Below are 57,671 nucleotides of genomic sequence, written 5' to 3' on the forward strand. Positions count from 1 at the left end.
TTTACCGGCATTTCGTTGACGGTTTAAGTTATGAGTTTCTGCGGATTTTTCTTGAGCATCTTTGATTTGAGCTTTAAGTGGTTTGACTGGTTCGGAATGAACCGGTTTTCGCGCAGCCATTTGGGCTTCAACTTCTTTTTTAATTCGCGGACGCATTGCGTTGATTAGTAAAGTTTGAAGACATGCAATAATCCCCCCGGCAAAGAAGTACAATCCTAATCCAGCAGGGGCGATCCAGGTCATAAAGGCAAACATTACAGGAGTATAAATCATCATCATTCCCGTTGTCATTTTAGCCATTTGACCATTTTGTTGCGGCATTCCACGGGTTGAAAGCCATCCTTGAAGGGCGTAGATCAAGAAGGTCAATGCAACGAACGTGAAGCTGCGGCCTGCAAGGTTGATGCCGAAGAATGTTGAGTGCGCCAAGTCAGGTGAGTATTCAATTGCGGCATACAGGGCAGCAAAAATTGGCATTTGAATCAAGAGCGGTAAACATCCGATTCCACCGGTCATTGAAATTTCATTATCCCGATACAAGGCCATCATTTGTTGGCTTAAAAGCATCTGCTCTTCTTGCGTTTGAGCCTTTTGAGCTTGCTTTTGAAGTTCCATTAATTGCGGTTGGATCGCAGCCATTTTCTCTTGTTGAACCGTTGATTTTTTCATTTGGTTTAACATTAATGGAAGTAACAGGAATCGGACAACAATTGTAATGACAACGATCGACCAGCCGTAACTTCCGCCTAAAAGGTTTGCAAGCCATTTTAAAAGATGTTGGGTTGGTACTGCAAGGTAGTCATAAATAAATCCGTATGGTTTTCCTGAGCTTGTGCGTTGGACACATCCGCTAAGAAAAAGCGAAGTTGTTAAGAAAATTCCTGCAAGGATCACAATTTTTTTCTTTTTCAATTTTCAAATCCTCTCATTATAGTTTCATGGACTATGATAAGAAAAATACTTTAGAATTTCAATATCTTCTAGTCTATTGGTATGTCACTGAAAAATCTTTGTATGGCGAATGGTTGATTTCAGCGATGCGAACGTTATCAACACGGCCGCTTGGTGAGGGTGAAAGTTTAACCTGACTGATAAATTGTTGCAAAGTCATCGGATCAGCTTGGGCTTCAATGTAAACAGATCCGTCATTCCGGTTCATTACAGTTCCTTTAACGCCAAGTTGATCGGCAAGTTTTTTGGTCATAAAACGGAATCCAACTCCTTGAACTAAACCATAAACTTCAATTTTGATTGTTTTCATGAAAACACTTTCTTTCTTTAGATTAACAATATTTTAGCATAAAATTTGATTTAATTTTAAGGGTTATGCTTTTCCTTATTGAATTGAGTATGGTAAAATCGAGTTTAGATTTTTTGTCGGAGGGATAATTATGAATATTGGAATTGATAAAATTAGTTTCTTTACGCCACATTTATGCTTAGATATGGCAGAATTAGCTGAAGCACGAAATGTTGATCCAAATAAATATCTAATTGGAATTGGACAAAGTAAAATGGCAGTCATTCCTCCAACGCAAGATGTTGTTTCAATGGCGGCTAATGCGGCTGATAAAATATTAACTCCTGAAGATAAGGAACAAATTGATATGGTTTTATTTGCAACCGAATCAGGAATTGATAACTCTAAATCAGGAGCAGTATATCTTCAACGCTTGTTAGGATTGAAACATCAGGTTCGAGTAGTGGAGTTGAAACAGGCGTGTTATACGGCAACGGCTGCAATTCATTTTGCACATGGACACATTGCAATGAATCCAGACTCAAAAGTTTTGGTAATTGGCGCTGATAATGCTCGTTATGGATTAGCAACGAAAGGCGAACCAACGCAAGGCGGTGGGGCCGTAGCAATGTTAATTAGTCGTGATCCACAAATTTTGGCGATTCAAGACGATGCAACCTACTGGGCTGACGATGTAATGGACTTTTGGCGTCCGTTAGGATTTGATGAAGCGTTAGTTGATGGCAAGTATTCAACCAATGTTTATCTTGAATTCTTTAAGCATGTTTTCAAAGAATACCAAGACAACACTGGGTTTGATATTTCAAAATTTGATGCGATGTTATTCCACTTACCATACACAAAGGAAGGGTTTAAAGCATTAAAGATTGCAATCGAAGATGCAGATCCAACAGTTGCTGCCCGGTTAACGCATGAATTTGAAAATGTTCGGCGGTATAGCAACCAAATCGGGAACCTTTACACAGGTTCATTGTATTTAGGATTACTTTCGTTGCTTGAAAATTCAACGGACCTTAAGGCTGGAATGCGGTTAGGGTTGTACAGTTATGGTTCAGGTGCTCAAGGTGAATTCTACTCAGGTTTGCTTCGCCCAGGATTTGACCAAAACATCGAACACGAGGCATTCCAAAAAGTCTTGGATGCCCGGAAACAACTGAGCGTTGCCGAATATGAAGACGTTTATAATTCACGAATCAAGATCAGTGATAAGACTCGGAAGCTTGATATCAGTACTGATCCTGCAAAATTTGTATTTGCAGGGGTTGAAGATTATCAACGGCAATATGTTGTGAAATAATTAAGGACAATCAGGTAATTTATAAATGAAACATTGCTTTTGATGGCGTTTTTTGTCAGAATAGAAATAAAGCAATGTTTTTATTTTATAGTAATAAGAGGAGATTTTTATGACAAATGAAAATCAGTTCACTTTATCAGATCATGATGAAGCTACAAAAACATTAACCGAAGCCGTAACAGGCAAGATTCAATATTTACAGACATTAGCAAAGGCAATTGATGATCAAGATGACCGTCAAGTGTATGAACTTATTAATTCAAAAAAGTATTCTAATGAAATTTTACATGCCCGTCATGGTGCTCAGGATACAGAAAACGAAAAGTTAGTTGAAGATATTCAACCAAAGATCAGTGCATTTTTAAGCCAAAAACTGATCAAGTATTTAAATGAAATGTACCCGTTTTTCTACTTCGAGGAAACAGCTCCTGGGAATTTTCAATTTTATTTTGGAAATTGGTGGGGCAGAAGACTTTTCGGAACCGTCGACGTCTTGAACGTTGAATTTCATTTTGACAAACGCGAATATGAAAAATTGTCGAGGGCGTTTGAACTTGAATATGAAAACAAACGGTTAAACAGTGATGCAATCGAACGGCTTTCAAAGGAAAACGAACGATTGCAAAGTTTGATCGATTCTCAAGATGAACGTGATCAGCAAAAAGAAGAATTACGGGCTCAAATCAAGGCAGTTTCCCAAGAAAAGGTAATGCCATGGGAAAGCTCAAAACAACGTGAATCAAAGCAAAAGTTGGTTGATCAGTTAAGCCATTTAACTGAGCTTGATGAAGAAGCCAATGATGCATACCGGACGATTCGGGATAACGAAGAAACGGTTTTAGCCTTATCAAAGGAAGATACGTTAATTGGATATGAAAAGCAAAGTATCGTATCGAAATTCGGTAACTTTGAAAACTTTGAAGCAAAGAATAAGACCCTTTATCGCGACTACATCGCAAATTTGATTGCTGCAGAAAAATAGGTGAGATAAGATGAGCGAAAAATTACAAACGGTAACGTTTTTCCCAGATGGAACAACAAAACAAAAAAGTAAGGATGCCCGTTCATTAAGCACAACGGGCCGCTTAATGGCATATCGCGATCAATTGAAGAAAAATTTGGATAACGGAATCCGCTTTACAGAGATTTTAAATCAATTGATTACAACGGATGATGCGATGGTTTTATTGAAGTCGATTCAACAATTATCGACCTATCAGCTTGACTCTGCATACTTGATTTACCCGCAACAATATACGCGGCCGGACTTTTATTTGATCTTTTTAGGCCGGCTTCTTGGATTGCATCAAGCGGAAAAATTGGTTTTACAAGCCAACGAGCAAAATGATGAACTGTATCAGGAATTTCCGGGAATTGATAAGTTGGGGTACTTTACATTTGTGGAAAATCCAGACGGGAGTGCATACTATGTTGAACAACATACTCAAGAAGCGTTATTCTTTATTGATTTTAATAAACACTTACTTCTTTTCAATAGCGAAGCATTAACGAATTTACTGATCGTTAAGTTGAAGAAGGAAATCAATGAAGAAACATTGCGGAAGTTTGAACTTCAATTACTTGCGATTGGAAAATTCATGAAGGAAGATTATGGATTTGATGTTGACTTTAACATTTTAGATCCATCAAATTATGCATCATATGCAATTATGGATGATCAAATGCCGCAAACCGCATTGGATAAATTATTCATTAATGCTTCAAATGCAGGTTACATGTTGATTACCGGAATGCATAATGAAGCTGAATTAGAGCTGAGCCGGGGCATTAAAATGGCAGTTGAACCTCAAGAAAATGGTCAGTGGGTAATTAAAATCAATGACCCTGATAACCGAATTTCATGGTTTGATGTACTGAATAAGTATGATTTCATTCGTGATTGGTACTTGGAAAACCTCGAAAGTCTTGAAATCAAGAATGATTCGCGTTACTACTAATTTATAGAAGGTGAAAATGGTGGATTTTAATCGAATGCTTGGATTAGCACGGCAAAGCGCTTTTCCGGAAATGCTGCCTGCAAAAAAAATTACGCTTGACGAAAAATACAGTAATTTGGTTGTGAATGTCAATTTGAGTTTGGCAAATCTGTTTACGAAGATTCAAGCAAAGGCATCGAAAGCAGAATTGCTTGAAAGTTATTGCCGTGGGATGCGTGACTTTTTTGAAATGGCCAATTTCAAAGAATGGGCATATATTATGCTGATGACCGATGAAGATTTAAATCAAATCGGACAAAAATGGAAGAGCGATTCGTTTGCAACGGTTTATTTGATTATTCAACAGCAAATTAACAAGTGCTACTTTAACCGTCAACCACAAGCCTTAGTACATGCTTGGCACATGTATTTGAAACTGGGATTGATCGATTTGGACTTTGATGAGCAAGAAATTGAAACGCAGTACATGAAGATGTATGATCAAAATTAAAAACTGTAACAATACATTAAAAGCAAGCGTGATGGAAGCAGAAAAGCGAATAAATCGCGGAGCATAGATTCTGAGGTTTGCGTCCTTCTACTTAGCTCGTTTGTTTTGGTGGATATAGCAAAGAGGCTGCGACTTATGTCATAGCCTCTTTTTGAGTAAATAAAAAAAACACGTTCATTAACTGAACGTGTACAAATGGTGATTCGGGAGAGATTCGAACTCTCGACAATCCGCTTAGAAGGCGGATGCTCTATCCAGCTGAGCTACCGAACCATCTCAACAACGTTAGTATTATATGATGATTATTCTTAAAAGTCAATTTAATTTTTAAGCATGATGAACCTTGACGAGTCAATTAGATTTTGATAAACTACAACTGTTGTACTTGTGCATAGTACAACTGCAACCGCACGTTTTAAGTTTAAGTGTTCGAATGAACCACTAAATTACGGCGAGTCTAAGGATTAATTAAGGAGGTGCACAAGATGTACGCAATCATTAAAACTGGTGGCAAGCAATTAAAAGTTGAAAAGGGTCAAGCTATCTACGTTGAAAAGTTAGACGTTAAGGCTGGCGACAAAGTAACTTTTGATCAAGTTGTCTTAGTTGGTGGTGAAAAGACTGTTATCGGGACACCATTAGTTGAAGGTGCAACCGTTACAGGAACAGTTGAAAAGCAAGGCCGTGCAAAGAAAGTTGTAACTTTCAAGTACAAGCCAAAGAAACACCAACACACAAAGCAAGGTCATCGTCAACCATATACAAAGGTTGTTATTGACGAAATCAACGCTTAATTGAAAGTTGGTTGATATTTTGATTCAAGCACATTTTAATTATCAGTCCGGAAAACTTTCTGGATTTGAATTAAAAGGGCATGCAGATGCCGGTGAATACGGACAAGATATTGTCTGTTCCGCGGTGTCTGTTCTTGCAATCAATACCGTTAATAGTTTAGAAAAGCTTGCACAAAGCAAACCGCAAGTTTTATCGGATGATGAAAATGGCGGGTTCCTTAAAGTTGAGCTTTCCGATGATCAAGTGCAACTTCCAAATGTTCAATTGCTGCTTCAAAGTTTTGAACTCGGTTTACAGGATGTTGCAAATAGTTATGGTAAATACATCAAGATAAAATAAGCATTGAGGAGGTGCAACTGTTATGTTAATGAACTTGCAATTCTTTGCTCACAAAAAAGGTGGCGGTTCAACTGCCAACGGTCGTGACTCACGTTCAAAGCGTTTAGGCGCTAAGAGTGCTGATGGTCAACTTGTAAAAGGCGGTTCAATCATTTACCGTCAACGCGGTACACATATCTATCCAGGTGTAAACGTAGGTATGGGTGGCGATAATACATTATTTGCTAAGGTTGAAGGGGTTGTACGTTTCGAACGCAAAGGCCGTGACAAACGTCAAGTATCTGTTTACCCAGTTGCTGACTAATGTATTTTGAAAGAGGCTGTGACGAAAGTCCGGCCTCTTTTTTTATTAAGTGAGGGATTATGATGAATAAAACGGAATATCATACGCGAATCAGCAAGGTCCGGAATTTTATTGGGGATCATCATATGGATGGTTTCTTGGTAACGAATCCGGTCAATATTAATTATCTCTCTGGATTTACCGGAGATGAGGGCTTGCTTTTGATTACTGATCAAACGGCTTATCTGATTAGTGATGCTCGGTTTCAGGTTGAACTGATGACTCAAACGATTACAGAATATCGGATTACAAGCGATTATTATCAAACCGCTTGTCAGTTGTTTGAACAGGATCACCTCGTGGCTGTTGGATTTGAGGCATCGATTAGTTACCATGATTACGATTATTTGGATGAGAATTCAGTTGCGGATATTGTTCCAACTGAAAATTTGATTGAATATTTTCGTTCGATTAAAAGTGATGCTGAGATTCAGATTTTGAAAAAAGCAGCATCATTAGCAAAAAAAGGCTATTTTTGTTTACTTACTGAAATTCTTAAACTAGGACTCTCAGAAAAAGAAGTTGCCAACCGTTTTGATTTTGAAATGCGGCAATTAGGAGCTGATAAGGCATCATTTGATCCGATTATCGCAACCGGAATTGAGAATACAGTCAAACCGCACAGCGTTAATTCCAGCCGTAAAATTCAGGTGGGGGATTTGATTTTGGTTGATTACGGTTATTTTTATCAAGGGTATACGTTTGATGTCACGCGGGTTTGCGGAATGGGCACGCAATCTCCGGAAATTCACCGGTTGACGGCGGCTGTTCAGGATGCCCTTCTTGAAACAATGCAAATCGTTGCTCCTGGTTTGCCATTTTCTGCTCTTTGGCAAAAAGCGAATGCCATTTTGAAAAATTATCACCTTAACCAGTATTTTACGCATGGAATCGGTCATGGAATCGGCCGGTCAATTCATGAAATGCCAACTTTGAGTTATCGCAGCGATGAACTGCTTCAAGTTGGACAGGTAATTACGATCGAGCCGGGGGTATACGTTCCCGGAGTCGGTGGTATTCGATTGGAAAATGATTTATTAGTTACTGCGAACGGTTTTGAAAATTTGACTGATTTTGACTTAGGATTAACGGAACTCTAATAATCTGCTTGACAAAATAAAGAATTCACGTGAAAATATTCAGTATAGTGATTTCTTTAACTATGTATCGGAAATTCAAAATTTTACCTGAGGAGGACAAAAAATGATTTCTGTAAATGATTTTAAAACAGGATTAACAATTCAAATTGATGGCGAATTATGGCGGGTCGTTGAATTCTTACACGTTAAGCCAGGTAAAGGTTCAGCCTTTGTTCGTTCAAAACTTAAAAACTTACGGACAGGTGCTGTTCAAGAAAAGACATTCCGTGCTGGTGAAAAGGTAGAACAAGCCCAAATCGATCGGAAAGAAATGCAATATTTGTATGCTGATGGCGACAACTATGTCTTCATGGATACTTCAACATACGAACAACTTGAGTTAAACAAGGCTCAAATCGAAGACGAAATCAAGTACTTAAAGGAAAATATGCTTGTTAAGGTCATCATGCATGATTCAGAAACTTTAGGACTTGAATTGCCAAATACTGTTGATTTGGTTGTTGCTGAAACTGAACCAAACATTAAGGGTGACACATCATCAGGTGGCTCAAAGCCAGCGACAATGGAAACTGGATTAGTTGTTCAAGTTCCATTCTTCATCAACGAAGGCGATACGCTTACAATCAATACATCAGACGGTACTTACATTTCACGTGCATAATTTAAAGGAGGCTATTAATAATGGCTGAAGATAATAACATCATTTTAGCAAGTCAAGAACCTAGTTTAGGCGAAATTAAGATTGCGCCCGAAGTTGTTGAGGTCATTATTGGAATCGCAGCAAGTCAAGTTGACGGCGTATACTCAATGCGGGGTTCGTTAGCCAACAGTGTTTCAAAGCTTTTTGGCAAGGAAAATCGGAGTAAAGGCGTTAAGCTTGATCAAAAAGATTCATCATTAAAAGTCGACGTTTATGCATTACTTAACTATGGGGTTTCAGTGCCGAAAGTCGCATATGAGATCCAAGAGAAGGTAAAACAACAAGTTTTGTTTATGACCGGATTGAAATTGGATGTTGTTGATGTTCACATTCAGGGAATTGTTCCTGAAAAGCAAGAATCAACGATCGATCCAAATAATCCTTTTGCAGAAGAAAACGGTGAAGAATAGTGAGTATTACAAGACACCAAATTCGAGAGGTTGCTTTTCAAGCTTTATTCGCGGTAAACAGTAATCCTGATACTGATGCGATGACTGTTGTTGATAATCTGCTTGAAGAAAAGCATGTTTCAAAATGTCCAGATTATTTGCGTGAATTAGTTCAGGGAGTTTTAGGTCGTCAAGTTGAACTTGACGATGAAATTGCTTCAAAGCTTAATTCAAAATGGACGTTAAGCCGGTTACCAAAAACGGATTTGATCATTTTACGATTAGGATTATACGAAATTCAAAATTGTGATGAAGTTCCGAATAAGGTTGCGCTGAACGAAGCACTTCAACTTGCAAAGGAATTTAGCGATGAAAAGCAACGTGGGTTTATTAACGGCGTTCTTTCGAATTTTATTTAAAGTAAAGAGATTGCGGTATGCCGCAATCTCTTTTTCTTACTCAAATTACTTTTTCAAATAATTATTTTGAAGGAGATATGCTAAAATCATAGTATGAATAATTACTTAAGGGAGATTGATTTTGGTGACAACGAAACTGGATGGGAAAAAGCTTTCAAATGAAATTAAAGAAGAATTAAAGGAGCGGGTCCGCTGCCTTCAAGATAAAGGAATTACCCCGTGTTTAGCGGTTGTCCTTGTCGGTGATGATCCTGCAAGTCAGGTATATATTCGCAATAAAAAACGAGCAGCGCAAAAGGTTGGGGTTAAAACCCTTGATAATGTTTTACCAGCTTCAACAAGTGAAAATGAGATCATTGATTTAATTTATTCATTGAACAATGATCCGCAAGTTCACGGAATTCTCGTTCAGTTGCCGTTGCCGCAAGGAATTAATGAAGACCGAGTGATTCAAGCGATTTTACCTTCAAAAGACGTTGATGGCTTTCATCCGCAAAACATTGGTAAATTATTTATGAATAAGGGAGAGCTTGCCCCGTGTACGCCGAACGGGATAATGCACTTGTTGGCAAAATACGATATTCAACTTGATGGGAAACGGGTCGTAATCGTTGGCCGCAGTAAAATTGTCGGGATGCCGATGATTGCAATGATGCTGAATGCGAATGCAACAGTCACGGTCACTCACAGTCATACTCAGAATTTAAAAGAAATTACCCGGGAAGCCGACGTGGTGATCGTGGCTGTTGGCAAAGCAGAATTTTTGACGGGCGACTATTTTAAACCAAGCGCAGTTGTTATTGATGTTGGAATGAACCGCAATGAAGCCGGAAAATTAGTTGGTGACGTTGAAGCCGCTTCAACAGCGGATAAAGTTGCATTTATGACGCCGGTTCCTGGTGGGGTCGGTCCGATGACGATTGCAATGCTTTTAAAACAAACGATTGAAATTGCAGAGAGAAGTATTTAAATGGAACGGAAAAATTATTTAACCGTTACGGCTTTAACCAAGTACATTGCACGTAAATTTACATATGATCCATATCTTGAGCGAGTGTACTTAATCGGGGAAATTTCAAATTTTCGGTTACGGGAAAGGCATCAATACTTTAGTATTAAGGACGAAAATGCCAAAATTGAAGCAGTGATGTTCCAATCCAATTTTAACCGAATCAAATTTGTCCCTGAAGATGGGATGAAAGTCCTAGTAACTGGTAGGATTGAGGTTTATGAACAAACCGGAAAGTACCAAATCAACATTGAAACGATGCAGCCGGATGGAGTTGGTGCTTTGTATCAAGCTTATGAACAATTAAAAGCGAAGTTGGCTCAAGAAGGAGTTTTCAGTCGGCCGAAACGTTCGCTCGTTAAATTTCCAAAGCGAATTGCAGTCATTACCAGTCCGTCTGGGGCGGTTATTCGGGATATTATTACGACAACACGGCGTCGTTATCCAATCGTTCAACTTGTTTTGTTTCCAGCCGAAGTTCAAGGCGAATATGCGAAGGATTCACTAGTTGGACGTCTAAAAGAAGTTAATGCTCGCGGTGACTTTGATACGATTATTATTGGGCGTGGGGGCGGTTCAATTGAAGATTTATGGCCGTTCAACGAAGAAGAGGTTGCCCGTGCAATTGCTGATAGCAAAATTCCTGTAATTTCATCTGTTGGTCACGAAACGGATACGACCTTGTCAGATTTAGCGGCTGATGTACGCGCAGCAACGCCGACAGCAGCGGCAGAGTTGGCAACCCCTGTTTTAACTGATGAGATCTTGAAACTGAAAGACTATCAAGTCCGCCTTGCCCAGGCAATGAAACGGATAATTCAACTTAAACAGCAACGCCTTTCAAAGCTGGAAAAATCATATATTTTTCGGCAGCCTGAACGGTTATATGATGGGTTTATGCAAAAAATCGATTTGCTTGAAACCCGCCTTTTAAACAATGTTCAACAAAAACTTCAAACTGAACATCAACGGCTTTTAGTTTTAAATGGAAAGTTACAAAAGTGCAGTCCGCAACAGTTGATTCAGGATGATCGGCACCGTGTGGATAATTTGCAAGACCATCTGCTTGAACGCATTCAAAATCTAATGTCGATGAAAGAACAACAGTATCTTCGCGCAAACCATGCCCTAGCGCTGTTGAATCCGCTCAACGTTATGGGACGGGGATTTTCATACGTAACAGATCCGAATGATCAGGTAATTAAATCGGTTGATTCCATTACCATTCATGATCAACTTAATCTTCATTTGAAAGACGGAACCGCTCAAGTTGAAGTTCAGAAAATTAGAAAGTATCAATCATGAGTACAACAAAACCAACATTTGAAGAACAATTAAATCAATTAGAACAAATCGTAAATCATCTTGAACAGGGAGATGTTCCATTGGAAGAAGCGCTTGATCAGTTTCAAGCAGGAATGAAGTTAAGCAAACACCTTCAAGATACATTGGAAAATGCGGAAAAGACATTGACCCATGTTGTTGATGACCAAGGAAATGAAAAGTTATTTGAAAAAGGAAATTCAGATGAAGAATAATCAAATTGAAGAGTTTAAACAGGCAACGATTACGAAAATTGATCAGTGTCTTGATGAGTATCTTGCCAGTCTAGAAAGTTATACGATTTTAAAAGACGCAATGTGTTACTCGGTTGATGCAGGCGGCAAACGGTTACGGTCGTTCTTGATTTTGGCAATTTGCCAAACATTTAAAGGAAAGTATTCTGATTTGGACTTGCAAGTCGCATCAAGTTTAGAATTGATCCACACGTATTCACTGATTCATGATGATCTGCCAGAAATGGATAACGATGATTTACGGCGTGGCAAACCAACGAACCATAAAGTTTATGGACAAGCAATGGCGGTATTAGCCGGAGACGGTTTGCTGACGACCGCTTTTGAGTGGTTAAGCCGATTAGAGCTTGACCCTGTAATTCAGGTTAAACTAATTCACGCATTAAGCAAGGCAGCCGGTCCCGAAGGAATGGTCAACGGGCAAGTTGGTGACATTCAAGGCGAACAGCACCAATTAACTTTGGCCCAGCTTCAGCGTGTTCATCGCGGAAAGACCGGAGCTTTGATTCAATATGCCTGTTATGCAGGCGGATTGCTGAGTAATGTTTCGGCTGAACACCAAGATGCATTAAAGCAATTTGGAACTCAATTTGGATTGGCATTTCAAATTTATGATGATATCCTCGATGTTGTGGGAACAGAAGCTGAACTGGGAAAGAAAGTTCATAAAGATCAAGCTGAAAATAAGAATACCTATCCGAGATTATTAGGTCTTGAAGGAGCCCAAAAAGAATTACGTCATTCAGTTCAATTGATGCGTGAAAGTCTTGCGGTGCTTCATCAGGATGGAATTGATATTTCATTATTAGCTGATTTTTTAAATTATTTTAAGATAAAGGATAAAGCATGAAAAAAGAACGAATTGATATATTACTTGTAAAACAGGGACTTTTTGACAGTCGCGAACAGGCGAAGCGTGCCGTTATGGCGGGGGAAATTTTAGGTGAAAATGAAGAACGGCTTGATAAACCAGGAATGAAAATTGATCCTGAGACCAAGCTGCATTTTAAAGGAACTAAAATGCCATATGTCAGCCGGGGCGGATTGAAACTTGAAAAAGCACTTAAAGTTTTTAAATTATCTGTTCGCAACAAAATTGTCCTTGATATTGGGTCTTCAACCGGCGGCTTTACGGATGTTGCGCTTCAAAAAGGGGCAAGGCAAGTTTATGCGCTTGACGTCGGGACGAACCAACTTGTATGGAAATTAAGACAAGATCCGCGGGTTGTTGTCATGGAAAATACTAATTTCCGGTACAGTAAACCAGAAGATTTTACAGATGGGCAACCGGAATTTGCAACTACGGACGTTTCTTTCATTTCATTAAAGTTGATTTTGCCGCCCCTTCATCCAATTTTGAAGGAAAATGGCGATTTAGTAGCATTGATCAAGCCGCAATTTGAAGCCGGGCGGGAGAAAGTCGGGAAGCATGGAATCATTCATGATCCAAAAGTGCATGAAGAAGTGATCAACATGATCATTAATTTTGCGGTTGAAAACCAATACGATGTTTGTGATTTGGACTTTTCACCAATTACGGGTGGTCACGGTAATATTGAGTTCTTGATTCACTTAAAGGCCGTTGACCGGGAAGGCCAAATTGCACCTGAAATTGATCCGTATCGGGTTGTTCAACAGGCACATGCCACGTTACAGAACCAATAATCAAAGGAAGGGGATTAATATGCTTCAAGAGTTAAGAATTAAAGATTTTGCAATTATTGAAGAAGCAGATATTGATTTCCAAGCTGGAATGACGGTTTTAACCGGGGAAACAGGTGCTGGAAAGTCGATCATCATCGATGCCTTAGGGCTTTTGGCTGGTAGCCGCGGTTCAGTTGACTTTATTCGAAAGGGTGCTTCTAAGGCGGTCCTTCAAGGTCAATTTATATTGCCGGCTTCAGCTCCTGTTTTTCAAATTCTTGATGATTTGGGGATTGATTATGAAGATCAAACGTTAATCCTTCAACGGGATTTATATCAAGCGGGAAGAAACGTTTGCCGCATCAATGGAGTATTGGTCAATTTGACTTCATTGCGTAAAGTTGGTGAGATGTTGATCGATATTCACGGGCAAAATGAACACCAGTCATTGATGCGGCCAGAAACGCATCTCAGTTTATTGGATGAATACGATCATCATTTGCGTGACGAACTGCGGCATTACCAGGATGCATATCACCAATACCGCAAGTTAAAAACGGCATTGGATAAAAGAGAGGCCAATGAGAAAGAATGGGCTCAACGGTTGGATATTTTGCAGTTTCAACTTAATGAAATTGAAAGTGCTCAACTTGTTCCACATGAAGAAGAAAAGCTGATTGAAGAAAAGGATCAGCTTGATAATTACCAAACGATCCATGATGCGCTTGAAAACAGCTATCAGGCATTGATGGGTGAAAACGTGGATGTAATCGGTCAACTTGGAACGACAATGGATGAACTTGAAAAGATTTCAGACCTTTCTAGCGATTTAAATGGTATTTACGAAAAAGTTTCTGATGCATTTTATAATTTGCAAGATGTTTCGCACGAGATCAATAATCAATTGGATTCAATGGAATGGGATGAAAACCGGCTTGACCAAATTGAACAGCGCTTAGATTTAATTCATCAATTGAAACGGAAATACGGCGACTCAGTGCAACAGGTAATTGATTATGGTCAAAAAATCAAACAGGAATTGGCTGAAATGCAGGACAGCGCGGAAAGTTCAGAAGAGCAAGAGAAGGCGGTCAAGACAGCGTATGACGCAGCTTTTAAGTTAGCACAGACGCTTTCAAGTCATCGTCATCAAGCAGCGCATAAGTTGGAAATGGCAATTCATCAGCAATTAAGCGCATTGTATATGGATAAGGCCGTCTTTAAGGTTAAGTTAAGCGGAAATCAAGAATTAACTTCAACTGGATTAGATGATGTTGAATTTTACATTCAAACTAATCCCGGGGAATCGATGGGTCCCCTTGCTAAAATTGCATCTGGCGGGGAGCTTTCACGAATTATGTTGGCATTAAAAACGATCTTTTCACAACAGCAAGGCGTTACAAGTATTATTTTTGATGAAGTTGATACGGGGGTCAGCGGTCGGGTTGCACAGGCAATCGCTGAAAAAATTTCGCAGATTTCACATAATTCGCAGGTATTATGTATTTCGCACTTGCCGCAAGTGGCAGCGATTGCGGATCATCACTACTTTATCTCGAAGAAGGTCATCGATGGCCGGACCGAAACAAGTGTTCAAAAATTAACTGCCCAGACCCGAATTCGGGAAATTGCCCGGATGTTATCCGGTTCAGAAATTACAGAATTGACCTTGAAACATGCTGATGAATTAATCCAAATGGCTGATCAGATTAAAAATAAAGGATGAATTCCATTTTGGAATTCATCCTTTATTTAATATAATCACGATATAAACCAATTACTTTTCCTAAAATCGTTACGTGATCAAGGATAATTGGATCCATGGTGTCATTTTCCGGTTGTAAGCGATAATTGTGCGCTTCACGGAAGAACCGCTTGCACGTTGCTTCGTTTTGATCAGTCATCGCAATTACGATCTCACCGTTATCAGCCGTTGACTGCTTGCGGACAATCACTTTGTCGCCGTTAAAAATTCCAGCGTTGATCATACTTTCACCGCGAATCGTCAGCATAAATAAATCATCAGCGGTGTCAAAGTTAGGTGGAAGCGGGAAATAATCCGTGGTTTCTTCAACTGCTAAGATTGGTTGACCAGCAGTAACCGTTCCAATCATTGGAATGGCATCTGGTTTGGAACTCGAAACTCCTAATGCTTCCATCCCAGTAGGAGTAACTTCAATTGCCCGTGGCTTGGTTGCATCTTTAATAATAAATCCGCGTTTTGCTAACCGCGCAAGATGGCCATGAACTGTTGATGTTGATGAAAGGTCAACGGCTTCACCGATTTCACGGACAGTTGGCGGATAACCTTTTTCTTGGACCGTTTCATAAATAAAACGGAGAACTCTCATTTGGCGTTCTTCAGTCGGCTTACTCATAATAAACTCCTTTATTGATCTTCTTATTGACTTAAATGTTAGCACATATTTTTGCCAAAAACAAACAAAGGTTCGCTATCGTTGAAATTTAAGATTTTCTTTTGTAAAATTAAACTAAATACTTAAGGGAAAGGAGCACTGAGCGATGACGGAGGATAAATCAACGAACGAACAAAATGAACAACGTGGCGGGGCAATTCCTCAAGATTTGATCGATCGAATCAATGAACTTGCTCACAAGAAGAAAGACAAGGGATTGACTGAAGAAGAACAAGCTGAACAAAAACGGTTGCGTGAAACTTACCTTTCACTTTTCCGCGAAAACTTCAGAAGTCATATCGAAATGCTTCAAGTTTATGATAAAGATGGAAAAGAAGTTACTCCTGAAAAGGTAAAACGGATTCAACGCGAACGTGGCTTGCGGGATGATTAATTATAATTTGGAATGAAGGCTTTATTTTTTAGCTTTTTTCGCTTAAAATGATAACTATGTTAGTCGTAAGGAGGAAAGGATCTTGTCAACAGGAATTGTAGTTTTACTTGTAATCATTGGCGTGATTGCTGGATTTGCAATTGGTTTTTTTGCTGCAAAGAAGTATCTTGAAAACTACTTGAAGAAGAATCCACCATTCAACGAACAAATGCTTAAAACCATGATGCTTCAAATGGGTCAAAAGCCATCACAACGGAAGATTAACCAAATGATGACTTCAATGAAGGCCAGCTATGCTAAAGAAAACAGCAAGAAGAAAAAATAATTAGACTGAATTACGAAAAAGACTGTGACGTGATCGCCACAGTCTTTCTTTTATGATTTAATTTTCTTCGTTGCCGGATCAACGTATACAAAATTAGGATCAATTTGGTCGTCAAGCTTATCAAAGGCTTGTTCCATTTGTGAAATGATCTTGCGTTGATTTTCATCATTTAATTTTATTTTCCGGTCAACCACAATTGGATCGCCAATTGCGACGGTAATTTTTTTCCGGGAAAGTAATGTTTTAAAGGTTAATGGGCCTTGATAAACCGCTGGAACGATCGGGACGTTGGCCATTTTAGCAATCAAGGTCACGCCGCCTTTCATTGTTTGTGAATGACGGGTTCCGGATGGAAACATGATCAATGACATGTCTTTATTACGAAGCCATTTAACAGGCGTTTTGATTGCTGATGGTCCTGGATTTTCACGATCAACCGGAAATGCATTGGCATGTGTTAAAATAAATTTTAAAATTGGATTTTTAAAGAGTTCTTTTTTTGCCATAAATGCAAACTGCTTTGGGGCAGCAGCAAGGGCAAATAAAAGTGGGTCAAACCATGTTCGATGCGGCCCGACAAGGATATAATTGCCTTCAGGAAGCTTTTCTTTATTTAAAACGGTTAGTTTACCGTTAAAGATTCGAACAAGAAATGCAACGACCCGGCGCATAAAATTGTAAAACATGGTGTCACTCCTTTCGTTTTTAATCCATTTTAGTATGCAAAAAATTACAGCAACTTTCAAGTAAATTTAATAAATTAGTGAGGAAGGCTATGGAAAAGGTCAAGTTATATGAAAATGAACGGGTAGATTCGCTGTTAGCGGAGAATTTGCAAATTATTCAAAGCGCTGATGTTTTTTCGTTTTCGCTTGATGCGGTTTTACTTGCAGATTTTGTAAAGCCTGTTAACCGTCCAGACCGCAAAGCAGTCGATCTGTGTGCTGGTAATGGAGCTGTTGGATTATTTATTAGTAAGAAATTTGCCGGGCAGATCGATCAGATTGAAATTCAACCCCGATTAGCGGATATGAACCAGCGCAGTTTAGAATTAAATGGACTGACTGATCGAATTAAGGTCTATAATCGCGACTTGAAGAATGTATTTTCATTCCTTGAGAAGGATTCGTATGACGTTGTTACATGTAATCCGCCGTACTTTAAAACATTGCCGCAAAGTAAAAAGAATCCAAACCGGTATCTAGCGCTTGCGCGGCATGAAATTACGGTTACGTTGGAGGATACGGTCGAAGCTACCAGTGGGTTATTAAAAACAGGTGGCAAAGCTTATTATGTTCACCGTCCGGATCGGTTGATCGAAATTTTAGATACGATGCAGGCTCATCGATTAGCGCCGAAACGGATCAAATTGGTTTATCCCAAGCAGAGACGAAATGCTAACATGGTCTTGATTGAAGCAATCAAGGATGGAAAATCAGACGGGTTGAAGTTTTTACCACCGGTGATCACCTACACTGACCAAAATGAATATACCCCAACAATTAAGGAAATTTTATATGGAAAGTAAATATTATATGTATGTCTTGTTGTGCGCGGACGGAACGTTTTATGGCGGATTTACCAATGACGTTGCGAAACGAGTTGCCACGCATAATGCAGGAAAGGGTGCCAAATACACTAAGACGCGGCGCCCAGTTAAATTGCTTTATCATGAAGAATTTGAAACGAAATCAGCCGCTTTAAAAGCTGAATATTCGTTCAAACATCAATCGCGCAAAAAGAAGGAGCAGTTCTTGCTTAATCATGGTGTTTCGCGGTCATCGTGGATATAATAAAAACGTAAACAGAAAGAAGGCTTTTGAAATGAAGTTAATTGCATTTGGCGTTCGAAAAGATGAAGAACCGTATTTTAAAAATTGGGAACAGCAAAACGATGTGAAAATCAAGCTTGTTCCGGATCTGCTTTCAGAAGAGAATATTGATTTAATTAAAGGATATGATGGAATCATCGGTTTGCAAACGACCCCGTATAAACGTGAGTATTTTGAAAAAATGAAGGATGCGGGAATTAAGATTCTTTCAATTCGGAATATTGGAATTGATAATATTGACTTGGATGCTGCCAAAGATAATCAAATTCCGATTACAAATGTTCCAGCATATTCGCCGAGTGCAATTGCTGAATTCACGATTACACAGATCATGCAGCTTATTCGGCATACGAAGATCTTTAATGAAAAGATGAGCCATCAAGATTATCGGTGGGAACCGAATATTAGTCGTCAAATCAACCAAATGACGGTTGGCGTTGCCGGAACTGGACGAATCGGCCGGGCAGTGATCAATTTACTTAATGGCTTGGGAACAAAAATTATTGCATTTGACCCTTATCACAACCCCGAACTGGAAAAACGTGGGATGTACGTTGATTCAATGGAAGCAATGTATCGTAAGGCGGATGTGATCACCCTCCACATGCCGGCAACGAAGGATAACTACCACCTGTTGGATGCTGCCGCATTTAGCCAAATGAAAGATGGGGTAATGATCATTAATACTGCTCGCGGAACGTTGATCGACTCAGAAGCCTTGATCAAAGCGTTAGACAGCGGCAAAGTTGGTGGAGCAGCGTTGGATACTTATGAACATGAATTACCGATTTTTGACCATGATTTAACGGGGCAAAAGATCGATGATCCGATTTTTAACAACTTAAATGAACGGAATAACGTTTTGATTACTCCTCACATAGCTTTTTACACCACTGAAGCGGTTAAGAACATGGTTGAAGTTGCATTGAACTGTGCCACGACCTATTTAAATGATGGCAAAATGACGAATCCAGTTGTTGAAATTGATTAATTTGTTATTGCAATTTTAAAAAGATTTAAGTATAATTAGAAAAGTGTTTCATACACTAATTCACACCTTATGCGATGGAACGGGAAGTGCTTGAACATTCAAGTTCCGGTTCAATTGAACATAGGGGAGGATAAAAAACTATTTTGGAGGTATTGTAATGTCAGTAATTACAATGAAACAATTACTTGAAGCTGGTGTACATTTTGGACACCAAACACGTCGTTGGAACCCTAAGATGAAGAAATACATCTTCACAGAACGGAATGGAATTTACATCATCGACTTACAAAAGACCGTTAAGTTGATCGACCAAGCATACGACTTCATGAAGAATATTGCTGCTGATGATGGCGTTGTATTGTTTGTTGGTACAAAGAAACAAGCTCAAGACGCAATCGAAGAAGAAGCAAAGCGTGCAGGTCAATACTATGTAAATCACCGTTGGTTAGGTGGTACTTTGACTAACTGGAACACAATCCAAACACGGATCAAGCGCTTAAAGGACATCAAGAAGATGGAAGAAGACGGTACATTCGAACGTCTTCCAAAGAAAGAAGTTGCTTTGTTAGTTAAGGAACGCGATCGTCTTCAAAAATTCCTTGGTGGAATCGAAGACATGCCACGGATTCCAGACGCAATCTTCATCGTTGACCCTCGTAAGGAACGGATTGCTGTTAAGGAAGCTCAAAAGTTGAACATTCCGATCGTTGCAATGGTTGATACAAACGCTGATCCAGACGAAATCGACGTTAAGATTCCATCAAACGATGATGCTATTCGTGCCGTTCGTTTGATTACTTCAAAGATGGCTGACGCAATCATTGAAGGTCGTCAAGGCGAAGACGAAGCAGACGTTACAGAAGATACATTCAAGAAAGACGACAAGCAAGTCGACTCAATCGAAGACATTGTTGAAGCCGTTGAAGGCGACAATGATTCAGATGCTGAATAGTTTATAATAATTGGCTGTCTCAGATAGTGGGCGTCGAGCCTTTTATTTGATGACAGCTTTTTTAATAAAAAGATTTAAACACTTTGAGGAGGATGGCTCATGGCAAAAATTGCTGCAAAACAAGTTAAAGAATTACGTGATAAAACAGGTGTCGGCATGATGGCTGCTAAGAAGGCTTTAGTTGCAACTGATGGCGACATGGACAAGGCAATCGATTACTTACGTGAAAAAGGGATTGCAAAGGCTGCTAAGAAAAGCGATCGCGTTGCCGCTGAAGGTTTAGCTAACGTTGTGATCAGCGGAAACACAGCAGTGATCGTTGAAGTCAACGCCGAAACAGACTTCGTTGCTCAAAACGATCGTTTTCAAGCATTAGTAAAGCGGACAGGCGAACTTCTTGCCGAAAACAAACCTGCAAATGTTAAGGCTGCTTTGGAAATCAAGACAGACCGGGGAACATTAAACGATGAATACATCGATGCAACCCAAGTTATCGGCGAAAAGATCACTTTACGTCGTTTCCAAATCGTTGAAAAAGCTGATGGCGATAACTTTGGTTCATACTTACACGATGGTGGCCGGATCGCTGTATTAGTTGTCTTAGAAGGTGCTGATGAAGCAACTGCTAAGGACGTTGCAATGCACGTTGCAGCTATCAATCCGAAGTATGTCAACCGTGATCAAGTTCCTGCAGACGAAGTTGCTCACGAAAAAGAAGTCTTAACTGAAGAAGCTAAGAATGAAGGCAAGCCTGAAAAGATCATCGAAAAGATGGTTGAAGGCCGTTTGAACAAGTTCTTCTCAGAAATTTCATTGGAAGACCAAGACTTTGTTAAGGATTCAGACCAAACTGTTGGTAAGTTTGTTGCTTCAAAAGGTGGCAAGATCAAAGCATTCTACCGTTATGAAGTCGGCGAAGGAATCGAAAAACAAGAAGATAACTTTGTAGATGAAGTTATGTCACAAATTAAATAATTGATTTAATTTACAAGTCCTATCCCTTATTAAAGGGATAGGACTTTTTTTTAATTGAAGTTAATCATTACACTACTTATTAACGGCCATTATAACGATACAAATCGAAATTGAACCGATAACTTTTTTTATGTTTTGGCATGAATCAAATTTCCCCCGATTTCCAACTTTTAACGTCACGAGATTTGAACGATAAAATAAATTAGATTGTTTTATATGACATTAAACAAATTTTAATGATTATATTGATTAAATAGTCTCATTAAAAAACATTAATTATAAATTAACGAAACAATTTGATAAAACATCGAATGATATTTAGTTAAAATCTAAAAATAACTTAATTGATTTAATAATTTACTTTGGCCTTTTTTTAATAAAGAAAAGTTCTGCAGTAACATTTTTTATTTTACACTTACCTTTAGGGCTGGAATTTCCAGCTTCTTTTTTTGTACTTAAAAGAGGTTGCGACTCATGTCACAACCTCTGATTTTTAAATCAAGTATGTTTCCTGCGCACCGATAATTTGTATAATTTCCGTTAAGTCATTTTGCGGAAGGGTATGTTTAAATTGATCAGCATATTCGTTTAAGCGTTGGTTAAGCGGAATGATTGATTTGGATTGAAGAATAGCACCTGAGTCTTGCTGTTTGGCAGCAACAAGATGATGTGCCTTTCCAAAAAATTCTTTCAAATCATCCGTTAATTGATCTGATTGATACAGCCAATCTTCATCGGGATAGTAATAATGCAGAAGTTTGGCATATGCCGGCAACCAGACGATTGGGCTATTATTTTCAGTAGCAAGCTGGTTAATTGTCAATAACCGTGTGGGATTAAACGGCATTAACTGACTTTGAAGCCATTTACTATCATGTTTTTTGATTTCTTCAGTTGATTGGTCTTTAAATTCTTTTTCAGAATAGCTAACTTGGTTGCTTTCCGGATCAACGTTGGTGTTGAACATGATTAATTGATTTAACTTGCTGTCGCGTAAATGCTTTTTCCATTTTTTAATTCGGTTGCGATGCTGTCCTTGAGTAATAAAGTTTGGAACATAGCCCATCTTTTCGCCAGTGTTCATATCTTCAATCAAAATTGCAAACGAACCGGTTAACCCGTCATCGTTGTCAAAAGGAGTGATGCGAAATTCAAGTCCCAGGACAGACGGATAATTGGTTGGTAAAATGCGAAACTTTGGCATTACCTCAGGACGCTTTAGCAGATCATTGCGCCATAGTTTTTGTAGTAACCGCATTAAGTCATAACTAACGTTGATTCTGCGATAGGGCGAAGAGTTGCTTTCAATAATATTTAAAGTATCCGCTGAAAGATGGGTAATCACAACATCTTTAAACGCACTTGCATTTTCCACGTCACCATCAATAATAACTTTTTTAATTGAAGACTTGATGATGATACCGCGGTTATTGCTGATTTGAGTAATTTTCATTTGAAGTTTTACTCTCCTTTTTTAAAGATTCATGTCGGTCTTAAAGTTTAACGTTGACATATCAGTTGCTGCAGTAATAAGCTTGCTTGTTAAAGCTTGCATGCGATCAATTCCGACTTGTTGGAAGCGAATGCTTTGCTTTGTGAGATAGTCAATTTGCTCATCACCTGATAATTCAGTCGCATGTCGGTCGGTTTCTTCAACTAAATGAGTAAATTGGGCATATAAATCGTCCTGGGTGTCAGCAAGCATTTTACCAAATTCAAGGTAGTGCGGATCAACGAGGACACTTACAAGTTTGTAAATCCAGTAAGCTGAATCTGGTGAGTAATCTTTAGTTCCTTTTTTATATGCCGGATGAACATCCGTTGCACTTGCATAAAACGGAACAAATGAACTTTGTGCAGTTACCCCGAGTGCAAGCCAGTGAATTCCTTTGAGCGTTTCGGGAACGTTTGACCGAATCTGAAGAATATGTGATTCTTGAGTTTTTGCTAAGCTGATTGGTCTGAATTTCTTCTTCAATTCTTCTGGGCCATTTCCAATCGGATCGTATTCGGTTCCCTTAAAGTGTGAAGCAAGAACGGCTTCAATATCATCACGGTGAAGTAACCGGTTAGCTTTGCGGATAAATGGCAGGTTTTCATCCATTGGTTCTTGATAGATTTCAGGATTTAATAACCGTTGACCATCCCAAACCCGTGGCGTGTTATAAATTTCATCTGAAAGTGAATGCGTTCCAAAAATGTTGCGGAAGTTGAAGCCGGTTCTAGCCGAGTTTAAATGATGTTTCCGAACGAAATCTCGAATTCCAGGTGCAGTAATGAAATTATCATGGTCACTGAAATTAACTTCTTGAATTGCAAGCTGATTAGCAACAACTGCATATGAGTCGGCCGGAATTTGTTGGGCAACCCAATAGTGACCTGATCCGATTTCAAAATACCAAACTTCATTTTCATCTGAGAAAAGGACTCCATTTGCTTCGGCAGCACCATGTTCAGAAACGATTTGACCGAGCCGTTCAACTCCTTCGCGAGCTGTTTTGACAAATGGCAGAACAACGTTGATCATTGCTTCTTCGGCAATTCCGCTTTTGAGGAGCGGATCGTAACCAAGAACCCGGCGGTTAGCGTATGCACTTTCGGTCGCGCTCATTGCGACGTTAAATTCGTTGATTCCATCTTCTTCAAAGGTTCCATATTCGTTAGTCCATTCAGGCGTAGCGGTGTATTTAAAACTGGTTGATGGAAGGTCGATTTCAAAATCATTATCTTTGTCAGGGGATGAATAGTGATTATTTTCAATGTCTTCTTGGTGAGGGTGAACAGTCATGTGTTTTGGCCATGCACTACGACAGTCTTCATTTCGCCCAATCATGGTTGAGCCATCCGCCGTTGCCTTTTTCCCAACTAAGATACTTGTACATGCAGAAAGAGTTTGGCGATTACTAAACATCTTAAGGCCTCATTTCAGTTAAAATTCTTACTTTAATTATATCAAGCTTTGAATTAAATTTAAAATTAGCGTTTATAAAGGAGAACAGATCTAGGTTAAATTGACTTTTGTTAGTTAGTTCGATACGATGAATTAATAAAAAGCGAAAGGTGAGGTTGACATGCCATTAGTTCACGTTGAATTAATCGAAGGGCGTTCACAAGAACAACTTAAGCAACTCGTAGCTGACATTACTGATGCCGTTACTAAGAATACTGGGGCACCGGCAGAACATGTTCATGTTATTTTGGATGAAATGCGCAAAGACCGTTATGCGGTTGCGGGTGTTTTGAAGAGTGACGAAAAATAATGTTATTATATCAACGATTGAAAGACTTGTGTTCTTTTAATCGTTTTTATTTTATAAGTAAATAATGTTTATTTAAGCAATCGTTCTTTTAGGCGGTTGTTTTTTTGTTAAGCACAGGCTAAGAGGGAGGCGTCAAATGACAAGTGATGCTCAGAAACGAACTGTTTGTGAGTGGGATGAACATCATCAGGAACGACGCAAGTATCTTAATCGGCGTTCAAGGACAAAATTTAACATCATTTGTCACTGTACAATATCAGAATAGCCACGCTGTCGGTAAGTCAATTAATGGGCTGAAGAATTCTTCGAAAGTTAGTTTGAATCAATTCAATAGTATTCTAGAAAATCTTTCTGAGGAAGACATAGTTAAGGTTGGGGGTAACCTAGAAGGTAAATCATATCCAAAACACCACATTAACATATAAAGGAAACGGCTAATACTTCCAAGCTGACTTAATGTAAATTAATATCCAATTTCGTACTATAATGAAAAATAAAAAATGGATGACTGCAATCTCAGTCATCCATTTTTATTAAGCTAAGTTCAAATAATCCTCAAGGTAGTATGCCATGCCGTCATGCGCGTTATCAAGCGGCGTAATGTCATTTGCAAGGCTGCGGATTTTGTCTGTCCCATTTTTCATGGCAACGCCCCAGCCGGCATATGTCAGCATTTCTGCATCGTTGTGTTCGTCACCGAATGCGATGACGTTTTGCCGGTCGATGTTAAAGTAGTTAGCTAAGTAACGCACTCCGTAAGTCTTGTTGATTCCGCGCGGTGATAATTCAAGAATCGGGTTTGGCCCGCCCCAAACGCCAACCGTGATTCGATCGCCAAAACTGGATTCAAGTTGGTGAACGATGTTGTCCTTTTTATCTGGATCAACTAGTAACATCATTGATGTCGGGTCGCGTTGCAAATTCATTTGATTTAAAACTTCGGTTGATTTTAATGCGGTTGGGAAGTAACCGTCAAGGACGTTGTTCGGAACGTCTGCAAGTGCAAGGTTCTTTCCTTCAGCGGCAATGATTTTAATGCCGAGTTTTTCTTTTTCATGTAAAATATCAAATGTAATTTTCCGGTTAAAGGTCAATTCGTATTCTTTGTCCCAGTGTTGATGCGGAATATGACCCAGTGAACCGTTGAAATTGATCATTGGGGTTTTCAGTCCTAATTCATCATAATAATTAACGGAGTTGCGGTTGGGCCGGCCGGTAACTAACGCAACGATATGCCCAGCCTCTTGAGCTTTTTGAAGAACTTCCTTTGTTTTCGAACTTAATTGCGATTTGCCGTTTAAGGTCGTTCCGTCAAGGTCTAAGGCAATTAATTTTTGATCCATAAAAAAATCTCCCTCCTTAAAGTAATTAAAAGTCGAATTAACTTAAAACTACCACAAAGTCAATATAATTACTAGGTTTTCATTATGATTTAGCGTTATAATTTTACTTATACGGCCAATATGGAAGGAGCATGATTATGATTTCGATTATTCATAAAAAGTGTCAGGGATTGCCTTATTTAGAGTTAATTGAAGAAAATAAAAAAGACCAATCACTCCCGTTGATTGTTTTTTATCATGGATGGACAGGAAGAAAAGAAAATAACCTTACCCAAGGCTATGAAATTGCGAAGAAGGGATTTCGGGTCGTAATGCCAGATGCATTATTCCACGGTGAGCGAGCAGAGGATCCAGCTGAAAATCACCAGTTGCAATTTTGGCAAATTATTGAAAAGTCAATTGAAGAATTTCCAAAATTTGTAAAGTTATACGCTGATCAAGGATTAATCGACGGCGATAACGTTGCTGTTGGTGGCCTTTCAATGGGGGGAATTACCGTTTGTGCATTATTTACGGTTTATCCGTGGATCAAGAATGCTGTTTGTCTCGAAGGAACTCCGAATCCGGTTGCGTTTGCGAAGATTTTGGTTGACAATTTACCGGGAATTGAAGACGTGCCACAAGAATACATTCACGAACAGTTAGCCGGATTAAATCAAATTGACATGTCATTGAATCGCGAAAAGATTGCGGGCCGGCCATTGCACTTTTGGCACGGAACGGCTGATGATATGGTGCCATACAATTTAACGAAGAAATTCTTTGATGAAATTCAAGGAAAAGACTTTGCGAAAAATGTTACAATGACTACGACCCCTGGAGCAGGGCATAAAGTATCATATGAAACGACCGTTGAAATGGCCGATAAATTTGCTGAATATTTTGCAAAGTAAAATTTAATTTGAATAAGTTAGGAATGACATTTAGTGGCAAAAAAGAATTTTTTAACAATTTTGTACACCGCATTGCTCTCATTTCTTTGCGTGTTTATTTTCTCAAAGATCAATCAGCGGGATTTGATTTTGCAATTGGATAACCATAATTTAACGGCGGAAGCGTACCAGATCAACCTGCGGCAAAATGAAAAGCTAAGTAAGTTTACTAAGGAACTGGATGATAGTTCAGCAATCGATAATGTTCAAGTTCACTTTCAATCAAAGAAAGATAAGAACATTACGTATTTTTATGGAAAGGGAAATTTTCCGGTTCCGCCAATGGTTTCAGGTGAATTCTTCTCCAAAAATGATTTTGACTCAATTGTCAACGTTGCGGTTGTTGGACAAAATCTAAAGAAGAAACTTTATAAACCAAAGGACCAAGCTTACTTGCATTATGGGAATCATTATATTCCGGTATTAGGAATCATGGGTGAAAATCGAGCCCATTCAAAACTTGATAATCAAATTTTCATTGCCGGCGGACGCGACATTATGGATAATTTGAACTCCGACGATTTCATTATTAAAATCGATGGGCGTAAGTCATTTTCAACGAGTTTATTGAAAACAACCTTTAACGCTGCCAGTGTAAAGCGGATCGTTCATCAAAATACACTTGCTCAAAGCGGTTCATGGATTTCAAATCACTTTGCACACCTGATAGGCTTGATTGCGATTGTAATCGGAACGCTTGGTGGGGCATTCCTATGGTCAATTGCAACCCGGAAGGATTTTCAAGCCGAATTATTTGCTTCAAATGATAAACGGCGTGTTATCTTCCAAAAATGGCGTTCATTTACTATTTATAATGGGGTTGGAATGATCGTTGGAACGTTAATTGGAACGGTTGTCTTTACGTTGAGCACCTATGCTCAGTTGATTCCGTTTATTGTAATCTTGTACATTGTAGCAATTCTGTTGTTCTACTTTGTAATCAAACGTGATGTTAAGAAATTGAAGATCAACCTTTAATTTTTAGAAAGGAGCAGGGACGAAATTATCCGTCCCTATTTTTATGTTAAAGTTACCGCAAGATTTTATTGAAAAATATCAAACATTACTTGGCGATGAAGCCGAAGCATTTTTCAAAAGCCTCGATGAGGATGTTCAAAAGGGCTTTCGTGTTAATTCACTAAAACCGCATGCTGATCATCTTCAAATCGATACTTCACATCCTATCCCATTTATTAAGGATGGGTATTATGGCACGATCAGTGGTCGTTCGTTGGCGCATCAGGCAGGCTATGTCTACAGTCAGGATATTAGTGCAATGTATGTCGGTCAGGTTGTGGATGCTCAACCTGGTGAGACGGTGTTAGATTTGTGTGCGGCTCCTGGTGGAAAATCAACGCACATTGCTCAACAATTAAATAATCAAGGGTTGTTGGTAAGTAATGAAATTAATTATAAGCGTGCTTCGATTTTGGTGGAAAACCTTGAACGTTTTGGAGCGAAAAATGTAATTGTTTTAAATGAAGACCCAACGCACATTGCTCAAAATTTAAAACAGCAATTTGATAAAGTTGTGGTGGATGCTCCATGTTCCGGGGAAGGAATGTTCCGAAAAGATCATAACGCAATCAAATACTGGCACCGGAATTATCCGGCAGAATGTGCTGTGCGGCAACGCAAGATTTTAACCGATGCACTTCAAACCCTTAAGCCGGATGGCGAGCTGATTTATTCGACCTGTACATTTTCACCGGAAGAAGATGAGCAAATCGTAAGTTGGTTGTTAACAACTTATCCGGAACTTGAACTGGTTGAGATTCCAAAGTTTGAAGGAATGGATGCCGGACGGCCGGACTTTGCAGATGGAAACCCGGAACTTATGAAAACGGTTCGATTGATGCCGCACCACTTTAAGGGTGAAGGGCAGTTTGTTGCAAAATTACATTTAAATGGCGAACCGAAAAAGGTTAAAAACAAAAAGAAAAAGAAGAAGCAAAATCAATCACAATTAACATCTGATCAATTTGAATTTTGGCAGCAAACGATTAACCACATTACGGATGAATGGGCAGATGTTAAGCGTTCAAATTTCAAGGTGTTTAATAACCATCTGTATTATTTTGATCGTAATTGGCCTGATATTTTTGCAATGAAGTATATGCGTCCGGGATTGTATCTTGGCGAATTCAAAAAGAAACGGTTTGAACCGAGTTATAATTTAGCGTTAACTTTAAACCCGGATGAAGGAATGGCAAAAGTTGAACTTTCAATGGATCAGTGGAGAAAATACATGCATGGTGAAACCGTGACCCTTTCAAATCCTTGTTCAAACGGATGGACGCTTTTAACTTGTGAAGGGATTGGCTTTGCCTTTGGAAAAGTTGTGGGGTCAACGGTTAAAAATTTTATTCCAAAAGGATTACGGTTTTTGAATTAGCAATCAGAAGGATGATCCTAATAATAAGAAAACAAAAACAGATTGAGACTTGACTCTCAACCTGTTTTTTTACTTATTTAGTTGTTTTTGATCATTGATTAGCGCAAGACTCAACAGATAATGAACCTGATGCAATTCTGAGATCGTGCGACAACCGAGCATGACCATCAAGTCTTTAATTTGACTTTGTAAAGTGGTAATTTGTTCAATTAATTCTTCAGGACCGTTTTTGATCAAGGTATGAAGGAACATTCCGGAAATGCCGACTGAGTCTGCTCCAAGAACGAGACTTTTTACGATTTCAAGGGCATTTCGAATTCCGCCGGATGCAGTAATCGAAATTTGATTGCGAAGGGACTGAGTTCCAAGGAGACATTCAGCCAGACTTAGACCGATGTCATTCAAGAATGAATAGTCTGCATCATGACGACGTTCATTTTCAATTGCGACAAAGTTCGTTCCACCTTTTCCAGCGAGATCAACGTTTTGAATTCCCATTTCAGCAAGTATTTTGACGGTTTCTGGAGTTAGTCCTTGGCCAACCCCCTTGACCATTAATGGTTTTTCAAGATGATCGCTGATATTTTGAAGCTGGTCTTTCCAGTAAAAGATTCGGTCGCCTTCAGGCATTACTAATTCTTGAGCAACGTTAAGGTGGATTTGCAATCCATCTGCTTGGGTCAATTCAAGGGCTTTTCTTGCCGTTGCAAGGTCATTTCCAGCTCCAAGATTTGTAAAAAGTAGCGTATCCGGGGTCAATTGACGCAACTGCTTGAAGCCGTCAGCGTTTGCCGGATCTTTTAAAGCAACGCTAACCGAACCGGTCGCAAAGGGAATGTGGCATTGGTTAGCTACTTGTGCAAGCTGAAAATTAAGTTTGTCAGTTTGCAGACTGCCACCGGTAATTGCATTAATAAAAAAGGGACTATCGACTTGATATCCCATGATGGTTGTTGCTAATGAAATTTCATTTTTAGAAATCTCAGGAATATTTTTAAATAATAGCCGAACTTCATCTAAACGATTTCGACTTTTCAGCTGATAAAGTTTTTCAGCAATAAAAACATGTTCGTCTTTGCGATGTGCTTGAATATCCATTATTATTCCTCATTACTTGTATATGTTGATAACTGTAACGGTAAAATTTGTGCCTGCCGCCATTGTTCAAAAATCTGCTGATAATTTGAGCCATGCTTAACGAATCCGATTCCGCAATCCCCACCGCCAGCTCCAGACATTTTGCCACTTCCGCCAAAGCAAACGACAAGATTGATTAATTTTTTAAGCCGGGGAGTTTCCAATTCAACGTGGCTAATTTTGCTTAATTCATTTAAAAGTTTCCGATTACGGGTGATTGCAGCGGTCATTTTTTCAAAATCATCATTCTTAATGGCATGAATTAAATCTTCCACACATTGCGCACTTTGAGTAACGAACGTGTCATATTTCAAATGACTGCGTCGTTTAACTTCAGTAACAAGATGTTTGGTTGAGGCCGGAGCGCCTGTCCATCCGACAATTAAAGCGGTGCTTGCTGGGACAGGAAGCCGTTGGATTTTTAATTCTGGCCAGTAAGTTTCAATCAAAGGCTTTAAAGGCTTTTGCGGTTGATTAAGCAGCCAGTTCCGATCAGGCGAGTAGTATGCGATCCAACCGGTAAACGCACTGGCTGCAATGTCTCCCAGTGAACCATTGCCTTGAACATTATAGTGGGCAAGGGCAGCAATCTTATAAATTTCCAATGCAGTCAAATTAAGGTGATAGAAAACAGCGATGGCTTTGACAACGCCAACGGTTACCGCCGCTGACGAACCAAGTCCGAATTTTTTTCCATCATCACTGTCAAGGGCACTACCGATTTCAAGGTTGAAAAACTGGAGTTGACGGCCGGATTCTTCAACATAGCGTTCAGTTAATCGAATGGCTTCAAGGACAAATTCAAGGTGAACGTCATCTTCAAGCTGAATTTGGCGATGAGCTGTCCGGTGCCATTTAACCGGCATAGTTTGATACTGATGCGAGTAAATAGTTCCAGTCGCGGTTGCTGACGTGATTTTAAGGTGAACAAACCGATCGACAGCGGTGATCACGGCTGGGGTTCCTGGTTCAACGACGGCATATTCACCAGCAAGATAAAGTTTTCCGGGAACTTTGACGTTAACCACTTAGTTACCTCCTTATGCTTCGATAAAGCGAACTCCTTCTCCAGGCTTAGCAAATTCAAACGTAATTTGGCCAAATTTTGAGGCTAAAATTTGCTGAATAGCAGAGGCATCTGCTTGCAGGCATAAAATTTTAACGTTTGGACCAGCATCAAGCGTGTAGTAGCACGGAATGTGTTCTTCTTCGCGAATCCGTTCAACTTCTTGCATGATTGCAAGGCTCATTGGTTCAAAGTAGTTGAAGTGCGGTTGAGCACTTAAATTTAACGCATGCATTTTGAGCGCGTTGCTTTCAGTGATTTCCCCAACTTTTTGAAAATCACGTTCTTGAATTGCTTTTTTAATTGATTTCAAATCTGCGGTCGTTGATTGAATCCATCCTTGATAGTATGGGGAAGTTTCAACGACAGTCTGCATTCCGACCCGGGAAGAAATTTTCTTTTGCCCGGAGTTGACGATCCCAACCAACATTCCAATTGGCCAATCAAGTTTTTCTTCAACTGGAACGGCATATGATGTTTGATCATCTGTGCCTTGACACCATTCAACAAAGCCACCATAAATCGACCGACTGGCTGATCCCGATCCGCGGCGTGCAAGGCGAGAAAGATCCTTTCTGCTTAAATCCAATCCTGCGGCCTTACTGGCAGCGGCGGCAAGGGCAGCGAAAGCCGATGCTGAGGATGCCAATCCCGCAGCTGAAGGAACGTGATTGATTGAATCAATTTTTGCAAAAATTTGGATTCCGGCAAGTTTGCGAACAAGATCCATAAAATGGTTGACCTTTGGATTTTCGACAAGGTGACCATTTAAAGTAAAAACATCCCGGGGCAACGTTTTGTCAAACTTGACCGTTGTATCTGTATAAAAGTGGTCAAGGGTAAGTGAAAGCGAACTGTTTTGCGGGATGATTAAATCCATGTCCTTTTTTCCCCAATACTTGATCAATGCAATGTTTGTATGCGCACGGGCAGTAATTGGTGAACTATTCATGAATGTCCTCCTTAAGCAAAGGTTCGATCCATGTTTGAGTTGCACCGGCGTCTAAAAGGGCTTGGGAAAGACCACTGGCGTCGCCAATTGATTTCGTGAGGCAAATGAAACATCCGCCTTTACCGCCACCGGTTAATTTACTTCCGAGTGAACCGTTTTCTAGACTAAGGGCAATCAAATCGTCAAGCTGGGCACAACTGACCCCTAATTGACGTAAAATTTCTTGCGCAGCGTTAAAAATTTCGCCAAGTTTTTCGATGTCATCTGATGCAAGGGCATCCTTCGCATTAAAAGCAAGCTGACCCAAATCAGAGATCAATTTTTGCGTTTCATCTGGATTATGCATTAAGTGTTCCTTTACAACGGCAATGGCTTGACTTGTCTTACCTTTGATTCCGCTATCGGCAATCACAAGATACCCATGTGTTTTAATTGGAAAAGTTTTTAATTCCTGGTTGCGAACCATCCAAATCGGTTGTTCGCTTGCACAGGTTGCGGCATCTAGTCCACTTGGATTTTTATGAGTATCCTTTTCTGAAATATTTGCAAGGTTCAGTAACCGGGTCTTGGTTAATGGCTTGCCTAAATACGTGTAAAATGCCCGAATTAAAGCAACCGCAACAGCTGCTGACGAACCCATTCCGCGTTCGGCAGGGAGGTCGCTTTTGATCGTAATACTTAATGGATTTTCAATTTCATTTTTATCGATTAAATAGTTAATTAAATGTTTGATTCCTGAAACCGGGAAATCAACTAGCTTTCCTGTAAAGTAGCTGCTGTTAATTGTACTTTCGGTTTCGGCATCTTCAACCGTTACTTTAACATTTACGGTTGTGAGTGGAAGGGCAATTGCCGGTTGACCATAGACAACGGCATGTTCGCCAATCAAAATAATTTTCGCGTTGCTCTTTCCGTGAGCTTGATTACTATTTACCAAGGTAAAGATCCTTTCAAAATGGATTTGAGAAGTTCAAAAAGAACGTATTACCTTTTTGAAATTGTCAGTATAAACACATGTTAATTCAACGCTCATTATACCGTATTAATTAGGAATAAACCAATGAAATTTTAATTAAATAATCTGTTAATGATTAATAATTTGTTATTTTAACTTTGTGAGAATTTATTTTGAGTTTAAACGGTAGTTTATTGTAAAATCAAAGTTAGAGAATAAAGGAATGACGGAAGAATGGTAAATAATCAAACATTCGCGGTTGTTGACCTTGAAACGACCGGAACGAAGATGGACGGAACAAACCGAATTATTCAATTTAGTTGTGTTCTTGTTCAAAATCGTAAAATTGTAAATAAATTTAATACGTTAATTAATCCGTTAATGGCAATTCCGGCAGATGTTCAGAATTTAACAGGAATTCATGAAAAGGATGTTCGCCATGCACCGCTCTTTGATGATGTTGCGGGAACGATCTATGCGTTATTGCAAGATACAGTTTTTGTGGCGCATAACATTCAGTTTGACTACCGTTTCTTGAATGCTGAACTTGAACGGGTCGGCTATCCAGAACTCGACCTAAAAGGGGTTGATACCGTTCAGCTTAGCCAGATTTTATATCCATGTTTAGCATCGTATCGCTTGCAAGATTTAAGTGCCGCGTTGGAAATTAGTCATGAACGGCCACATCAGGCAGATAGTGATGCGGTGGTGACAGCCAAGTTATTGATCAAATTGATGGACCAGATCCATCAACTACCAGATTCGTTATTGCAGCAGCTTGAATCAATGGGGGGAGCGTTATTATTTGAAACCAGAATGCTGTTTTCAAATGAACTGCAAAAACGAACTTCTCAAAGAGAACACGATGCGGATTTGATCCAAGTCGGAAAAATTACTTTCCGGCGACCGCGAAAATTTGAGAATCACGATCAGGAACACTCAAAGCAGCCTCTACTTGAATCATGGCCGGCAAGCTACGAAAAAAGGCCGCAGCAATTAAAGTTAATGAAAGATGTTGCTTCCCAAATGCGACATGGACAGCCACAAGCCTTTTTTGAAGCGCCGACGGGAACTGGAAAAACGTTAGGATACCTCTTACCGGCAGCTCATGAAATCCAGTACGGTCATCGTTTTTTGATCAGTACAACAACGAATGCGCTTCAAAACCAACTGATCGACCAGGAAATCAATCAGCTTGATCAGTTCTTACCGTTTAAGGTCAACGTGGTTTCGTTGAAAGGAAGCCAGCATTATATTGATTTGGATAAGTTTGCCCATACCCTTGATCAGCCGCAAAATGACTATACTCGGTTGATTCAGATGCGGTTATTAGTATGGTTGACCCAAACTGAAACCGGTGATATGGACGAATTGAACTTTACGGTTCAGCAATTACCGTTATTTGATGAAATTACCCATCATGGAATTCAAGGCTTGAATCAGGAAAGTCCATATTATCAGTATGATTTTATGCGCCGGCGAATCGATGAAATGCAAAATGCTGATTTTGTAATTACGAATCACGCTTATTTGATCAAACATGCGGCAGAATTTGCAGATCAGCATCGAACTTTGATCATCGATGAGGCCCAGCAGTTAGTAACGACAACGTTGCAGAATAATAATCAAGTAATGGATCTTGACGCAGTCAAAATCCTTGCTGATACGTTACTTGTCAAAATGGAATCACAGGTTTCATATTCATTTGCGAACCTGATCAAACAGCGGCTACTTACGCGGGCTGAATACCGGAAGGTTCTTCAAAAAATCCAAGTGATCGACCATACGATTCCTGAATTGCGGAATGCAATGTTGCACCGATTCATGAAACTTCAACGCGTCGCCAAAATTACGGAGACTCCGGTTCGATTAAAAAAGATTTTTGGTTTTGTAAAAGAGCATATTAATCAGTATCGTAAGGTTCAAAATGCGATTCGCTTTTTAGAAAATAAAAATCCGAAACTTTACCGTCATTTTATTGAGCTGCTTGATCAGCAGCGCTTGGATAGCCAATCATTTAATCTGTTTAAAGCGTACTTTAAACTCAGTAATGAATTGCTTGCAAAGTTAAAAAATTGGGACCGGTTGGCGTTGGAAAATCTTGAAAAGACGGCGGACAGCTTATTGATGTGGCTTAGTTATCCACAAGACCAAGATGGCGCGCACCTAAGACTTCATTTTGGGTTAATGGAGTCGCAAGATTTTTTGCAAACCAACGTCTATCCGTTTTTTAATCAGGTGCTTTTCTTTAGCGGAAGTTACTTTACTTCGCAAACGTACCAGTATTTTGTTGATCAGCTTGGCGCAGTTGAAAGCAAACATTTTAAATATCAGTCAGCCTTTGATTATGAGCATCAAGCGAAGGCCTTGCTGATTAAGGACGGGTTAGACGTCAATCAGGTAACAACTGACGAATATGCAAATTATTTAAGCAATCAGATTATTAAGATCTGCCAAGCCCAAGACCGGCAAACGATGATTTTATTTAATTCAAACGAAATGGTTGAAAAAGTTTATGACCAGTTGCACGATGACGAACGGATGCAGGCATGGCAAATTTTAGCACAAAATGTCACGGGAACAGCTGAACGCTTAAAGAAAAAGTTTCAGTCATTCCAAAATGTGCCGCAGCTTTTGCTTGCAACGGGGACATTTTGGGAAGGAGTCGATTTACCGGCTGAACAGTTGGAGGTCCTTGTGATTGCCAAATTACCATTTCAAGCGGTCCAGAGTCCATATAATCAGATTCGTTACCAACGCGATGACCGGGCTGGTGGTAATTCGTTTAATGACATTGCGCTGCCTGAAGCGGTTATGCGGTTTGCCCAAGGGGTTGGCCGCCTGATTCGAACGCAGCGGGATCACGGATTAGTGATCACCCTTGATTCGCGAATTGTTAATCGCGGTTATGGCAAGCAGTTTGTGAATACCTTTCCTCAAGGGATGCCGGTTGAAATAATTGAAGCTCAACAGCTTGCAGGTGAAATTACAAATTTCTTTAAATTCAAACGTTAGGTCATTTTTTTGTTATAATAGTTGATAACATGTAATAGAGAAGAGGCTCAGAATGGGACGGGTTCAACGCAAAACGAAGCGGATTAAACGCATGATCATCATTGGAATCATTGCTTTAATTTTGATTGTCATTTGGGGATACTATATGATTGCCCAGTTGCCATACCGCGAAGCGAAGAGTGAAGCTTTTCAGATGGCAGCAAAATATGCAAAGGTTGATAGTGTCAAAAACTTTTATATTTATAATCGTAATAGTACATATTACACAATTGAAGGCGAAAACAATGATAACCAAGATGTGTACGTTGTAATTCCCAAGAAGGGCAATCGCGTAAATATTTACGAGAAAAACAAAGGAATTACTAAAAAAGCGGCTGAAAAAATTGTTAATCAAAAGTACCAGCCGCAAAAAATTGTGAAAACCGTTTTTGGAATGAAAAATGGAGGTACTCCACTATGGGAAGTTGCCTACGAAAATCAGCAAGGTAATTTATGCTATGCCCAGGTTGCATTTAAAGACGGACAAGTTTTACAAAATATCACGAATATGTAATGAATGATAATGACACATTTCGGAAGATAGTTTATAATTAAAAAAAGTAAATCTTTTTTTGAAATTATCAATTAAGATTAGAGGAGGAACGGCTTGTGGAAACGATCAGTATTATTGATTCAAAGAACCACGTAAACGAAAAAGTCAAAATCGGAGTTTGGCTTACAAATAAGCGTTCAAGCGGGAAAATTGCTTTCTTGCAATTACGCGACGGATCAGCATATTTCCAAGGAGTAGTTGTAAAAAACAACGTTTCTGAAGAAGTCTTCAAGATTGCCAAGGAAGTTAAACAAGAAACAAGTATGTATGTAACTGGAACAATTCATGAAGATTCACGGTCACACTTTGGTTACGAAATTGAAGTTGAAGACATTGAAATTGTCGGTGAAAGTGAAGATTATCCGATCACTCCAAAGGAACACGGGACAGATTTCTTAATGGATCACCGTCATTTATGGTTGCGTTCAAGTCGACAATTTGCAATCATGAAAATCCGCAACGAAATGATTCGAGCAACATACGAATTCTTCAACAAGGAAGGATTTATGAAGGTTGATGCTCCAATCTTGACCGGAAGTGCACCAGAAGGAACAACTGAATTATTCCACACGAAGTATTTTGACCGGGATGCATACCTTTCACAGTCTGGTCAGCTTTATGAAGAAGCCGGCGCAATGGCTTACGGTAAGGTCTTTTCGTTTGGTCCAACGTTCCGGGCTGAAAAGTCAAAAACACGGCGTCACTTGATCGAATTTTGGATGATTGAACCTGAAATGGCATTTACTCACCAAGAAGAAAGCCTTGAAGTTCAAGAACGGTATATTGCATACCTTGTTCAAAATGTCTTGGATCATTGTGACTATGAATTGGATATTTTAGGCCGTGACAAGGATGTTTTGAAACGGTACACTGAATTACCATATCCACGAATCTCATATGATGAAGCCATCAAGATGTTGCAAGATTCAGGCGAATTTCCAGATGTTGAATGGGGAGCAGACTTTGGTTCGCCAGAAGAAACATACTTGGCTGAACAATTCAGTAAGCCAGTGTTTGTAATGAACTATCCGAAGGCTATCAAGCCATTCTACATGAAACCACACCCAACTCGGGATGATGTTGTTATTTGTGCAGACTTATTAGCACCTGAAGGTTATGGTGAAATTATCGGGGGTTCAGAACGGGCAACTGATACGGAATACTTAAAGGAACAAATTGAAAAGGCCGGTTTAAACATGAAAGATTACGAATGGTATCTTGATTTACGGCGTTATGGAAGTGTTCCGCATTCAGGATTTGGCCTTGGCCTTGAACGGGCCGTTACCTGGATCACAGGTGAAGACCACATTCGGGAAGCAATTCCATTTCCACGTTTGTTAAACCGGATTTACCCGTAAAATTGGGATTAAAAAAGAGGCTGGAGTGTTTCAGCCTCTTTTCTTATCTGAAAGGAGGGACTTTAATGGATGACACGGTCGCATTGAAACTATTGCAGACAGGAAATACGATGATTCCAAATTTGATTTTGAAAAACTACGTCAAGTTAGGAATGAACGCGGAAGAATTTGTCTTTTTGCTAGAACTCAAAGCTGCATTGAAAGATGGAAACCAAGCCCTTGATCTTCAAACGATTGCCCAAATCATGAATAAGGATGAAGCGCAGATTTACCAACTGCTTCACGGATTGATTGAAAAGGGAATCATCAGCTTGACATCAGTGGTTGACGACCAGGGACGTAATTCAGACCAATACAGTTTAGAGCCGTTGTATAAAAAGACACTTAAACTTTTAAGAGATCAAATGCAGGCAAAACAAATTCAAGCTCATCAACAAACACGGAATGATGTTTTTGCGCGGATCGAGCAAGAATTTGGTCATCCCTTGTCCTCATTTGATATGGAAATGATTGACAGTTGGCTTAACGAAGACCATTATTCGCCTGAAATCGTTATTTTGGCTTTAAAAGAGGCCGTTCTAAGCGGAGTTTATAATTTAAAGTACATGGATAAAATTTTGCTTGCATGGGAAAAGAAGGGCATCAAGACGGCAGCTGATGTTCAACGGCAACGGACCAAGTTCAGACATCAGGGCCAAAGCCAACGGAAACAGGGTAATCGGGCGAAACCGAAAATTCCACTGAATAAGTGGTCGGAATAACGAAAAAATAATTATGCAGATATAATAAAGAGGATGTGACCAAGATCACATCCTCTTTTTAACTCTTTTTGATTTTAAATTAAATTCCCCGAAGAATTCCAACAATTGATTGATTGTTGATAACAGTTGGATCAACTAAATCAACTTGGCCGCCGTATACCAAGGTGTCGATTGCAATTTCATTTGCTTGAACTTGCTCATCAGTTTCGGTTTCGTTAACGGCAAGTTCATGCGCGATCACGGTTGTATCAAGGCGACCTTCTTCAGCTGCAGCTTGAACATCCTTCATTCCTTCAAGGTATCTCTTCTTTGAGTGGGCAAGATCAATTGCATCTTCAATCTTTTCCCGGCTTTCATCAATGAAGCGTTCGGTGATTTTCGCTGTCGCTTTTTCAAGTGTTTCATGATTGATCACTGCTGGAATTGTCAACGTATCTTCCTTGTCTAAGAAATGGTTGTGTGATAACTTCTTGAATTCGCCCGCATCATCTTCAGTTGCCATCAAAACAACTTTTAAATGATCCTTTAAGCTAATGTGCTTGGTGATGTATTCGTCCACCATTCTGAAGTATTGATCCATATCAGTTTGTTCAGCTTCTGCCTTTACGTCAGTTCCTCTAAATTGGTCATATGAACCGCCACCGCGTTGTTCCATTCGAATCTTTTGATCAGGCGTGTCAATGTTTAATGCTTTTTCAGCTGAAATAGGGGCGTCATTATTTAAACTCATTGGTGAAACTAATCCGTTTTTAACGGTAAACATTTCAAACGAGGAACGGGTAACTTTTGCGATATTATAACTTGGCATATATTCATATCCGCGAATGATTGGTAGAACATATGGTTTATCAGCTACCCGAACTTGGAGATCAACTTTCCGTGGAAGGTAGTAGTGGTAAGCTGTTTCATTACTAATGATAATTGCAAGCGACTTCGATTGAGCATAATCAAAGACGATGTCATTTTGAGTTGCCTTAATTTTCTTTTCGTACTTTGACCAGTTCTTTTCGCCATACTTTGTAACAAATTGCTTTTTAGCTTTTGAAAGAAGACTGTTAAATTCGGTATCATCAAATTTGAAATTGTCTTTGCTAGGGTAAAGTGGTAAAAACAATGAAATAAATGGTCCTGAAACTTCTTCATTAATTACAATATTTTTCAAATCATGTTTTAGTGACATAATCAAAACCTCCTTTAACCTTTACATTTTTATTATATATTGATTGGCATGAAAAGGTTATCAATATGCTTGGATAAAATAAAAAAGCTGTGGTTTTTAACCACAGCTTATTAGCAGTTAAAAATAACATTAATGATGATCGTTGTTATTGTTTTGATTATTATTGTTATTATTCTGCTGGTTATTATTATTTTGATTATTATTGTTATTATTCTGCTGGTTATTATTATTGTTCTGATTATTATTGTTATTGTTATTGCTTTGCTGTTGTGATTGGCTATTTGTCTGAACCTTGCTTTGCTGGTCTGAATTTGTCTGTGGGTTACTGTTTTGACTCTTTTGCGAATCATCAATCTTTGAAAAGACACTTTGGAATTTCGCCATGCTGCTCTTCTTTGAGAAGATCTCACTTGAAGGCGGTTGAGATCCAGCTAAGTAAAGTTGCCGTACACCGTTGATGTATTTAACGTAAACGTTGCTTGGTTTTACCCAGTCAGTGTTTGATACATCTTCGGACATGTATTCCATAATCTGTTTATAGAATTGCGAAGCAATGTTAGCAGTCGACTGTGTCATGTAATTTCCAGGTTGATACTGGTGGTCATATCCAAGCCATACGGATACCGAGTAGTTCTTCGTGTAACCGTTGAACCATGAATCCATGATTGCATTGGATGGAAATTCATTGGCAACATCTGATGGATAAGCGTTTGTCCCGGTCTTCCCAGCTTGGTAAAGGCCAGGAATATTTGCTTCCTTCCCCGTCCCCTTTGGTGAAGTAATAACCTGTTTCAACATGTCAGTGATCATATATGCCGTTGATGGTTGCATTGCTCGTTTTCCTTCGTTAGAGTACTGTTTAACCGTCCCATCAGGCGTTTCAATGGCATTGACAAATTGCGGCTTGTAGTAAATTCCGCCATTGGCAAATGCCGCGTAGGCAGCTGCGTTTTGTAACGTTGATGATGGAAGACCGATTCCGTTTGAATAGTGCAATCCAGACTTATAGTTAAAGCCAAGACCTTGAAGGAACTTCGTTGCTTTTGGAAGACCAACGCTGGCTAATGTTTGAATTGCAGGGATGTTCCGGGATTCGATCAAGGCTTCCCGCATTGTCATGTTGCCTTCATACTTATGGTCAAAATCATAAAGAGTAGTGCTTGAACCTGGATAAGTATATGGTTCATCTTTTAACATATGGTACGTTGCCCATTGCTTGTATTCGATTGCTGGTCCATAATCCATCAACGGTTTAGCGGTTGAACCGTCAGTCCGGTCAGTCTGAACAGCCCGGTTTAAGCCGAAGGTAACGTTTCCTAATTTCCGTCCCCCAATCATTGCGACAACCTTCCCGTTGTGGGGGTTAACGATTGTCGAGGCAACCTGGATCTTGTTATTTGGGAAGTAGACGTAATTGTTAGTGTTGGCAATTTCGTACAACTTTTCTTGAATATTCATATCGAGGTTAGTATAGATCTTGAGACATTGAGTAAACGGATCGTATCCTTTGGCTTCAACGTCTTGGATAACTTCTTTCAAATATGGGTCAGCAATTTTGGCTTTTTCACTATCCTCAACGTTGTTTTGATGAGCGGGGAGTAAACCATTGTTGATATCTTCAGCTTGAGCCTGTTTTTCTTGATTCTTTGTAATTTTATGATTTTCATACATTGCTTGAAGAACTTCATTCCGTCGCTTTAAAGCTAATTTCGGATTCGAATACGGGTTATATGAAGATGGCGCATTCGGAATTCCAGCAATTAATGCAGTTTGGGCTAGGTCAAGTTGATTTAATGATTTACCGTAATAGAATTTGGCAGCTGTTTCCATTCCGTAGTTACCATATCCCATAAAGACCTTATTAATGTAGAATGTTAAAATTTGATCTTTTGAGTAATGCTTATCAAGTTGCAAGGCTAACCAAGCTTCTTGTGCTTTCCGTTTGAGTGTTTGGTCAGACTTGGAGGTCGAGAAGTATGACAATTTGATCAATTGCTGGTCGATCGTACTTCCACCTTGAAGACCTGAACCTGGATTGAGGTTGTTTAAAAACGCCCCTAAAATTCGTTTAGGATCAATTCCTTTTTGTTGATAAAATTGCCGGTCTTCAATTGAAACGATTGCATCTTTTAACTGTTGCGGAACTTTATCTTCAGCAATCAAAGTCCGATTGTCAGATCCCAATGAAGTGATCTTTTTATTGTTCGCGTCATAAATGATCGTCGAACCTGGACTTGATAATTTGCTTGTTGAAAGTTCAGGAGCGCTTTTTGCATAGTAGAAGAAGAGGGCCGAACCAGCCGCAACTCCAAGGACAAAAATAATCAAAATAACTAGCAAAATACGCTTGATAATATGCCAAGGGCCTTTTGCGCGAACCGCTTCTTCAGCTTCTCGCCGATTAACTCTTGAATATTTTGGATCTTGATTACTCATTATTATCTCCTTCGATTTGGTTAATTAGTAAATCCACTGCTTTAAGATATGGAATTTGGGGCTGCAAACCATATTCAATTTTAAAGCTCACGTCTTCGATTTCCTTTTTCGGGATCGACTTGCGTCCGTGAGCTTGATTATCCCAATAGTTAAATAGAAGGGATGTTGGCATTAAATACAGTTCATTTTGTGAAACAAAACGAATGATTGTAAAACAGATTCCATGTTGCTTTTCACAAGCTTTCATATGTTTAATTTGATGTTCGTGAAAGTTGCTTAACGGGAAGGCTGTTTTATTTTTGGTTTCTTTTGCTTCAAAATCAAGGTAGTACCCTCGATAAATTCCATTGTAGTCAGTCGTTGACGGTGTTTTGAAATATGCCTTTTTGATTACCGCTGCACTTCGCTTAGGGTAATCAACGTCAACAATTTGAATTGGAATGGGTTTCTTGTGAATGACGGCGATTTCGCGTTCAAGGTAGTATTGATTACTATCATTGATTTCCTGTTCAAGCGTCATTCCACGATTGCCATAAACAATTCGACTTGGCGATTTATGTTTCGCCTTGAATGTGTTACTCTGCTTTTGAGAGTAATGCTGACCATTTGGATAGTTAAGTGTCATCAAAATCACACTCCTATCCCGGTATTTTACCATTTATCAAGATTTTAGGCAAAATCGTGAAGGCAGGTGAAGCAGTTGCGGTTATGGGTAACTGGTTATCGAAGTTATGAACTCGGAGTTTTTACAAATAATGATCCGAAAGTCAAAGTAATTAAATATTTATTAAAAAAACATTTTGAACAAAAATTTAATGATGGCCTTGAATGGGTGATCACCGGCGGCCAACTTGGTGTTGAGCAATGGGCTGCGGAAGCGGCAATGGAATTGAAGGAAGAATATCCGGAATTAAAAGTTTCACTGATGTACCCGTTCAGTGAATTTGGCTGTCAATGGAATGAGCAGAATCGGATGCTGCTAAGTGATTTGGAATCAAAGGTTGATTTTTGTGCAAGCATCAGTAAACAGCCATATCAATCGCCTGCACAATTGAAAAATTTTCAAAAGTTTATGCTGGATCATACGGATGAGGCAACACTGATCTATGATCCAGAATATCCTGGAAAACCGAAATATGATTATCAAGCTGTTCAACAATACACAGAAAATCATGATTATCCGGTTACGTTATTTGACATGGATAATTTGCAAGACACTGCAAATGAATTTCAAGAAAATCTTGGCAACTAAAAACAATTCTGCTATAATACTACTGTTATGAGTTAAGTACCTATCGGAGACGAGGTGTAATTTATGGAAAATGTCAATCTTACGCCTAAAGAAATCGTAAACAAGCATTTTAAGCCTAAAATGCGTGGTTATGATCCAGCGGATGTTGATGAATTTTTAGATAAAGTTATCCAAGACTACGAGACTTTCACTAAAGAAAATCAACGGTTGCAAATGGAAAATGATCGGCTTGTAAGTAAAGTTGACGAACTTACGAAGCAAATTGCGGTTGGTAAGTCTGGTCAAGCTGCAAGACCAACTTCAAATGTCAATAACATGGACATCTTGAAGCGACTTTCTAATTTGGAACGACGCGTTTTTGGTGCTCAACTTAATGATGATAATGGCCAAAATAGTCGTTTTTAACAATTAAATATGTTAATTAGCGTGTAGTGTTCGGGTAATCGCGGGCTGCATATGCAGTCTGAGGAAAGTCCAAGCTTGCACAGGCTGCGATGCCTGTAGTGATCGTGCTTGCTGAAAAAATAAGGCAAGGTACCTACATTGTAGGTAACGGCAGATAAAAAGGCTAAAACTTCGGTCATGCCTGAGTAGTCTTGAAAAGTGCCACAGTGACGAAGTAGTATTGGAAACTGTACTAGTGGAACGCGGTAAACCCCTCGAGCAGGTAACCCAAATTTTGGTAGGGGCGCTTCATGACGGAAATGAACTAATCATGGGGGCGAGTTTTTAACTCGGAGATAGATGATTACCACCGATTCCAGTCCTGGCTGGATGACGTACGGAACGTGGCTTATAGAGCACTACATATGACAGGAGGAGGTTGCGACATTGTTGCAACCTCCTATTTTTAATTAAGGATGAGGAAAATGGAAATAATCGCAACGTGCGCAGCTGGAATTGAAGGAATTCTTGGAAACGAACTGAAGCACCTTGGATATCATGCAAATGTTGAAAATGGTCGCGTCCGGCTTGAAGGTGATTTTCAAGATATTATCCGTTTAAATCTATGGCTTCGGACTGCTGACCGGGTAAAGATCGTTTTGGCAAAGTTTATGGCAAAAACCTTTGATGATTTGTTTGAAAATGTAAAGCAAATTCCATGGGAAGATTGGCTTGCACTCGATGCGGCTTTTCCGGTAAGCGGTAAATCGCAAAAATCGCAATTGCATAATGTCCCAAGTGTTCAGGCAATTACTAAAAAAGCAATTGTTGAACGCATGAATCAAACGTATCATCGGCGGACGAAGTTTCCGGAAACGGGGGCTGAGTATCCAGTTCAGGTTTCGATCAATAAAAACAAGGCAATGATTACCCTTGATACAACGGGATCAAGTTTATTTAAGCGCGGATACCGGTTGGATAAAGGGGGCGCGCCGATGAAGGAAAACATGGCTGCGGCCCTTGTTTTATTGTCACATTGGTATCCAGAAGATCCGTTTATGGACCCAGTGTGTGGTTCGGGAACGATTCCAATTGAAGCTGCTCTTCTTGGACGCAACATCGCGCCGGGAATCAACCGTCATTTTGTTTGTGAACAGTGGCAACAAGTCGATGAAACGATGGTTTCAAAGCTTCGCGAAGAGGCCCGTGCAGCTCAAAAACCAAAAGTTGAACTCGACATTGTCGGATACGATATTGACGGACGAATGATCAATATTTCAAAGGTCAATGCGAAGGCGGCTGGGGTTTTGCATAACATTCATTTCAAACAGTTAGCGGTTAAAGATTTTAATACTGATAAGGAAAATGGTGTGATCGTTGCTAACCCGCCATATGGGCAACGGTTAAGTGATCGCGATAGTGTCCACGTTTTGTATGAACAAATGGGAAAAATCTACCGTCCAATGACTACGTGGAGTAAGTATATTCTTACAAGTGATTTAAATTTTGAAAAATATTATGGCGAACAGGCGACTAAAAGACGTAAACTATACAATGGTTCGCTTCGAACGGACCTCTTTCAATATTGGGGAAAGAAGAAACGTTAATTGAAGGTGAAAAAATGAAACAAAAGAGATATTACAGTCAACCAGATGTTCCAACCTCGATTGTTTGCTGGTCATTCACATGGATGATTTTTCTTTTTAGTATGCTTTTATGGCTGGAAATTACGGTCTTTCAAATTTGGACCTTGATGACTTTGATTTTATTTTTAATTGTGGTGTTAGTCGAACTTCGGGGACGATATCTTCAAATCGAAGACGGAAAAATCAATTATCATACATTGATTGTTTTTAATGGTCAAAGCATCAAGTTAAGCGATATTAAAGAAGTGAAGCATAATCGGTGGGGGGTTGTCCGGTTTGTAACGGAAAAGGCGACCCATAGTTTTTTGATGATGCCAAAGACGGCTGCCCGGTTGGCGGGGGATGTCGTTGAATTAATTAAATAAAAAATTTCAAAATAAGCGAGAGACTGTGACTGAAAGGCCATGGTCTTTTTTATTTGATTTTAAATTTATTTTAACAATATTATTAATTGTTTTGTACAATAAACGAACAATAAAAATGAATGATATTTACAACGTTCAATTTATTTGGTAAGCTTACCTTAATGAAGGAGGAAGATATTCATGAATGCTCAAATTAGTATTGTAATGGGAAGCATCTCAGACTGGTCAACCATGAAGTTGACGGGTGAGATTTTAGATAAATTGAATGTTCCGTATGAAAAGCAGGTGGTTTCGGCTCACCGGATGCCGGCTGAATTGATGAAATTTGGTCAAACGGCGCGTGAACGTGGAATTAAAGCCATCATTGCAGGGGCTGGCGGGGCAGCTCATCTTCCGGGAATGCTTGCTGCAAATACGATCATCCCGGTAATTGGGGTTCCGGTTCAAACCCATGCCCTTGGCGGAATGGATTCTTTGTTGTCAATTGGTCAAATGCCAGCTGGCGTTCCGGTTGCCACAATGGCAATTGGGGCGGCTGGTGCGCGGAATGCAGCTTTAATGGCATGCGAAATGCTTGCTTTGAATGATGATGCGCTTGCAGATCGATTAGTCGATTACCGGAAACAGCAACATGATGCTGCCGTAGAAAGCAGTGCTCACCTTGAATAAACGAATTGAACAAGGCGATACGATTGGAATTATTGGAGGCGGCCAATTAGGTCAAATGCTGGCATTTTCAGCTAAAGCAACGGGGATGAAGGTCATTGTTCTTGATCCGGATCCAACTTGTCCCACCGGTCAGGTTTGTGATTGCCAAATTGTTGCGCCATATGATGATGTTAATGCGATCCAGCAGTTAGCTGCTGAAGCGGATGTGATAACGTATGAATTTGAAAATGTTGACTTGGATGCGCTAGATGCGGTCAAAGATGTCGTTTCGATTCCTCAAGGAACAGAATTATTACGAATCACCAAAGATCGAATTCGCGAAAAGACATTTTTGAAAGAACACGGATTTCAAACAGCGAAATTTGCGGCAATTAATAACGAACACGATTTCCAAATTAAATTGGAAAAAGTTGGTTTCCCATGTTATTTAAAAACGTGTGAAGGTGGTTATGACGGAAAGGGCCAAGTTCGGCTCAATAATGAAGACGATTTAAAACAGACCAAAGAAATTTTGCAGCACTGTCCATGTATTTTGGAAAAGGCCGTTGATTTTAAATGCGAATGTTCCGTGATGGTCGGTCGCAATGTGGATGGCGACATAAGTGTCTTTCCGGTCAGTGAAAATATTCACCGAAATCAGATTTTACATGAGAGTATTGTTCCGGCCCGGATTCCAAGCAAGGTTGCGGTTCATGCGGAAGAAACCGCTGTTGCAATTGCCCAGGCACTTGATTTATGCGGCATTTTAGGGATTGAAATGTTTATTGGAAATGATGATCAAGTTTACATTAACGAATTAGCACCGCGGCCGCATAATTCGGGGCACTATTCGATTGAAGCATGTAATTTTTCCCAATTTGACATTCATAATCGGGCAATTTGTAATTGGCCAATGCCGCAAATTAAACTTTTGCAACCCGTTGTGATGGTCAACGTTTTAGGCCAGCATGTTTCCGGGGTACGGAATTTAATTTTTGAGAAACTTGACTGGCATTTTCATGATTATGGAAAAAGTGAGGTGCGGTTGAACCGGAAGATGGGACATATTACGATTTTGACAAATCAGCTTGATCAAACACTGAAAGAAATTGATCAAACTGGAATTTGGTAACAATAAAAGCGAACGTTTTTAATAATTAAAAATAGAAAATTTAAGTATTTAAACCGTTAAAAGGCATCTTTTAAAGAAGATGTCTTTTTGTTTCATTCGAATAAATTATAAATAAGCAATTTTAATTGATGGTTTATAAAATAAATTCGTATGATTATGAACGATAAAAACCATTTATGGTAAAATCGTTTGAATATTTTATTGACATTCTGCTGTTCTTGGAATATTCTGAATGTATAATAATTGATTGTTCAAAAAAGTTCGTGTAATCGTGAACGATATAAAGGAGATTATGATTGATGGTACATCAAATTTATGCTGGGAAAGCAAAGGAAATGTGGACGACAGAAGATGAAGATGTTTTACGGGTCGTTTATTTAGACCAAGCGACAGCTTTAAATGGTAAGAAGAAAGACCATATCAATGATAAGGGGAAAACGAATAATGCAATTTCAACGTTGATCTTCAAATATTTTGAAGCGAATGGGATTGAGACCCACTTTATTAAAAAGATTTCAGATGCTGAAGAACTTGTTAAAAAAGTCAAAATTATTTCGCTTGAAATGATTACCCGGAATTATTCTGCCGGTCACTTTGCAAGTCGTTACGGTGTTGAAGAGGGAAAAAAATTTACAACCCCAGTTGAAGAGATGTGCCTTAAAAGCGATGAACTTGATGATCCTGCAATCAACGCCTCTCAAGCAATTGCCCTTGGAATTGTTACTCAAGCACAATTGGATACCATGTGGGCAATTTCACGGAAAGTTGATCAATTGCTGACGCCGTTATTTGAAAAAGCAGACATGCAGCTGATTGATTTCAAGTTGGAATTTGGAACTTTACCAAACGGAAAGATCATTCTTGCCGATGAATTTTCACCTGACAACTGCCGGTTATGGGACACAAAAACCCATCATCATTTGGACAAAGATGTTTACCGGAAAGACTTAGGCGAGTTGACCCCGGTTTATCAAGAAGTTCTTCAACGGTTAGAAAAAGTCATTTTACTTTAAAAGGAGGAGCACAATGAAAAAGTTTCGCGTATATGTAACTTATAAACCATCCGTTTTTGATCCTCAGGGCGATACAATCACTGACGCAGCAAAGGATCTGGGCTATCAATCCATTCAAGCAATTCACGTTGGAAAATTCTTTGATATTGAAGTTGATGATTCAAAGGGAACGGCTGCCCAAACCGTTGAAGAATTAGCGGAAAAATTGCTTGTAAACTTCAACCTTGAAGTTTATCGTTATGAACAATTGGGGGGAGATTAGATGAGAGTTGCAATCATTGTTTTTCCAGGATCAAATTGCGACAGCGATTTGCATTATGTTTTAGAAAACCTGTGCCATGTCAGTGCGAAATACGTTCCTTCAACGGCAACGAACTTAGATGGATTCGATGCGGTTCTGCTCCCTGGTGGATTCTCATACGGAGATTATTTACGGTGCGGCGCTATTGCAGCCTTAACGCCGATTATGGGAGCAGTTCGTCAGTTTGCAGATTCAGGGAAACCGGTGATTGGAATCTGCAATGGATTTCAAATTTTGACGGAAGCTCATTTGCTGCCTGGGGTTTTAAAGAAAAATGACAATTTAAAATTTATTTGCCGACCAGTTGCGTTGCAGGTTGAAAATAATGGTACGCCATTCACAACCAAATACGTCAAGGATGAAAAGATCCATTTACCGATTGCCCATTCTGATGGTAATTTCTACGCTGATCCAGCAACGGTTGATGAATTGGAGCAAAATCATCAAATCGTTTTCCGCTATGTTGATCAAAACCCCAACGGAAGTGTGAATAACATTGCCGGAATCTGTAACCGACGCGGTAACGTTGTTGGAATGATGCCCCATCCGGAAAGAGCGTCCGAAAAAATTGTTGGCAATAATGAAGGCTTCAAAGTTTTCCAATCGTTGCTTTCGCTTAAGCATTAAAAATGGAGGGTAATTTATGATTGATCAAGAAATGACGCCCCAAGAAATCAAAGACCAAAAGCCATACCTTGAATGGGGACTAACTGAAAAAGAATATGATTACATTTGTGATCATTTGATTCACCGGTTACCAAATTATACCGAAACGGGATTATTTGCGGTAATGTGGAGTGAACACTGCTCGTATAAAAAATCCAAGCCGTTGTTGAAACTTTTCCCTAATAAAAACGAACGTGTTTTACAAGGCCCAGGGGAAGGTGCCGGTATTGTTGATATCGGTGATGATCAAGCAGTTGTTTTCAAAGCTGAGAGTCACAACCATCCATCGGCCGTTGAACCTTATGAAGGTGCAGCAACTGGAGTCGGCGGAATTTTACGCGACATCTTTAGTATGGGCGCCCGGCCAATTGCATTGCTTGATTCATTGCATTTTGGGGAAATAAATAATGCGCATACCCGTTATTTGATCAATGAAGTCGTTGCGGGAATCGGCGGCTACGGCAACTGTATGGGAATTCCAACCGTTGCGGGAGAAACAACTTTTGACGAATGCTATGAAGGCAATCCGTTAGTTAATGCCATGAGTGTTGGGCTAATGAATAAGAAAGACATTCAAAAAGGTCGCGCTTCAGGCGAAGGCAATCTGATTATGTATGTTGGTGCTAAAACCGGACGGGATGGCATTCACGGTGCAACCTTCGCATCAACGGACTTTGATAGTGAACATGAAACTCAACGATCAGCAGTTCAAGTGGGTGATCCTTTTATGGAGAAACTGTTAATGGAAGCCTGTCTTGAATTGATTCAAAAGCATGCTGACTGGTTAGTTGGAATTCAAGATATGGGTGCTGCTGGTTTAGTTTCATCAAGTTGTGAAATGGCCTCTAAAGCAAATAGTGGGGTCAAGATGAATCTTGATCTGGTTCCGCAACGGGAAAGCGGGATGTCAGCATATGAAATCATGCTGAGTGAATCCCAAGAACGAATGCTTTTATGTGTAAAAAAAGGAAATCAAGCAGATGTGCGGCAACTCTTTGAAAAGTACAACCTTGATGTTGTCGTTATTGGGGAAGTAACTTCTGACCATCAATATGTATTAACACATCATGATCAAATTGTAACTGATATTCCGGTATCGTCATTAACCGATGACGTTTTGCAAGAAAAGTGTCCTGAACGGCAGCCGGAACGGTTAACCCATCTTAAAGAAAATTCTCTTCCAAAAATTGATGATCCTGCACAAACGTTGATTGATCTCTTACAACAGCCAACTATCGCATCGAAGAAAGTTTTAACGCAAACGTACGACTCGCAAGTTCGGGCTTCAACCGTGGCGGGACCGAACGCAACCAACGATGCCGGCATTATTCGGGTTCGTGGAACGCAAAAAGGATTGGCAATGACCACGGATGGAAATGGCCGGTTTGGATATTTGAATCCGCGAATCGGCGGTCAAATTGCGGTTCTCGAAGCTGCAGCCAATGTGATTGCGAAGGGAGCTCAACCGCTTGCGATTACTGACTGTCTAAATTTTGGTGATCCAAATGATCCGGAAGTCTACTGGGAACTTCACCAGTCAATTGCCGGAATGGCAGAACTTTGCCGGGAACTTAATACTCCAGTCATTTCAGGCAATGTTTCTCTCTATAACGAAAATAATGGTCAAGCAATTTATCCAACACCAATGGTTGGAATGGTGGGATTGATTTCAAACGTCGATCATACGGTTTCAAGCCATATTACTCAGGATGAAAATTTGGTTTATGTTGTCGGCCAAACGGCGGATGACTTCAGCGGTTCAGAACTTCAAAAAATGCTGACGGGCAAGATTGATGGGAAGGTCAATGAATTCGATTATCATCAAACTGCATCAGCTTTGCAAAAAGCACTTACGGCCGTAGAAGATCGACTGGTAACCGCTGCGCATGATGTCAGCGAAGGCGGTCTTGGAGTAACACTTGCTGAAATGATTTTTGATACATCCCTTGGAATGGATGTTGAAATGAACGCTCAAGCCAATCGGTTATTTAGTGAAACTCCGGGAAGAATCGTCTTAACGGTTAAGCCGGCAGACCAAGCCGCATTTGAAATGGTTCTTGGAAAAGATGCAACGATGATCGGGAAGACAACGGCGACCCATGAATTAAAAGTCAAGACAACCGATGCGGAATTCAAGTTGAACGGGACGCAGCTTCAACATCAATGGGAGGATGCAATTCCATGCTTAATGAAATCAAAGGACTAAATGAGGAATGCGGCATTTTTGGTGTCTTTAATTCACCGCATGCCAATCAGTTAACGTATATCGGACTGCATGCCCTGCAACACCGCGGCCAAGAAGGAGCGGGGATCGTAACGGTCGATGATGACCATCATTTTTACCAACACCGTGATCGCGGACTGTTGAGTGAAGTCTTTAAAGATTCAAATGATCTTCATCGGTTAGAGGGTGAAACCGCGATCGGCCATGTGCGTTATGGAACAAGCGGTAATAATTCGATTGCGAATGTCCAACCGTTTCTCTTTAAATTTAACGATGGTGATCTCGCATTAGCGCATAACGGAAATTTGACGAACGCGCAGTCATTAAAGGCTCAACTGGAAAATAAAGGAGCGGTTTTCCAATCGAATTCAGATTCAGAAGTGCTGATTCATTTGATTCGGCAAAAACATTCAATGCCGTTTATGGATGCATTGAAGCAGAGTTTAAACGAGATCCATGGCGGATTTGCATTTCTGATTTTAAAGCGGGATGCTTTGATTGCTGCACTGGATCCGAATGGGATTCGCCCTTTATGTGTTGGTCAATTATCGAACGGAGCGTACGTTGTTGCTAGTGAAACCTGTGCACTCGATGCTGTGGGGGCAACGTTTGTTCGCGATGTTCAACCCGGTGAATTGATCGTGATCGATCATGATGGGATGCATATTGATCATTACACTACGGAAACGCAACTGGCAATCTGTTCAATGGAATATATTTACTTTGCTCGGCCAGATTCGAATATCCATGGGGTAAATGTTCACCGAGCGCGGAAACGGATGGGGATGCAGCTTGCAAAAGAACAGCCAGCCGATGCTGATATGGTGATCGGGGTTCCAAATTCATCATTATCGGCGGCCTCAGGGTATGCTGAAGCTGCCCATCTTCCGTATGAAATGGGCTTGATCAAAAATCAATACGTTGCGCGGACGTTTATTGAACCCACTCAAGAATTGCGGGAACAAAGCGTACGGATGAAGCTGTCAGCAGTCAGCGGGGTCGTTAAAGATAAACGGATCGTCGTTATCGATGACTCGATCGTTCGCGGGACAACTTCGATTCAACTGGTGAAGTTGTTGCGGAATGCCGGGGCACGTAAAGTCCATCTCCGGATCGCTTCACCGCCATTTCGGTTTCCATGTTTTTACGGAATCGACGTTTCAACCCGGGCAGAATTGATGGCTGCTAACCATAGTATTCAGGAAATGCAACGGTTGATCAATGTCGATAGCCTTGGCTTTTTAAGTGTTCAAGGGTTGATTGATTCAATTGCCGTTCCGGATGCAGGCACCGCGCCGAATCGCGGTTTAACGGTTGCCTATTTTACTGGGAAATATCCGACACCGTTGTATGACTATGAAGCAGGATATTTAAAGTCATTAAAACAACAAAGGGGAATGTTTGATGAAGACTAATCGATACCAAAAAGCAGGCGTTAATATTGAAGCCGGAAATCAATTAGTTGACCAGATCAAAAAGGATGTTCAATCAACACAACGAATTGGCGCTGCCGGGAAAATCGGTGACTTTGGCGGAATGTTTGATTTGAGTGTTCTTGGACGTTATCAACAACCGATTCTGGTTTCCGGAACTGATGGCGTGGGTACTAAGTTAATGATCGCCCAAATGATGGATCAGCATTCAACGATTGGAATCGACTGTGTTGCAATGTGCGCCAATGACATTTTGGCCCAAGGAGCGGAACCATTGTTTTTCCTTGATTACATTGCGACGGGGAAAAATGATCCGGATAAACTTGCTAAAGTTGTCAAGGGCGTTGCGGCAGGCTGTCGGCAAGCAGGAATGGCAATTATCGGCGGTGAAACAGCGGAAATGCCTGGAATGTACCCGAAAGATGAGTACGATATTGCCGGCTTTGGAACGGGAATCGTTGAACAGAATCGGCTTTTGACCACTGAAAATCCGCAAGCTGGTGATGTCTTGATCGGAATTGCTTCGTCAGGGTTACATTCAAACGGTTTTTCGCTTGTTCGGCAAATTTTGTTTGATGAAGCGGGATTCAAAGTCACGGATCGGCTTGACGAGCTTGATGGAAAAGCGCTTGGCGAAGAATTGCTGACGCCAACCAAAATCTACGTCAAATCAGTTTTGCCGCTTGTTAAAGCAGGACAGGTTCATGGAATCGCGCATATTACCGGTGGCGGGCTACTTGAAAACGTTCCGCGGATGTTTGCTTCAGATTTAAAAGCTGAAGTCACAGTTAACTGGCCGATTCCAGCAATCTTTAACCTTTTGCAAAAGCAAGGAAATTTAAATTGGCATGATTGTTTCTTGACGTTCAACATGGGAGTTGGACTCGTGTTGACTGTTGCTTCGCAAAATGCAGATGCAGTTTTGGAGCATTTACAAGCGAACGGTGAAACGGCGTGGATGATTGGCAAATTATCAAAGCGGTCCGCAGATGAAACCTCAATTAAAGTTTTGATCGAGGGAGGTGAGATCGAATGAGAGTTGCGATTTTTGCTTCCGGGGACGGAACGAACTTTGAAACGTTAGTCCAGGCATTTAACCGGCATGAAATTCAGCATGGCAAAGTAGTTTTACTTTTCTGCGATCACCCGAATGCACCTGTGATTCAGCGGGCAAAGCGGTTGCAAATTCCGTACGAAACTTTTCCGTTGAAGCAGTTTGCTTCGAAAGCAAAATATGAACAGGCAATTTTAACCAAACTTCAGGAATATCAAGTGGACCTGATTGCTCTTGCCGGTTATATGCGCGTGATCGGACCGACGATTTTGAATCATTATTCGAAACGAATCATTAACCTTCATCCCGCATATTTGCCTGAATTTCAAGGATTGCATGCCATTGAACGCGCGTTTGATGATCACCTTCAAAATGGTCGGGCCCAAACCGGTGTGACGTTACATTATATTGATGAAGGATTGGACACTGGTCCGATAATTCGCCAGAAACACGTTCCAATCAAGCCGGATGATACGTTGGATGAACTTGAAACGCGAATTCACCAAACCGAACACCGGCTTTACCCTCAAGTACTAAACGAAGTCATTTGTCAAATCAGTAAAGGAGAAAAAGAATGAAAAAAGCATTAATCAGTGTTTCAGATAAAACGAATCTTGTTCCTTTTGCCCAAGCATTAATTGAAAACGGTTATGAAATTATTTCAACGGGCGGAACACGCAACTTCTTAAAGCAAGTCGGTGTTCAAACGACTGACATTCAAGAAGTGACTCATTTCCCAGAAATTTTGGATGGCCGGGTCAAAACTCTTCATCCGAATGTTCATGCTGGTTTGCTTGCTAAACGTGACCATGCCGACCATATGCAAACTTTAGCTAATCACGGAATCGATCCAATTGATTTGGTATGCGTTAACTTGTACCCGTTCAAAGAAACCATTTTAAAGGATCAAGATGATTTTGCAGGTGCAATTGAACAAATCGATATTGGCGGTCCAAGCATGTTACGGGCTGCTGCTAAGAACTTTAATGATGTTACTGTTGTTACAGATATTAATGATTATCAAAAAGTCATCGATGAAATTCAAGCAAATGGGGAAACAAGTTTAGCAACTCGAAAAGAACTTGCAGCAAAAGTATTTCGTGAAACGGCCGCATACGATGCCTTGATCGCCCAATACTTCGATTATCAAACAGATGATCCAGCACCGCAAACACTGACTTTACCATATCAATTAAAGCAAACGATGCGGTACGGTGAAAACAGTCACCAAAAAGCATGGTTCTATGAAGATATTATTCCGAAGAGTTTTTCAATCAGCCAAGCTAAACAGCTTCACGGTAAGCAGCTTTCATACAATAACATTAAAGATGCTGATGCTGCATTGCGGATCATCCGGGAATTTGATGAACCAACGGCAGTTGGTTTGAAGCACATGAATCCATGCGGCATTGGTTGCGGAAAGACAATTGAAGAAGCATGGGACCGTGCTTATGAAGCCGATCCAGTTTCAATTTTCGGCGGGATCGTTGCCTTGAATCGAAAAGTTGACTTGGCAACGGCTGAAAAGTTGCACCAATTATTCTTAGAAATCATTATTGCACCGGCATTTGACGATGATGCATATGATATTCTCGCCAAGAAGAAAAATGTGCGGTTGTTAACGCTGGACTTTGATCACCGCAATGAACAACCGCGACTTGAAACGGTTTCAGTAATGGGTGGAATGTTAATGCAAGAGCAAGATGATTTAGAAGAAGATCCAACTCAGTGGGAAATTGTTACGCAAAAGAAACCAACAGCAGATGAGTTGAAGACGATGACCTTTGCATGGAAGGCCGTTAAGTTTGTTAAGTCAAACGCAATCTTAGTTGCCAATCCAAATCAAACGATCGGCGTCGGCGCTGGCCAACCGAACCGAATCGACGCGGTCAAAATTGCAATCGATCATGCTAAAGAAAAATTGAATGATCAATCTGTGCTTGCAAGTGATGCTTTCTTCCCAATGGATGATTCCGTTGAATATGCTGCTCAACACGGAATTAAGCTGATTATTCAACCTGGCGGCTCGATTCGGGATGAAGATTCGATCAAGATGGCTGATAAGTATGGAATTGTAATGGTAATGACTGGTCACCGGCACTTCCGGCATTAAAAAGAAACGGTGAATGAAATGAAGGTATTAGTAATTGGAAGCGGCGGCCGCGAATTTGCGATTTGTCGAAAATTAAAGACAAGTGCATTGATCGATGAAGTTTACTGTGCGCCGGGCAATCCAGGAATGGAACGGATCGGGGTTCATCCAGTTGAAATTCAGGAAAATAACTTTGAAGCATTAGCAACGTTTGCAAAGCAACATGCCATTGCATGGACGATGGTTGGTCCGGAAGATGCGTTGGCAGATGGAATCGTGGACTACTTTATCAGCAACGATTTGAAAATCATTGGTCCGGACAAGCAAGCGGCTCAATTGGAAAGTTCAAAGGATTTTGCGTTGAACTTTATGCAAAAATTCCATATTCCAACGGCTCAGCACCAAACGTGCACTTCAATGGAAGAGGTTGATGCGGTACTTGCCCAGACTTCATACCCAACGGTTATCAAGAAAGACGGCCTTGCCGGTGGAAAAGGCGTCTTTATCGTTGAAAATCAAAAGGAAGCCTTGAAAATTTTAACAACCCTTAAAGTCTCACCGCAGTCCCCAGTAATTTTTGAAGAATATCTTGATGGTCCGGAATATTCGATTTTTGTTCTTTTGAATCAAAAATCATTTCAAATTTTGCCGGTGGCGCAGGATCACAAAAAAATTTTTGACCATGATCGCGGACCAAACACTGGCGGGATGGGTGCTTACAGTCCCGTTCCGCAATTCACTGTCGTGGATTTCGACCGAACAGTGAACGAAATCGTGGAACCAACGATCAACGGAATTCACACCATGGGCTTCAATTATACCGGAATTATTTATATTGGAATCATGATGACGGCTAATGGTCCAAAAGTGAT

At 40.0% G+C, this 57,671-nt stretch carries 62 protein-coding genes, 1 tRNA gene, 1 other RNA gene and 1 other annotated feature (2 of these 65 running past the window's edge); of the genes, 49 read left to right on the plus strand and 15 right to left on the minus strand.

The window, feature by feature from the left end:
• Together yidC and FC64_RS05405 are read right to left on the minus strand one after the other, a co-directional pair.
• A protein-coding gene (gene yidC / locus FC64_RS05400) for a membrane protein insertase YidC (protein WP_057906899.1) crosses the window boundary here: on the minus strand, positions 1-912 show its 5' portion. Its footprint begins 18 nt before the window's first position; only the first 912 of its 930 coding nucleotides appear in the window; the start codon lies at positions 910-912; its stop codon lies beyond the left edge, outside the window.
• Between the two features lie 73 nt (positions 913-985).
• Positions 986-1,261, minus strand: a complete 276-nt coding sequence (locus FC64_RS05405) for an acylphosphatase (protein WP_057906900.1) — start codon at positions 1,259-1,261, stop codon at positions 986-988.
• 130 nt (positions 1,262-1,391) lie between these two features.
• On the opposite strand from FC64_RS05405, the gene FC64_RS05410 reads away from it, so the two are divergent.
• The 4 genes from FC64_RS05410 (at position 1,392) to FC64_RS05425 (ending at position 5,006) form a co-directional block, all read left to right on the plus strand.
• Positions 1,392-2,558 (plus strand): hydroxymethylglutaryl-CoA synthase, encoded by a 1,167-nt coding sequence (locus FC64_RS05410; RefSeq protein ID WP_057906901.1) that lies wholly within the window; start codon positions 1,392-1,394, stop codon positions 2,556-2,558.
• 109 nt (positions 2,559-2,667) lie between these two features.
• Entirely contained in the window at positions 2,668-3,540 is an 873-nt protein-coding gene (locus tag FC64_RS05415) for a hypothetical protein (protein ID WP_057906902.1), read from the plus strand.
• Between the two features lie 10 nt (positions 3,541-3,550).
• Entirely contained in the window at positions 3,551-4,516 is a 966-nt protein-coding gene (locus FC64_RS05420; RefSeq protein WP_057906903.1) for a hypothetical protein, read from the plus strand.
• Between the two features lie 19 nt (positions 4,517-4,535).
• On the plus strand, positions 4,536-5,006 hold the full coding sequence (locus FC64_RS05425; RefSeq protein ID WP_057906904.1) for a hypothetical protein: 471 nt from the start codon (positions 4,536-4,538) through the stop codon (positions 5,004-5,006).
• Between the two features lie 196 nt (positions 5,007-5,202).
• Here the strand turns inward: FC64_RS05425 and FC64_RS05430 are convergent.
• Positions 5,203-5,279: transfer RNA gene (locus FC64_RS05430), tRNA-Arg, on the minus strand.
• 121 nt (positions 5,280-5,400) lie between these two features.
• Positions 5,401-5,475 (plus strand) — a sequence feature (ribosomal protein L21 leader region).
• A 16-nt stretch (positions 5,476-5,491) separates the two neighbouring features.
• Here FC64_RS05430 and rplU point away from each other — a divergent pair.
• The 13 genes from rplU to recN all read left to right on the plus strand — a co-directional run bounded on the left by rplU (position 5,492) and on the right by recN (position 15,047).
• Positions 5,492-5,800 (plus strand): 50S ribosomal protein L21, encoded by a 309-nt coding sequence (gene rplU, locus FC64_RS05435; RefSeq protein ID WP_057827774.1) that lies wholly within the window; start codon positions 5,492-5,494, stop codon positions 5,798-5,800.
• A 19-nt stretch (positions 5,801-5,819) separates the two neighbouring features.
• Complete coding sequence (locus FC64_RS05440; RefSeq protein ID WP_057907112.1) at positions 5,820-6,140, plus strand: ribosomal-processing cysteine protease Prp; 321 nt, start codon at positions 5,820-5,822, stop codon at positions 6,138-6,140.
• Between the two features lie 22 nt (positions 6,141-6,162).
• A complete protein-coding gene (rpmA, locus tag FC64_RS05445) occupies positions 6,163-6,444 on the plus strand; it encodes a 50S ribosomal protein L27 (RefSeq protein ID WP_057827775.1) in 282 nt (93 codons plus the stop codon).
• A gap of 62 nt (positions 6,445-6,506) precedes the next feature.
• On the plus strand, positions 6,507-7,583 hold the full coding sequence (locus tag FC64_RS05450; protein ID WP_057906905.1) for a M24 family metallopeptidase: 1,077 nt from the start codon (positions 6,507-6,509) through the stop codon (positions 7,581-7,583).
• A 103-nt stretch (positions 7,584-7,686) separates the two neighbouring features.
• Positions 7,687-8,244, plus strand: a complete 558-nt coding sequence (gene efp, locus FC64_RS05455; RefSeq protein WP_057827777.1) for an elongation factor P — start codon at positions 7,687-7,689, stop codon at positions 8,242-8,244.
• A gap of 20 nt (positions 8,245-8,264) precedes the next feature.
• Positions 8,265-8,693, plus strand: a complete 429-nt coding sequence (locus FC64_RS05460) for an Asp23/Gls24 family envelope stress response protein (protein ID WP_057906906.1) — start codon at positions 8,265-8,267, stop codon at positions 8,691-8,693.
• Positions 8,693-9,091 carry a transcription antitermination factor NusB gene (nusB, locus tag FC64_RS05465; RefSeq protein ID WP_057906907.1) on the plus strand — a complete coding sequence of 133 codons (399 nt, stop codon included), beginning with the start codon at positions 8,693-8,695 and terminating at the stop codon, positions 9,089-9,091. The genes FC64_RS05460 and nusB overlap by 1 nt, the downstream gene beginning before the upstream one ends.
• A gap of 121 nt (positions 9,092-9,212) precedes the next feature.
• Positions 9,213-10,061 (plus strand): bifunctional methylenetetrahydrofolate dehydrogenase/methenyltetrahydrofolate cyclohydrolase FolD, encoded by an 849-nt coding sequence (gene folD / locus FC64_RS05470; protein WP_202987269.1) that lies wholly within the window; start codon positions 9,213-9,215, stop codon positions 10,059-10,061.
• Entirely contained in the window at positions 10,062-11,405 is a 1,344-nt protein-coding gene (gene xseA / locus FC64_RS05475) for an exodeoxyribonuclease VII large subunit (RefSeq protein ID WP_057906909.1), read from the plus strand.
• Positions 11,402-11,638, plus strand: coding sequence for an exodeoxyribonuclease VII small subunit (locus FC64_RS05480; RefSeq protein WP_057906910.1), 237 nt, complete (start codon positions 11,402-11,404; stop codon positions 11,636-11,638). Before xseA ends, FC64_RS05480 begins: the two co-directional genes overlap by 4 nt.
• Positions 11,628-12,527, plus strand: a complete 900-nt coding sequence (locus tag FC64_RS05485; RefSeq protein WP_057906911.1) for a polyprenyl synthetase family protein — start codon at positions 11,628-11,630, stop codon at positions 12,525-12,527. The genes FC64_RS05480 and FC64_RS05485 overlap by 11 nt, the downstream gene beginning before the upstream one ends.
• On the plus strand, positions 12,524-13,342 hold the full coding sequence (locus tag FC64_RS05490) for a TlyA family RNA methyltransferase (protein ID WP_057906912.1): 819 nt from the start codon (positions 12,524-12,526) through the stop codon (positions 13,340-13,342). Before FC64_RS05485 ends, FC64_RS05490 begins: the two co-directional genes overlap by 4 nt.
• Positions 13,343-13,361: 19 nt before the next feature.
• The gene (gene recN, locus FC64_RS05495; protein ID WP_057906913.1) at positions 13,362-15,047 is read left to right on the plus strand and encodes a DNA repair protein RecN; all 1,686 of its coding nucleotides are present in this window, start codon (positions 13,362-13,364) and stop codon (positions 15,045-15,047) included.
• A 22-nt stretch (positions 15,048-15,069) separates the two neighbouring features.
• Here the strand turns inward: recN and lexA are convergent, their stop codons facing one another.
• Positions 15,070-15,699 (minus strand): transcriptional repressor LexA, encoded by a 630-nt coding sequence (gene lexA / locus FC64_RS05500; RefSeq protein ID WP_057906914.1) that lies wholly within the window; start codon positions 15,697-15,699, stop codon positions 15,070-15,072.
• A 145-nt stretch (positions 15,700-15,844) separates the two neighbouring features.
• On the opposite strand from lexA, the gene FC64_RS05505 reads away from it, so the two are divergent.
• Positions 15,845-16,132 carry a DUF896 domain-containing protein gene (locus FC64_RS05505; protein WP_057906915.1) on the plus strand — a complete coding sequence of 96 codons (288 nt, stop codon included), beginning with the start codon at positions 15,845-15,847 and terminating at the stop codon, positions 16,130-16,132.
• Between the two features lie 82 nt (positions 16,133-16,214).
• On the plus strand, positions 16,215-16,457 hold the full coding sequence (locus FC64_RS05510) for a YneF family protein (RefSeq protein WP_057827788.1): 243 nt from the start codon (positions 16,215-16,217) through the stop codon (positions 16,455-16,457).
• Between the two features lie 50 nt (positions 16,458-16,507).
• On the opposite strand, the gene FC64_RS05515 is transcribed toward FC64_RS05510, so the two are convergent.
• The gene (locus tag FC64_RS05515) at positions 16,508-17,143 is read right to left on the minus strand and encodes a lysophospholipid acyltransferase family protein (protein ID WP_057906916.1); all 636 of its coding nucleotides are present in this window, start codon (positions 17,141-17,143) and stop codon (positions 16,508-16,510) included.
• A gap of 89 nt (positions 17,144-17,232) precedes the next feature.
• Here FC64_RS05515 and FC64_RS05520 point away from each other — a divergent pair, with 89 nt between their 5' ends.
• The 5 genes from FC64_RS05520 (at position 17,233) to tsf (ending at position 21,207) form a co-directional block, all read left to right on the plus strand.
• Complete coding sequence (locus FC64_RS05520; RefSeq protein ID WP_057906917.1) at positions 17,233-17,985, plus strand: tRNA1(Val) (adenine(37)-N6)-methyltransferase; 753 nt, start codon at positions 17,233-17,235, stop codon at positions 17,983-17,985.
• A complete protein-coding gene (locus FC64_RS05525; RefSeq protein WP_057906918.1) occupies positions 17,975-18,250 on the plus strand; it encodes a GIY-YIG nuclease family protein in 276 nt (91 codons plus the stop codon). Before FC64_RS05520 ends, FC64_RS05525 begins: the two co-directional genes overlap by 11 nt.
• A 31-nt stretch (positions 18,251-18,281) precedes the next feature.
• A complete protein-coding gene (locus tag FC64_RS05530; protein ID WP_057906919.1) occupies positions 18,282-19,280 on the plus strand; it encodes a D-2-hydroxyacid dehydrogenase in 999 nt (332 codons plus the stop codon).
• Between the two features lie 157 nt (positions 19,281-19,437).
• Positions 19,438-20,232, plus strand: coding sequence for a 30S ribosomal protein S2 (gene rpsB, locus FC64_RS05535; protein WP_057906920.1), 795 nt, complete (start codon positions 19,438-19,440; stop codon positions 20,230-20,232).
• 99 nt (positions 20,233-20,331) lie between these two features.
• Complete coding sequence (gene tsf / locus FC64_RS05540; protein WP_057906921.1) at positions 20,332-21,207, plus strand: translation elongation factor Ts; 876 nt, start codon at positions 20,332-20,334, stop codon at positions 21,205-21,207.
• Positions 21,208-21,700: 493 nt separating this feature from the next.
• Here tsf and FC64_RS05545 read toward each other — a convergent pair whose 3' ends face one another.
• Positions 21,701-22,660, minus strand: a complete 960-nt coding sequence (locus tag FC64_RS05545; protein ID WP_057906922.1) for a hypothetical protein — start codon at positions 22,658-22,660, stop codon at positions 21,701-21,703.
• A 21-nt stretch (positions 22,661-22,681) separates the two neighbouring features.
• Complete coding sequence (locus FC64_RS05550; protein WP_057906923.1) at positions 22,682-24,118, minus strand: C69 family dipeptidase; 1,437 nt, start codon at positions 24,116-24,118, stop codon at positions 22,682-22,684.
• Between the two features lie 160 nt (positions 24,119-24,278).
• Between FC64_RS05550 and FC64_RS05555 the strand changes: the two genes are divergently transcribed.
• Positions 24,279-24,467, plus strand: a complete 189-nt coding sequence (locus FC64_RS05555) for a 2-hydroxymuconate tautomerase (protein ID WP_057827304.1) — start codon at positions 24,279-24,281, stop codon at positions 24,465-24,467.
• Between the two features lie 136 nt (positions 24,468-24,603).
• On the plus strand, positions 24,604-24,732 hold the full coding sequence (locus tag FC64_RS07510; RefSeq protein WP_268888287.1) for a hypothetical protein: 129 nt from the start codon (positions 24,604-24,606) through the stop codon (positions 24,730-24,732).
• Between the two features lie 268 nt (positions 24,733-25,000).
• Here the strand turns inward: FC64_RS07510 and FC64_RS05565 are convergent, their stop codons facing one another.
• The gene (locus tag FC64_RS05565; RefSeq protein WP_057906925.1) at positions 25,001-25,810 is read right to left on the minus strand and encodes a Cof-type HAD-IIB family hydrolase; all 810 of its coding nucleotides are present in this window, start codon (positions 25,808-25,810) and stop codon (positions 25,001-25,003) included.
• A gap of 137 nt (positions 25,811-25,947) precedes the next feature.
• Here FC64_RS05565 and FC64_RS05570 point away from each other — a divergent pair, with 137 nt between their 5' ends.
• Genes FC64_RS05570 through FC64_RS05580 form a run of 3 tightly spaced genes read left to right on the plus strand, consistent with a single transcriptional unit; the run spans position 25,948 to position 29,137 of the window.
• A complete protein-coding gene (locus FC64_RS05570; RefSeq protein WP_057906926.1) occupies positions 25,948-26,703 on the plus strand; it encodes an alpha/beta fold hydrolase in 756 nt (251 codons plus the stop codon).
• Between the two features lie 33 nt (positions 26,704-26,736).
• The gene (locus FC64_RS05575; RefSeq protein WP_057906927.1) at positions 26,737-27,720 is read left to right on the plus strand and encodes a hypothetical protein; all 984 of its coding nucleotides are present in this window, start codon (positions 26,737-26,739) and stop codon (positions 27,718-27,720) included.
• Between the two features lie 43 nt (positions 27,721-27,763).
• Positions 27,764-29,137, plus strand: coding sequence for an RsmB/NOP family class I SAM-dependent RNA methyltransferase (locus tag FC64_RS05580; protein WP_057906928.1), 1,374 nt, complete (start codon positions 27,764-27,766; stop codon positions 29,135-29,137).
• 69 nt (positions 29,138-29,206) lie between these two features.
• Here FC64_RS05580 and fni read toward each other — a convergent pair whose 3' ends face one another.
• From fni to mvk, 4 genes are read right to left on the minus strand one after another with little or no spacing between them, the layout of a single operon-like run.
• Entirely contained in the window at positions 29,207-30,235 is a 1,029-nt protein-coding gene (gene fni, locus FC64_RS05585) for a type 2 isopentenyl-diphosphate Delta-isomerase (RefSeq protein ID WP_057906929.1), read from the minus strand.
• A 2-nt stretch (positions 30,236-30,237) separates the two neighbouring features.
• On the minus strand, positions 30,238-31,302 hold the full coding sequence (locus FC64_RS05590) for a phosphomevalonate kinase (RefSeq protein ID WP_057906930.1): 1,065 nt from the start codon (positions 31,300-31,302) through the stop codon (positions 30,238-30,240).
• A 12-nt stretch (positions 31,303-31,314) separates the two neighbouring features.
• Positions 31,315-32,292, minus strand: coding sequence for a diphosphomevalonate decarboxylase (gene mvaD, locus FC64_RS05595; RefSeq protein WP_057906931.1), 978 nt, complete (start codon positions 32,290-32,292; stop codon positions 31,315-31,317).
• Complete coding sequence (gene mvk / locus FC64_RS05600; RefSeq protein ID WP_057906932.1) at positions 32,285-33,229, minus strand: mevalonate kinase; 945 nt, start codon at positions 33,227-33,229, stop codon at positions 32,285-32,287. Before mvk ends, mvaD begins: the two co-directional genes overlap by 8 nt.
• A 252-nt stretch (positions 33,230-33,481) precedes the next feature.
• Here mvk and FC64_RS05605 point away from each other — a divergent pair, with 252 nt between their 5' ends.
• From FC64_RS05605 to FC64_RS05620, 4 genes are all read left to right on the plus strand, one after another.
• Positions 33,482-36,262 carry a helicase C-terminal domain-containing protein gene (locus FC64_RS05605; protein ID WP_057906933.1) on the plus strand — a complete coding sequence of 927 codons (2,781 nt, stop codon included), beginning with the start codon at positions 33,482-33,484 and terminating at the stop codon, positions 36,260-36,262.
• A 52-nt stretch (positions 36,263-36,314) separates the two neighbouring features.
• A complete protein-coding gene (locus FC64_RS05610; RefSeq protein ID WP_057906934.1) occupies positions 36,315-36,815 on the plus strand; it encodes a cell wall elongation regulator TseB-like domain-containing protein in 501 nt (166 codons plus the stop codon).
• Positions 36,816-36,910: 95 nt separating this feature from the next.
• On the plus strand, positions 36,911-38,212 hold the full coding sequence (asnS, locus tag FC64_RS05615) for an asparagine--tRNA ligase (RefSeq protein WP_057906935.1): 1,302 nt from the start codon (positions 36,911-36,913) through the stop codon (positions 38,210-38,212).
• A gap of 65 nt (positions 38,213-38,277) precedes the next feature.
• Positions 38,278-38,973: a DnaD domain protein gene (locus FC64_RS05620; RefSeq protein WP_057906936.1), complete on the plus strand. Its 696-nt coding sequence runs from the start codon at positions 38,278-38,280 to the stop codon at positions 38,971-38,973.
• 79 nt (positions 38,974-39,052) lie between these two features.
• On the opposite strand, the gene FC64_RS05625 is transcribed toward FC64_RS05620, so the two are convergent.
• The 3 genes from FC64_RS05625 to recU form a co-directional block, all read right to left on the minus strand.
• A complete protein-coding gene (locus tag FC64_RS05625) occupies positions 39,053-40,153 on the minus strand; it encodes a baeRF6 domain-containing protein (RefSeq protein WP_057906937.1) in 1,101 nt (366 codons plus the stop codon).
• 129 nt (positions 40,154-40,282) lie between these two features.
• Positions 40,283-42,589 (minus strand): transglycosylase domain-containing protein, encoded by a 2,307-nt coding sequence (locus FC64_RS05630; RefSeq protein WP_420805061.1) that lies wholly within the window; start codon positions 42,587-42,589, stop codon positions 40,283-40,285.
• Complete coding sequence (gene recU / locus FC64_RS05635; protein ID WP_057906939.1) at positions 42,582-43,214, minus strand: Holliday junction resolvase RecU; 633 nt, start codon at positions 43,212-43,214, stop codon at positions 42,582-42,584. The genes FC64_RS05630 and recU overlap by 8 nt, the downstream gene beginning before the upstream one ends.
• A gap of 75 nt (positions 43,215-43,289) precedes the next feature.
• Here recU and FC64_RS05640 point away from each other — a divergent pair, with 75 nt between their 5' ends.
• From FC64_RS05640 to purD, 16 genes are all read left to right on the plus strand, one after another.
• Entirely contained in the window at positions 43,290-43,841 is a 552-nt protein-coding gene (locus tag FC64_RS05640) for an SLOG family protein (protein ID WP_057906940.1), read from the plus strand.
• A gap of 63 nt (positions 43,842-43,904) precedes the next feature.
• Positions 43,905-44,246, plus strand: coding sequence for a cell division regulator GpsB (gene gpsB, locus FC64_RS05645; protein ID WP_057906941.1), 342 nt, complete (start codon positions 43,905-43,907; stop codon positions 44,244-44,246).
• A 26-nt stretch (positions 44,247-44,272) separates the two neighbouring features.
• An RNA gene (rnpB, locus tag FC64_RS07345) (RNase P RNA component class B) lies at positions 44,273-44,642 on the plus strand.
• Between the two features lie 59 nt (positions 44,643-44,701).
• Complete coding sequence (locus FC64_RS05650; RefSeq protein WP_057906942.1) at positions 44,702-45,832, plus strand: THUMP domain-containing class I SAM-dependent RNA methyltransferase; 1,131 nt, start codon at positions 44,702-44,704, stop codon at positions 45,830-45,832.
• A gap of 14 nt (positions 45,833-45,846) precedes the next feature.
• Positions 45,847-46,236, plus strand: a complete 390-nt coding sequence (locus FC64_RS05655; protein ID WP_057906943.1) for an EbsA family protein — start codon at positions 45,847-45,849, stop codon at positions 46,234-46,236.
• 180 nt (positions 46,237-46,416) lie between these two features.
• Complete coding sequence (gene purE / locus FC64_RS05660) at positions 46,417-46,905, plus strand: 5-(carboxyamino)imidazole ribonucleotide mutase (RefSeq protein ID WP_057906944.1); 489 nt, start codon at positions 46,417-46,419, stop codon at positions 46,903-46,905.
• On the plus strand, positions 46,898-48,016 hold the full coding sequence (purK, locus tag FC64_RS05665; RefSeq protein WP_057906945.1) for a 5-(carboxyamino)imidazole ribonucleotide synthase: 1,119 nt from the start codon (positions 46,898-46,900) through the stop codon (positions 48,014-48,016). Before purE ends, purK begins: the two co-directional genes overlap by 8 nt.
• A gap of 299 nt (positions 48,017-48,315) precedes the next feature.
• Complete coding sequence (purC, locus tag FC64_RS05670) at positions 48,316-49,029, plus strand: phosphoribosylaminoimidazolesuccinocarboxamide synthase (RefSeq protein WP_057906946.1); 714 nt, start codon at positions 48,316-48,318, stop codon at positions 49,027-49,029.
• A gap of 13 nt (positions 49,030-49,042) precedes the next feature.
• Positions 49,043-49,291 (plus strand): phosphoribosylformylglycinamidine synthase subunit PurS, encoded by a 249-nt coding sequence (gene purS / locus FC64_RS05675; RefSeq protein WP_057906947.1) that lies wholly within the window; start codon positions 49,043-49,045, stop codon positions 49,289-49,291.
• Positions 49,292-49,957, plus strand: coding sequence for a phosphoribosylformylglycinamidine synthase subunit PurQ (gene purQ, locus FC64_RS05680; RefSeq protein ID WP_057906948.1), 666 nt, complete (start codon positions 49,292-49,294; stop codon positions 49,955-49,957).
• A gap of 19 nt (positions 49,958-49,976) precedes the next feature.
• Positions 49,977-52,202 carry a phosphoribosylformylglycinamidine synthase subunit PurL gene (purL, locus tag FC64_RS05685; protein ID WP_057907113.1) on the plus strand — a complete coding sequence of 742 codons (2,226 nt, stop codon included), beginning with the start codon at positions 49,977-49,979 and terminating at the stop codon, positions 52,200-52,202.
• Positions 52,178-53,635: an amidophosphoribosyltransferase gene (gene purF, locus FC64_RS05690; RefSeq protein ID WP_057906949.1), complete on the plus strand. Its 1,458-nt coding sequence runs from the start codon at positions 52,178-52,180 to the stop codon at positions 53,633-53,635. Before purL ends, purF begins: the two co-directional genes overlap by 25 nt.
• Positions 53,625-54,689 carry a phosphoribosylformylglycinamidine cyclo-ligase gene (gene purM / locus FC64_RS05695; protein WP_057906950.1) on the plus strand — a complete coding sequence of 355 codons (1,065 nt, stop codon included), beginning with the start codon at positions 53,625-53,627 and terminating at the stop codon, positions 54,687-54,689. Before purF ends, purM begins: the two co-directional genes overlap by 11 nt.
• Positions 54,686-55,285 (plus strand): phosphoribosylglycinamide formyltransferase, encoded by a 600-nt coding sequence (gene purN / locus FC64_RS05700; RefSeq protein WP_057906951.1) that lies wholly within the window; start codon positions 54,686-54,688, stop codon positions 55,283-55,285. Before purM ends, purN begins: the two co-directional genes overlap by 4 nt.
• Positions 55,282-56,820, plus strand: coding sequence for a bifunctional phosphoribosylaminoimidazolecarboxamide formyltransferase/IMP cyclohydrolase (purH, locus tag FC64_RS05705; RefSeq protein WP_057906952.1), 1,539 nt, complete (start codon positions 55,282-55,284; stop codon positions 56,818-56,820). Before purN ends, purH begins: the two co-directional genes overlap by 4 nt.
• Positions 56,821-56,838: 18 nt before the next feature.
• Positions 56,839-57,671, plus strand: partial view of a phosphoribosylamine--glycine ligase gene (gene purD / locus FC64_RS05710; RefSeq protein ID WP_057907114.1) — the 5' portion only. The gene runs 418 nt beyond the window's last position; the window shows 833 of its 1,251 coding nt (coding positions 1-833); it begins with the start codon at positions 56,839-56,841; the stop codon falls past the right edge of the window.

This window comes from Ligilactobacillus araffinosus DSM 20653, assembly GCF_001435375.1.
In the GTDB taxonomy this organism is placed as follows: Bacteria; Bacillota; Bacilli; order Lactobacillales; family Lactobacillaceae; genus Ligilactobacillus; species Ligilactobacillus araffinosus.

Bases quoted from the DNA above. Each gene is read 5' to 3' on its own strand.
- efp (WP_057827777.1), top strand. From the start codon at position 7,687: ATGATTTCTGTAAATGATTTTAAAACAGGATTAACAATTCAAATTGAT.
- FC64_RS05550 (WP_057906923.1), bottom strand. From the start codon at position 24,118: ATGTTTAGTAATCGCCAAACTCTTTCTGCATGTACAAGTATCTTAGTT.
- FC64_RS05580 (WP_057906928.1), top strand. From the start codon at position 27,764: ATGTTAAAGTTACCGCAAGATTTTATTGAAAAATATCAAACATTACTT.
- FC64_RS05415 (WP_057906902.1), top strand. From the start codon at position 2,668: ATGACAAATGAAAATCAGTTCACTTTATCAGATCATGATGAAGCTACA.
- FC64_RS05605 (WP_057906933.1), top strand. From the start codon at position 33,482: ATGGTAAATAATCAAACATTCGCGGTTGTTGACCTTGAAACGACCGGA.
- FC64_RS05555 (WP_057827304.1), top strand. From the start codon at position 24,279: ATGCCATTAGTTCACGTTGAATTAATCGAAGGGCGTTCACAAGAACAA.
- purC (WP_057906946.1), top strand. From the start codon at position 48,316: ATGGTACATCAAATTTATGCTGGGAAAGCAAAGGAAATGTGGACGACA.
- FC64_RS05485 (WP_057906911.1), top strand. From the start codon at position 11,628: ATGAAGAATAATCAAATTGAAGAGTTTAAACAGGCAACGATTACGAAA.
- FC64_RS05655 (WP_057906943.1), top strand. From the start codon at position 45,847: ATGAAACAAAAGAGATATTACAGTCAACCAGATGTTCCAACCTCGATT.
- FC64_RS05570 (WP_057906926.1), top strand. From the start codon at position 25,948: ATGATTTCGATTATTCATAAAAAGTGTCAGGGATTGCCTTATTTAGAG.
- FC64_RS05410 (WP_057906901.1), top strand. From the start codon at position 1,392: ATGAATATTGGAATTGATAAAATTAGTTTCTTTACGCCACATTTATGC.
- FC64_RS05405 (WP_057906900.1), bottom strand. From the start codon at position 1,261: ATGAAAACAATCAAAATTGAAGTTTATGGTTTAGTTCAAGGAGTTGGA.
- recN (WP_057906913.1), top strand. From the start codon at position 13,362: ATGCTTCAAGAGTTAAGAATTAAAGATTTTGCAATTATTGAAGAAGCA.
- purN (WP_057906951.1), top strand. From the start codon at position 54,686: ATGAGAGTTGCGATTTTTGCTTCCGGGGACGGAACGAACTTTGAAACG.
- purE (WP_057906944.1), top strand. From the start codon at position 46,417: ATGAATGCTCAAATTAGTATTGTAATGGGAAGCATCTCAGACTGGTCA.
- FC64_RS05625 (WP_057906937.1), bottom strand. From the start codon at position 40,153: ATGTCACTAAAACATGATTTGAAAAATATTGTAATTAATGAAGAAGTT.
- FC64_RS05610 (WP_057906934.1), top strand. From the start codon at position 36,315: ATGGGACGGGTTCAACGCAAAACGAAGCGGATTAAACGCATGATCATC.
- FC64_RS05420 (WP_057906903.1), top strand. From the start codon at position 3,551: ATGAGCGAAAAATTACAAACGGTAACGTTTTTCCCAGATGGAACAACA.
- rpsB (WP_057906920.1), top strand. From the start codon at position 19,438: ATGTCAGTAATTACAATGAAACAATTACTTGAAGCTGGTGTACATTTT.
- purH (WP_057906952.1), top strand. From the start codon at position 55,282: ATGAAAAAAGCATTAATCAGTGTTTCAGATAAAACGAATCTTGTTCCT.
- FC64_RS05545 (WP_057906922.1), bottom strand. From the start codon at position 22,660: ATGAAAATTACTCAAATCAGCAATAACCGCGGTATCATCATCAAGTCT.
- xseA (WP_057906909.1), top strand. From the start codon at position 10,062: ATGGAACGGAAAAATTATTTAACCGTTACGGCTTTAACCAAGTACATT.
- gpsB (WP_057906941.1), top strand. From the start codon at position 43,905: ATGGAAAATGTCAATCTTACGCCTAAAGAAATCGTAAACAAGCATTTT.
- FC64_RS05650 (WP_057906942.1), top strand. From the start codon at position 44,702: ATGAGGAAAATGGAAATAATCGCAACGTGCGCAGCTGGAATTGAAGGA.
- FC64_RS05505 (WP_057906915.1), top strand. From the start codon at position 15,845: ATGACGGAGGATAAATCAACGAACGAACAAAATGAACAACGTGGCGGG.
- lexA (WP_057906914.1), bottom strand. From the start codon at position 15,699: ATGAGTAAGCCGACTGAAGAACGCCAAATGAGAGTTCTCCGTTTTATT.
- mvaD (WP_057906931.1), bottom strand. From the start codon at position 32,292: ATGAATAGTTCACCAATTACTGCCCGTGCGCATACAAACATTGCATTG.
- purQ (WP_057906948.1), top strand. From the start codon at position 49,292: ATGAGAGTTGCAATCATTGTTTTTCCAGGATCAAATTGCGACAGCGAT.
- FC64_RS05630 (WP_420805061.1), bottom strand. From the start codon at position 42,589: ATGAGTAATCAAGATCCAAAATATTCAAGAGTTAATCGGCGAGAAGCT.
- recU (WP_057906939.1), bottom strand. From the start codon at position 43,214: ATGACACTTAACTATCCAAATGGTCAGCATTACTCTCAAAAGCAGAGT.
- fni (WP_057906929.1), bottom strand. From the start codon at position 30,235: ATGGATATTCAAGCACATCGCAAAGACGAACATGTTTTTATTGCTGAA.
- tsf (WP_057906921.1), top strand. From the start codon at position 20,332: ATGGCAAAAATTGCTGCAAAACAAGTTAAAGAATTACGTGATAAAACA.
- FC64_RS05620 (WP_057906936.1), top strand. From the start codon at position 38,278: ATGGATGACACGGTCGCATTGAAACTATTGCAGACAGGAAATACGATG.
- purS (WP_057906947.1), top strand. From the start codon at position 49,043: ATGAAAAAGTTTCGCGTATATGTAACTTATAAACCATCCGTTTTTGAT.
- FC64_RS05520 (WP_057906917.1), top strand. From the start codon at position 17,233: ATGGAAAAGGTCAAGTTATATGAAAATGAACGGGTAGATTCGCTGTTA.
- FC64_RS05490 (WP_057906912.1), top strand. From the start codon at position 12,524: ATGAAAAAAGAACGAATTGATATATTACTTGTAAAACAGGGACTTTTT.
- rpmA (WP_057827775.1), top strand. From the start codon at position 6,163: ATGTTAATGAACTTGCAATTCTTTGCTCACAAAAAAGGTGGCGGTTCA.
- FC64_RS05480 (WP_057906910.1), top strand. From the start codon at position 11,402: ATGAGTACAACAAAACCAACATTTGAAGAACAATTAAATCAATTAGAA.
- FC64_RS05450 (WP_057906905.1), top strand. From the start codon at position 6,507: ATGAATAAAACGGAATATCATACGCGAATCAGCAAGGTCCGGAATTTT.
- FC64_RS07510 (WP_268888287.1), top strand. From the start codon at position 24,604: ATGACAAGTGATGCTCAGAAACGAACTGTTTGTGAGTGGGATGAACAT.
- FC64_RS05525 (WP_057906918.1), top strand. From the start codon at position 17,975: ATGGAAAGTAAATATTATATGTATGTCTTGTTGTGCGCGGACGGAACG.
- purF (WP_057906949.1), top strand. From the start codon at position 52,178: ATGCTTAATGAAATCAAAGGACTAAATGAGGAATGCGGCATTTTTGGT.
- purM (WP_057906950.1), top strand. From the start codon at position 53,625: ATGAAGACTAATCGATACCAAAAAGCAGGCGTTAATATTGAAGCCGGA.
- FC64_RS05460 (WP_057906906.1), top strand. From the start codon at position 8,265: ATGGCTGAAGATAATAACATCATTTTAGCAAGTCAAGAACCTAGTTTA.
- FC64_RS05565 (WP_057906925.1), bottom strand. From the start codon at position 25,810: ATGGATCAAAAATTAATTGCCTTAGACCTTGACGGAACGACCTTAAAC.
- rplU (WP_057827774.1), top strand. From the start codon at position 5,492: ATGTACGCAATCATTAAAACTGGTGGCAAGCAATTAAAAGTTGAAAAG.
- FC64_RS05530 (WP_057906919.1), top strand. From the start codon at position 18,282: ATGAAGTTAATTGCATTTGGCGTTCGAAAAGATGAAGAACCGTATTTT.
- FC64_RS05515 (WP_057906916.1), bottom strand. From the start codon at position 17,143: ATGTTTTACAATTTTATGCGCCGGGTCGTTGCATTTCTTGTTCGAATC.